Source organism: Nonomuraea sp. JJY05, assembly GCF_043496855.1.
GTDB lineage: Bacteria > Actinomycetota > Actinomycetes > Streptosporangiales > Streptosporangiaceae > Nonomuraea.
In genome coordinates, this window is record NZ_JBIEIS010000032.1 from 56,439 (window position 1) to 112,316 (window position 55,878).

The 55,878-nt window shown below is 70.8% G+C and carries 52 protein-coding genes (2 of these 52 running past the window's edge); 34 read left to right on the plus strand and 18 right to left on the minus strand.

Annotation, left to right across the window (positions count from 1 at the left end):
* Positions 1-422, minus strand: partial view of a hypothetical protein gene (locus ACFKCF_RS39960; RefSeq protein ID WP_394500521.1) — the 5' portion only. The gene continues 46 nt to the left of window position 1, outside the view; 422 of the gene's 468 nt are visible here — the first part of the coding sequence; it begins with the start codon at positions 420-422; the stop codon falls past the left edge of the window.
* A gap of 121 nt (positions 423-543) precedes the next feature.
* Entirely contained in the window at positions 544-1,164 is a 621-nt protein-coding gene (locus ACFKCF_RS39965) for a hypothetical protein (protein WP_394500522.1), read from the minus strand.
* A gap of 67 nt (positions 1,165-1,231) precedes the next feature.
* Between ACFKCF_RS39965 and ACFKCF_RS39970 the strand changes: the two genes are divergently transcribed.
* The 7 genes from ACFKCF_RS39970 to ACFKCF_RS40000 all read left to right on the plus strand — a co-directional run bounded on the left by ACFKCF_RS39970 (position 1,232) and on the right by ACFKCF_RS40000 (position 7,812).
* Positions 1,232-1,861, plus strand: a complete 630-nt coding sequence (locus ACFKCF_RS39970; RefSeq protein WP_394500523.1) for a helix-turn-helix domain-containing protein — start codon at positions 1,232-1,234, stop codon at positions 1,859-1,861.
* Between the two features lie 79 nt (positions 1,862-1,940).
* Positions 1,941-3,110: a homogentisate 1,2-dioxygenase gene (locus tag ACFKCF_RS39975; protein WP_394500524.1), complete on the plus strand. Its 1,170-nt coding sequence runs from the start codon at positions 1,941-1,943 to the stop codon at positions 3,108-3,110.
* Complete coding sequence (locus ACFKCF_RS39980; protein WP_394500525.1) at positions 3,092-3,865, plus strand: hypothetical protein; 774 nt, start codon at positions 3,092-3,094, stop codon at positions 3,863-3,865. The genes ACFKCF_RS39975 and ACFKCF_RS39980 overlap by 19 nt, the downstream gene beginning before the upstream one ends.
* Before the next feature lie 14 nt (positions 3,866-3,879).
* Positions 3,880-4,983, plus strand: coding sequence for a fumarylacetoacetase (gene fahA / locus ACFKCF_RS39985; RefSeq protein WP_394500526.1), 1,104 nt, complete (start codon positions 3,880-3,882; stop codon positions 4,981-4,983).
* A 73-nt stretch (positions 4,984-5,056) separates the two neighbouring features.
* Positions 5,057-6,229 carry an Ig-like domain-containing protein gene (locus ACFKCF_RS39990; protein WP_394500527.1) on the plus strand — a complete coding sequence of 391 codons (1,173 nt, stop codon included), beginning with the start codon at positions 5,057-5,059 and terminating at the stop codon, positions 6,227-6,229.
* Positions 6,230-6,300: 71 nt separating this feature from the next.
* The gene (locus ACFKCF_RS39995; RefSeq protein WP_394500528.1) at positions 6,301-6,732 is read left to right on the plus strand and encodes an NfeD family protein; all 432 of its coding nucleotides are present in this window, start codon (positions 6,301-6,303) and stop codon (positions 6,730-6,732) included.
* Positions 6,733-6,735: 3 nt separating this feature from the next.
* Entirely contained in the window at positions 6,736-7,812 is a 1,077-nt protein-coding gene (locus ACFKCF_RS40000) for an SPFH domain-containing protein (protein ID WP_394500529.1), read from the plus strand.
* A 130-nt stretch (positions 7,813-7,942) separates the two neighbouring features.
* Here ACFKCF_RS40000 and ACFKCF_RS40005 read toward each other — a convergent pair whose 3' ends face one another.
* A complete protein-coding gene (locus ACFKCF_RS40005) occupies positions 7,943-8,476 on the minus strand; it encodes a hypothetical protein (protein ID WP_394500530.1) in 534 nt (177 codons plus the stop codon).
* Positions 8,477-8,627: 151 nt separating this feature from the next.
* On the minus strand, positions 8,628-9,224 hold the full coding sequence (locus ACFKCF_RS40010) for a TetR/AcrR family transcriptional regulator (protein ID WP_394500531.1): 597 nt from the start codon (positions 9,222-9,224) through the stop codon (positions 8,628-8,630).
* A gap of 69 nt (positions 9,225-9,293) precedes the next feature.
* Between ACFKCF_RS40010 and ACFKCF_RS40015 the strand changes: the two genes are divergently transcribed.
* The 3 genes from ACFKCF_RS40015 to ACFKCF_RS40025 are packed head-to-tail and all read left to right on the plus strand — an operon-like array spanning position 9,294 to position 12,572.
* Positions 9,294-10,022, plus strand: coding sequence for an SDR family NAD(P)-dependent oxidoreductase (locus tag ACFKCF_RS40015; protein WP_394500532.1), 729 nt, complete (start codon positions 9,294-9,296; stop codon positions 10,020-10,022).
* A gap of 9 nt (positions 10,023-10,031) precedes the next feature.
* Positions 10,032-10,799 carry an alpha/beta fold hydrolase gene (locus ACFKCF_RS40020; protein WP_394500533.1) on the plus strand — a complete coding sequence of 256 codons (768 nt, stop codon included), beginning with the start codon at positions 10,032-10,034 and terminating at the stop codon, positions 10,797-10,799.
* A 24-nt stretch (positions 10,800-10,823) separates the two neighbouring features.
* Positions 10,824-12,572 carry a 5'-nucleotidase C-terminal domain-containing protein gene (locus ACFKCF_RS40025; RefSeq protein WP_394500534.1) on the plus strand — a complete coding sequence of 583 codons (1,749 nt, stop codon included), beginning with the start codon at positions 10,824-10,826 and terminating at the stop codon, positions 12,570-12,572.
* Between the two features lie 6 nt (positions 12,573-12,578).
* Here ACFKCF_RS40025 and ACFKCF_RS40030 read toward each other — a convergent pair whose 3' ends face one another.
* The 4 genes from ACFKCF_RS40030 to ACFKCF_RS40045 all read right to left on the minus strand — a co-directional run bounded on the left by ACFKCF_RS40030 (position 12,579) and on the right by ACFKCF_RS40045 (position 16,463).
* The gene (locus tag ACFKCF_RS40030; RefSeq protein WP_394500535.1) at positions 12,579-13,316 is read right to left on the minus strand and encodes a cytochrome d ubiquinol oxidase subunit II; all 738 of its coding nucleotides are present in this window, start codon (positions 13,314-13,316) and stop codon (positions 12,579-12,581) included.
* A 10-nt stretch (positions 13,317-13,326) separates the two neighbouring features.
* The gene (locus ACFKCF_RS40035) at positions 13,327-14,574 is read right to left on the minus strand and encodes a cytochrome ubiquinol oxidase subunit I (RefSeq protein WP_394500536.1); all 1,248 of its coding nucleotides are present in this window, start codon (positions 14,572-14,574) and stop codon (positions 13,327-13,329) included.
* A gap of 96 nt (positions 14,575-14,670) precedes the next feature.
* Complete coding sequence (locus tag ACFKCF_RS40040) at positions 14,671-15,339, minus strand: response regulator (protein WP_394500537.1); 669 nt, start codon at positions 15,337-15,339, stop codon at positions 14,671-14,673.
* The gene (locus tag ACFKCF_RS40045) at positions 15,336-16,463 is read right to left on the minus strand and encodes a sensor histidine kinase (protein ID WP_394500538.1); all 1,128 of its coding nucleotides are present in this window, start codon (positions 16,461-16,463) and stop codon (positions 15,336-15,338) included. Before ACFKCF_RS40045 ends, ACFKCF_RS40040 begins: the two co-directional genes overlap by 4 nt.
* Before the next feature lie 51 nt (positions 16,464-16,514).
* On the opposite strand from ACFKCF_RS40045, the gene ACFKCF_RS40050 reads away from it, so the two are divergent.
* Complete coding sequence (locus ACFKCF_RS40050; protein ID WP_394500539.1) at positions 16,515-16,736, plus strand: hypothetical protein; 222 nt, start codon at positions 16,515-16,517, stop codon at positions 16,734-16,736.
* On the opposite strand, the gene ACFKCF_RS40055 is transcribed toward ACFKCF_RS40050, so the two are convergent.
* Entirely contained in the window at positions 16,705-17,631 is a 927-nt protein-coding gene (locus ACFKCF_RS40055; protein ID WP_394500540.1) for a fatty acid desaturase family protein, read from the minus strand. The two genes, ACFKCF_RS40050 and ACFKCF_RS40055, sit on opposite strands and share 32 nt — an antisense overlap.
* 337 nt (positions 17,632-17,968) lie before the next feature.
* On the opposite strand from ACFKCF_RS40055, the gene ACFKCF_RS40060 reads away from it, so the two are divergent.
* Together ACFKCF_RS40060 and ACFKCF_RS40065 are read left to right on the plus strand one after the other, a co-directional pair.
* A complete protein-coding gene (locus tag ACFKCF_RS40060; RefSeq protein WP_394500541.1) occupies positions 17,969-18,145 on the plus strand; it encodes a hypothetical protein in 177 nt (58 codons plus the stop codon).
* A 47-nt stretch (positions 18,146-18,192) separates the two neighbouring features.
* Positions 18,193-19,509, plus strand: coding sequence for an FAD-dependent monooxygenase (locus ACFKCF_RS40065; protein WP_394500542.1), 1,317 nt, complete (start codon positions 18,193-18,195; stop codon positions 19,507-19,509).
* Here the strand turns inward: ACFKCF_RS40065 and ACFKCF_RS40070 are convergent.
* From ACFKCF_RS40070 to ACFKCF_RS40080, 3 genes are all read right to left on the minus strand, one after another.
* Positions 19,431-22,310, minus strand: coding sequence for a BTAD domain-containing putative transcriptional regulator (locus ACFKCF_RS40070; protein WP_394500543.1), 2,880 nt, complete (start codon positions 22,308-22,310; stop codon positions 19,431-19,433). The two genes, ACFKCF_RS40065 and ACFKCF_RS40070, sit on opposite strands and share 79 nt — an antisense overlap.
* A 325-nt stretch (positions 22,311-22,635) precedes the next feature.
* Positions 22,636-23,373, minus strand: coding sequence for a hypothetical protein (locus tag ACFKCF_RS40075; RefSeq protein ID WP_394500544.1), 738 nt, complete (start codon positions 23,371-23,373; stop codon positions 22,636-22,638).
* A gap of 44 nt (positions 23,374-23,417) precedes the next feature.
* On the minus strand, positions 23,418-24,680 hold the full coding sequence (locus tag ACFKCF_RS40080) for an FAD-dependent oxidoreductase (protein ID WP_394500545.1): 1,263 nt from the start codon (positions 24,678-24,680) through the stop codon (positions 23,418-23,420).
* 63 nt (positions 24,681-24,743) lie between these two features.
* On the opposite strand from ACFKCF_RS40080, the gene ACFKCF_RS40085 reads away from it, so the two are divergent.
* The 5 genes from ACFKCF_RS40085 (at position 24,744) to ACFKCF_RS40105 (ending at position 27,598) form a co-directional block, all read left to right on the plus strand.
* The gene (locus tag ACFKCF_RS40085; protein ID WP_394500546.1) at positions 24,744-25,337 is read left to right on the plus strand and encodes a TetR/AcrR family transcriptional regulator; all 594 of its coding nucleotides are present in this window, start codon (positions 24,744-24,746) and stop codon (positions 25,335-25,337) included.
* A 34-nt stretch (positions 25,338-25,371) separates the two neighbouring features.
* On the plus strand, positions 25,372-25,641 hold the full coding sequence (locus ACFKCF_RS40090) for a sulfurtransferase TusA family protein (RefSeq protein WP_394500547.1): 270 nt from the start codon (positions 25,372-25,374) through the stop codon (positions 25,639-25,641).
* Positions 25,642-25,709: 68 nt separating this feature from the next.
* The gene (locus ACFKCF_RS40095) at positions 25,710-26,723 is read left to right on the plus strand and encodes a LacI family DNA-binding transcriptional regulator (RefSeq protein WP_394500548.1); all 1,014 of its coding nucleotides are present in this window, start codon (positions 25,710-25,712) and stop codon (positions 26,721-26,723) included.
* Positions 26,724-26,994: 271 nt separating this feature from the next.
* Positions 26,995-27,345 carry a nuclear transport factor 2 family protein gene (locus ACFKCF_RS40100; RefSeq protein ID WP_394500549.1) on the plus strand — a complete coding sequence of 117 codons (351 nt, stop codon included), beginning with the start codon at positions 26,995-26,997 and terminating at the stop codon, positions 27,343-27,345.
* A gap of 37 nt (positions 27,346-27,382) precedes the next feature.
* Positions 27,383-27,598, plus strand: a complete 216-nt coding sequence (locus tag ACFKCF_RS40105) for a hypothetical protein (protein WP_394500550.1) — start codon at positions 27,383-27,385, stop codon at positions 27,596-27,598.
* Between the two features lie 295 nt (positions 27,599-27,893).
* On the opposite strand, the gene ACFKCF_RS40110 is transcribed toward ACFKCF_RS40105, so the two are convergent.
* Positions 27,894-28,493, minus strand: coding sequence for a TetR/AcrR family transcriptional regulator (locus ACFKCF_RS40110; protein ID WP_394500551.1), 600 nt, complete (start codon positions 28,491-28,493; stop codon positions 27,894-27,896).
* A gap of 46 nt (positions 28,494-28,539) precedes the next feature.
* On the opposite strand from ACFKCF_RS40110, the gene ACFKCF_RS40115 reads away from it, so the two are divergent.
* Entirely contained in the window at positions 28,540-29,478 is a 939-nt protein-coding gene (locus tag ACFKCF_RS40115; RefSeq protein WP_394500553.1) for a beta-ketoacyl-ACP synthase III, read from the plus strand.
* A 9-nt stretch (positions 29,479-29,487) separates the two neighbouring features.
* On the opposite strand, the gene ACFKCF_RS40120 is transcribed toward ACFKCF_RS40115, so the two are convergent.
* Positions 29,488-30,501, minus strand: coding sequence for a LacI family DNA-binding transcriptional regulator (locus tag ACFKCF_RS40120; RefSeq protein WP_185068896.1), 1,014 nt, complete (start codon positions 30,499-30,501; stop codon positions 29,488-29,490).
* A 110-nt stretch (positions 30,502-30,611) separates the two neighbouring features.
* Here ACFKCF_RS40120 and ACFKCF_RS40125 point away from each other — a divergent pair, with 110 nt between their 5' ends.
* From ACFKCF_RS40125 to ACFKCF_RS40180, 12 genes are all read left to right on the plus strand, one after another.
* Positions 30,612-31,889: an ABC transporter substrate-binding protein gene (locus tag ACFKCF_RS40125; protein WP_394500554.1), complete on the plus strand. Its 1,278-nt coding sequence runs from the start codon at positions 30,612-30,614 to the stop codon at positions 31,887-31,889.
* Between the two features lie 8 nt (positions 31,890-31,897).
* The gene (locus tag ACFKCF_RS40130; protein ID WP_350738316.1) at positions 31,898-32,800 is read left to right on the plus strand and encodes a sugar ABC transporter permease; all 903 of its coding nucleotides are present in this window, start codon (positions 31,898-31,900) and stop codon (positions 32,798-32,800) included.
* Complete coding sequence (locus ACFKCF_RS40135; protein ID WP_394500555.1) at positions 32,797-33,561, plus strand: carbohydrate ABC transporter permease; 765 nt, start codon at positions 32,797-32,799, stop codon at positions 33,559-33,561. The genes ACFKCF_RS40130 and ACFKCF_RS40135 overlap by 4 nt, the downstream gene beginning before the upstream one ends.
* Entirely contained in the window at positions 33,554-35,389 is a 1,836-nt protein-coding gene (locus ACFKCF_RS40140; protein ID WP_394500556.1) for a glycoside hydrolase family 127 protein, read from the plus strand. Before ACFKCF_RS40135 ends, ACFKCF_RS40140 begins: the two co-directional genes overlap by 8 nt.
* A 99-nt stretch (positions 35,390-35,488) precedes the next feature.
* On the plus strand, positions 35,489-39,400 hold the full coding sequence (locus ACFKCF_RS40145) for an Ig-like domain-containing protein (protein ID WP_394500557.1): 3,912 nt from the start codon (positions 35,489-35,491) through the stop codon (positions 39,398-39,400).
* A gap of 156 nt (positions 39,401-39,556) precedes the next feature.
* Complete coding sequence (locus tag ACFKCF_RS40150) at positions 39,557-41,608, plus strand: sensor histidine kinase (RefSeq protein WP_394500558.1); 2,052 nt, start codon at positions 39,557-39,559, stop codon at positions 41,606-41,608.
* 54 nt (positions 41,609-41,662) lie between these two features.
* Positions 41,663-42,358 carry a hypothetical protein gene (locus ACFKCF_RS40155; RefSeq protein WP_394500559.1) on the plus strand — a complete coding sequence of 232 codons (696 nt, stop codon included), beginning with the start codon at positions 41,663-41,665 and terminating at the stop codon, positions 42,356-42,358.
* Complete coding sequence (locus ACFKCF_RS40160; RefSeq protein WP_394500560.1) at positions 42,355-43,230, plus strand: LysR family transcriptional regulator; 876 nt, start codon at positions 42,355-42,357, stop codon at positions 43,228-43,230. Before ACFKCF_RS40155 ends, ACFKCF_RS40160 begins: the two co-directional genes overlap by 4 nt.
* 70 nt (positions 43,231-43,300) lie before the next feature.
* Positions 43,301-44,485 carry a site-2 protease family protein gene (locus ACFKCF_RS40165; RefSeq protein ID WP_394500561.1) on the plus strand — a complete coding sequence of 395 codons (1,185 nt, stop codon included), beginning with the start codon at positions 43,301-43,303 and terminating at the stop codon, positions 44,483-44,485.
* Positions 44,486-44,591: 106 nt separating this feature from the next.
* Positions 44,592-45,200 (plus strand): dihydrofolate reductase family protein, encoded by a 609-nt coding sequence (locus ACFKCF_RS40170; RefSeq protein ID WP_394500562.1) that lies wholly within the window; start codon positions 44,592-44,594, stop codon positions 45,198-45,200.
* A gap of 195 nt (positions 45,201-45,395) precedes the next feature.
* On the plus strand, positions 45,396-46,952 hold the full coding sequence (locus ACFKCF_RS40175; protein WP_394500563.1) for a polysaccharide lyase family 1 protein: 1,557 nt from the start codon (positions 45,396-45,398) through the stop codon (positions 46,950-46,952).
* A gap of 142 nt (positions 46,953-47,094) precedes the next feature.
* Positions 47,095-48,387 (plus strand): ArsB/NhaD family transporter, encoded by a 1,293-nt coding sequence (locus ACFKCF_RS40180; RefSeq protein WP_394500564.1) that lies wholly within the window; start codon positions 47,095-47,097, stop codon positions 48,385-48,387.
* Here the strand turns inward: ACFKCF_RS40180 and ACFKCF_RS40185 are convergent.
* The 4 genes from ACFKCF_RS40185 to ACFKCF_RS40200 are packed head-to-tail and all read right to left on the minus strand — an operon-like array spanning position 48,380 to position 52,588.
* Positions 48,380-48,838: a DUF1348 family protein gene (locus tag ACFKCF_RS40185; RefSeq protein WP_394500565.1), complete on the minus strand. Its 459-nt coding sequence runs from the start codon at positions 48,836-48,838 to the stop codon at positions 48,380-48,382. The two genes, ACFKCF_RS40180 and ACFKCF_RS40185, sit on opposite strands and share 8 nt — an antisense overlap.
* 21 nt (positions 48,839-48,859) lie before the next feature.
* Positions 48,860-51,094: a xanthine dehydrogenase family protein molybdopterin-binding subunit gene (locus ACFKCF_RS40190; protein ID WP_394500566.1), complete on the minus strand. Its 2,235-nt coding sequence runs from the start codon at positions 51,092-51,094 to the stop codon at positions 48,860-48,862.
* Positions 51,095-51,122: 28 nt separating this feature from the next.
* A complete protein-coding gene (locus ACFKCF_RS40195; protein WP_394500567.1) occupies positions 51,123-52,094 on the minus strand; it encodes an FAD binding domain-containing protein in 972 nt (323 codons plus the stop codon).
* On the minus strand, positions 52,091-52,588 hold the full coding sequence (locus ACFKCF_RS40200; RefSeq protein WP_394500612.1) for a (2Fe-2S)-binding protein: 498 nt from the start codon (positions 52,586-52,588) through the stop codon (positions 52,091-52,093). Before ACFKCF_RS40200 ends, ACFKCF_RS40195 begins: the two co-directional genes overlap by 4 nt.
* 117 nt (positions 52,589-52,705) lie before the next feature.
* Here ACFKCF_RS40200 and ACFKCF_RS40205 point away from each other — a divergent pair, with 117 nt between their 5' ends.
* The 3 genes from ACFKCF_RS40205 to ACFKCF_RS40215 form a co-directional block, all read left to right on the plus strand.
* Entirely contained in the window at positions 52,706-53,368 is a 663-nt protein-coding gene (locus ACFKCF_RS40205) for a TetR/AcrR family transcriptional regulator (RefSeq protein WP_394500568.1), read from the plus strand.
* Between the two features lie 8 nt (positions 53,369-53,376).
* Positions 53,377-54,132 (plus strand): DUF429 domain-containing protein, encoded by a 756-nt coding sequence (locus ACFKCF_RS40210; RefSeq protein WP_394500570.1) that lies wholly within the window; start codon positions 53,377-53,379, stop codon positions 54,130-54,132.
* Positions 54,133-54,383: 251 nt separating this feature from the next.
* Positions 54,384-55,878: the 5' portion of a SpoIIE family protein phosphatase gene (locus ACFKCF_RS40215; protein WP_394500571.1), read on the plus strand. It continues 1,241 nt past the right edge of the window; only the first 1,495 of its 2,736 coding nucleotides appear in the window; its start codon is at positions 54,384-54,386; the stop codon falls past the right edge of the window.

A 55,878-nucleotide genomic window follows, 5' to 3' on the forward strand; every position in this document is an offset into this window, starting at 1 on the left:
GTCACCGCCCCCAGCACGGCGACCACGTGCAGGATCCTGCTGCCCGCGAAGACCAGCCCCATCGCGTCCGCCCCGGCGACGGCCTCGCCGATCGAGCCGCCGGCCAGTAGCCACTGGACGGGACCGATCACGAGTGAGAGCGTACCGAAGACGCCGAGCGTCACGGCGAGGGTCAGGCGGGCCCAGTTCGCCCCGGCCTTGAGCCGCAGCGCCAGGAAGACGGCCCCCGCGAACACCGCCAGCCGGATCCCGACCTGCGGCAGCAGGCCGGCGACCGTGGAGGGGTCCGTGAACAGCTGCTCGGAGACCACCAGCACGGTCTCCAGGGCCCCGAAGGCGACGGCGACCAGCCAGAGCATGGCAGCGGTGTGGACGACGGGCGGCGGGTCGGTTCTGCGGGTGTCGTCGAGGACGGTGGTCATGGCGTGCCTCCAAGGGTGAAGTGGCTACGCCTGAAGTGTCCGCTTTCGGGCGGGGTGGGGGCATGCCCGCTGGCCGCCGAGTTCCGGTGAGGCGAGCCCTACCACGCGTGCGCCGGAAGGCTCAGACGATGATGAGCCGTACCACGACGCCCGCGCAGTTTCCCGCCACGCAGATCCGCACCGGCACCTCGGAGATGCCCGCGGCCGCGGGCACGCCGCTCACATGGCCGTCCGGCCCGATGATCACGTCGCGGGGCAGCTTGGCGCGGTCGGTCACGGTGAACGTCGGGATCGCGCCGGCCGGGCCGCCGTTGATGCCGATCTCCCCGCTCAGCGGGCTGCCGGCCCGGCCGGGGAAGGTCAGCTCGCGCGGCTCCCACGGCACGTTGCCGAGCACGACGAAGGTGAGCCGCTGGTCCTGGCACGTCTGTCCCGCGCACAGCCGGACGGCGGCGAGGTAGGTGCCGGAGCGCTGCGGGGTGCCGTACAGCCGGCCGTCCCGGTCGACCCTGATCCCGTCGGTGAGATAGCCGGGGTGGAACGTGACGCCCTTGGCGGTGGGCAGGAGCCGCTGGTGCACCTCGATGCCCTCGGTGACGTAGAAGGTGTCCTCGACCAGGCTTTCCTTCACGGGGTCGAGGGCGAGCTGCCGGGACATCGGCGTCATGGTGAGCGAGGGCACGGCAGCCGACAACGCGCACACGGCGAAGCCGGCGAGCAGGAACAGCCACCACTGCCGCATCGTCACCCCTACCTTTCCCCCGGTAAGTACCCTCACCAGCGCGAACAGTCACTGGATAATCGTTCGCATGGCCGCTGAATCCGCTCAGACCCTGGAACGCGGGCTTCGCCTGCTGAGACTGCTCGCCGACGGGAAGGGCGGCCGGACGCCGACCGAGCTGAGCGCCGAGCTGTCGCTGAGCCGTCCCGTGGTGTACCGGCTGCTGACGACGCTGATGAACGAGGGGTTCGTGCGGCGGGACGCCGAGGGGCGGGTGCACCTCGGGTTCGGGGTGCTGGTGCTGGCGCAGGCCGTGCAGCCGCTGCTGCGGGCCGCGGCGGTGCCGACGCTGCGGCGGCTGGCCGAGGACGTGGGCGCGACCGCGCACCTGACCGTGGCCGAGGGCGACGACGGGCTGGCTGTGGCGGTGGTGGAGCCGTCCTGGACCGACATGCACGTGGCCTACCGCGAGGGCTCGCGCCATCCGCTGACGAAAGGCGCGGCGGGGCAGGCGATCCTGGCGCTGCGCGAGGGACGTGACGACTACTTCGCGACGGAGGGGCAGTTGCAGGAAGGGGCGCGGGGCGTCGCCGCGCCCGTCACCGGGCTGCCCTGGTTGGAGGCGTCGGTGGGGGTGGTGACGTTCGGGCCGCTCGAGGAGTCCACGGGCCCTCGGGTGGTCGCCGCCGCCGCCGAGCTGGCCGCCGCGCTGGGTTGACATCTCCAGGCCGATGGCGGACGGTTGTTGCATATAGAGGACACTTCCGTCCGGTAAACGGACACTATGGAGGCAGCGGATGCCGTACTACCGCGTCGTTGGGGAGGTGCCGCGCAAGCGGCACGTGCAGTTCAGACGGCCGGACGGCGGTCTCTACGCCGAGGAGCTGATGGGCGAGGAAGGCTTCTCGTCCGACTCCTCGCTGCTCTACCACCGCTACCTGCCGACCGCGATCGTCAAGGCGGAGGCGGTCACGCCGACGGTGGAGACCCGGCTGGAGCCCAACCTGCCGCTCTCGCCGCGCCATTTCCGCACGCAGGAGCTGTCCAGCGCGGGCGACCTGGTCACCGGGCGCATGCTGCTGGCGGGCAACGGCGACGTCCGATTGTCGTACGCCACCAGCGACCGGCCGAGCGAGCTCTACCGCAACTCGATGGGTGACGAGTGCGTCTACGTTCAGGGCGGCCGGGTCCGCTTCGAGTCCACGTACGGCGTGATCGAGGCCGGCGAGGGCGACTACGTCGTGATCCCGACCGGAACGATCCACCGCTGGGTGCCGGACGGCCCGGTCAGCGTGCTGGCCATCGAGGCGGGCGGGCACATCAGGCCGCCCAAGCGCTACCTGTCGCAGTACGGGCAGTTCCTGGAGCACGCGCCCTACTGCGAGCGCGACCTGCGCAGCCCCGCCGAGCCGTTCACGGTCGAGGGCGAGGAGGTGCCGGTGCTGGTGCGCACGCGGGGCGGGCTGAGCAGGCTGGTCTACCGCAATCACCCGTTCGACGTGGTGGGCTGGGACGGCTACCTCTACCCGTACGCGTTCAACATCGACGACTTCGAGCCGATCGTGAAGAAGACGCACGCGCCGCCGCCCGTCCACCAGACGTTCGAGGGGCCGGGGTTCGTGGTGTGCTCGTTCTGCCCGCGCCCGCTCGACTTCCACCCGGAGTCCGTGCCGATCCCGTACAACCACCACAACGTGGACTCCGACGAGTTCATGTTCTACGTGGGCGGCGACTACTCCGCGCGCAAGGGCTCGGGCATCGACATCGGCTCCATCTCGCTGCATCCCGCCGGGTTCACGCACGGGCCGCAGCCCGGTGCGGTCGAGGCGGTGATCGACGCGGTCTCCCGCGGCGTCACGACGACGAGCGAGAAGGCCGTCATGGTGGATACGTTCCGCCCGCTCGACCTCGGCCAGGGCGCGCTGTCCTGCGAGGACACCGGCTACGCGTGGACCTGGTCACGATGAGCGTCTACACCGAACTCGTGGACGACGCGGGCCTGTTCCCGCCGACGTCCCTGCACATGGACGAGGCGCTGGCACGCAACCGGCGCGACCTGGAGCACGGCAGCTCCGTGCTCACGCACCGGTTCCTGTGCCCGGCCAGCCGGCTGCACCGGCTGCGCGACATGGAGTACCTGCCGCGGCGGATCGGGCTGATCCTCGACCAGGAGGAGGTGCCCCCCTTCGACGACCTGCCCGTGGACTTCGTCGAGACCCGGCTGCCGCCGGGCCTGACGATCGAGGCGCTGGCCGGCCGGCTCCGGCTGCCGGCGGGCGTGCGGCTCTTCGTGGAGGTGGCGGCGGGGAAGGTGAGCGTCGAGGTGCCCGGCGGGGTGGGGCTGAAGGTGCGCTGCGGCGGGCTGACGGCCGACGCGTTCCCGCCGGCGGAGCATCTCGCGGCGTTCATCGTGTTCTGCGTCGAGCACGACGTCCCGTTCAAGGCCACGGCCGGGCTGCACCACGCCGTACGCCACTTCGACCCCACGCTGGGCGTCGACCGGCACGGCTTCCTGAACCTGGTGCTCGCGGTCTGCGAGGCCGTGGACGGGCGCGACCCGGTGCCCGTGCTGCGGGCCACCGACGTCGGGCATCTCGTACGGCTCGCGCAGGCCGTACCGGACGAGACCGCGAAACGGGCGCGGGCGCTGCTGGTGAGCTACGGCTCCTGCAGCACCAGCATCCCCGTCGAGGACCTGCGCACACTGGGGCTGATCGCGTGACGGAGGGAAGTTTCGTGAGCTGGGGAGTGGACAACCTGCCCTACGGCGTGTTCTCGCGCCCGGGCCAGGCGCCCCGCGTGGGCGTCCGGTACGGCGACAAGGTGCTCGACCTGGCACCCGCCCTGCACGACGAGGTCTTCGACGCGCCCTCGCTCAACCCTTTCATGGCCCGCGGGCGGACGGCCTGGCACGACACCAGGACGCTGATCCGCAACAAGCTCACCGGCGACCTCGCCGTGACCGAGCGGCACCTGGTCCCGCTGGAGCAGGTGCGGCTGCACATGCCGTTCGAGGTGGCCGACTACGTCGACTTCTACTGCTCGATCGACCACGCGAGCAACATCGGCCAGATCTTCAGGCCCGGCACCGAGCCGCTGCAGCCCAACTGGCGGCACCTGCCCGTCGGCTACCACGGCAGGGCCGGGACGGTCGTGGTGTCGGGCACGCCGGTCAGGCGCCCGCAGGGGCAGCTGGGGCGCGGCGTGTTCGGGCCGTGCGCGAAGCTGGACATCGAGGCGGAGCTGGGGTTCGTGGTGGGCGTGCCCACCGAGCTCGGCTCGCCTGCCGGGGCCTTCGAGGACCACGTGTTCGGGGTGACGCTGGTCAACGACTGGAGCGCGCGGGACATCCAGTCGTGGGAGTACGTGCCGCTCGGGCCGTTCCTGGCCAAGTCGTTCGCCACGTCGATCTCGCCGTGGATCACCCCGCTGGAGGCGCTGCCCCGCCTCCCCGGCCGCGCCCAGGACCCGGAGCCCGCCGACTACCTGCGCAGGCAGGGTGACTGGGGACTGGACATCTCCCTTGAGGTCCTGCTCAACGGGGAGGTCGTGTCGCGGCCCCCGTACGCGAGCATGTACTGGACGCCCGATCAGATGCTCGCGCACATGACGGTGAACGGGGCCTCCCTGCGGACCGGAGACCTGTTCGCCAGCGGCACAATCTCGGGGCCCACGCGTGGCGAGCGCGGCTCGCTCATCGAGCTGACCTGGAACGGGACCGACCCGCTCAAGCTCGCGAGCGGTGAGACGCGCACGTTCCTGGAGGACGGGGACACGGTGACGATCCGGGCCACCGCCGGCGCCCTGGCATTGGGGGAGGTTTCCGGAACTGTCGCATAGGTGACTCAGTGTGCTTGACTTCTGACTCGCCGCTACCCTGATGTCGCCCCTTCCCTCGGACAGCAGGAGTGACATGCGGCGGGCTGTGATGACTTGTGTCGCCTTCCCCCTCCTGGTCTGCGGCTGCTCCTCGACGCCGGCCAGGACCCCGTCCTCGCCCCCGGTCGTGCGGGTCTCGCCCGCGCTCGACTCCAAGCGCGCCCGCACCGACCGCGGCCTGGTGGTCCGGGCCCGCGGCGGCACGCTCAGCCAGGTGCTGGTCTCCGAGGGCGGGGAGCAGGTGCCCGGCCGGCTCGACGGCTCCCACACGACGTGGCGCTCCGCCTGGACGCTCAAACCCGCGGCCGAATACTCGGTGAACGTCACGGCCACCGGCGCCCGCGGCCCGGACACGGTCGCCGTCGGCCGCTTCCACACCCGGTCCGCGGCGAGGTCGTTCCAGGTGGCCGCGACGGCGCCGCTGCCGGGTGAGACGGTCGGCGCCGGCATGCCGGTCATCATCGACTTCGACACCCCGGTGGAGGACAAGGCCGCCGTCGAGCGGGCGCTGGAGGTCCGGGCGCAGACCCCGGTCGAGGGCGCGTGGCGGTGGATCGGCGACACCCAGGTGATCTACCGCACTCGCCGGTTCTGGCCGCCCCACCAGCAGGTCACGGTCACCGCACACCTGGCCGGCGTACGCGCGGGCGGCGGCGTCTACGGCACCACCGACTCCACCTTCGCCTTCACCGTCGGGCGCAGGCAGACCAGCACGATCGACACCCGGACCCATCAGATGACCGTCCGCCGCGACGGCGAGATCGCGCAGCGGATGGCCATCAGCGCGGGCATGGCCACCACCCCCGAATACACCACGACCAGCGGCATCCACCTGACCATGGACAAGGGCAACCCGGTCCGCATGATCTCCCCGGGGCGCGTCAAGGGCGACCCCGGCTTCTACGACATGCTGATCGACCACGCCGTGCGCATCTCCAACAGCGGCGAGTACGTGCACGCCAAGGACAACGTGTGGGCGCAGGGCCGGGCCAACGTCAGCCACGGCTGCATCAACGCCCGGCCCGACCAGGCGGCCTGGTTCTACGACACCTCCCTGCGCGGCGACCCCGTCACGATCGTCGGCACCGACCGGGAGCTCGGCTGGGACAACGGATGGGGCTTCTGGCAGCTTCCGTGGCAGAAGTGGCGCGAGGGAAGCGCCCTGGTCGAAGCCGGTCCGGCGGGCGGACGGGTGCCGCAGGGCTGATTCCAGGATTACGGTAGAGAGGGGGGAACCAGTCGCGAACTCAGGCCCGTTGTCCCATCAGGAGGGCCGACATGGATGAATGGATCATCTGGGTAATCCTCGCGGTAGTCCTCGGCGTGGCCGAAATCTTCACCCTCACGGCCTCGCTCGGGCTGCTGGGTGCGGCCGCTCTGCTGACCGCCGTCACCGCCGCCATCGGGCTGCCCGTTCCCCTGCAGTTGCTGTGCTTCGCCGTATCGTCCGCGGCCGGTCTGATGGTGCTCAGGCCGATCGCGATGCGCCACATCAAGCAGCCCCCGCTGCAGCGGTTCGGCGTGGAAGCGCTCGTCGGCAAGCCCGCCTACGTGGTCTCGGAGGTGACGGGCCGCGACGGTCGCGTGCGCATCGGGGGCGAGGAGTGGTCGGCGCGCGCCTACGACGAGACGCTGGTGATCCCCACAGGGGCGACCGTCGACATCATCGAGATCGAAGGGGCGACAGCCCTCGTATATCCCCGGGAGTGACTCATGGATCCGCTGTTGCTGGTCGGACTGCTCGTCATACTCTTCGCGGTGTTCACCGTGCTCAAGGCGGTGCGGATCGTCCCGCAGGCGCGGGCCCGCAACGTCGAGCGCCTCGGCCGCTACCACCGCACGCTCAAGCCGGGTCTCAACTTCGTCATCCCTTACGTCGACCGCGTCTACCCCATGATCGACCTGCGCGAACAGGTCGTCTCCTTCCGCCCGCAGCCCGTCATCACCGAGGACAACCTGGTCGTCGAGATCGACACCGTCCTCTACTTCCAGGTCACCGACCCGCGGGCGGCCGCGTACGAGATCGCCAACTACATCCAGGCCGTCGAGCAGCTGACCGTCACCACCCTGCGTAACGTCGTCGGCTCCATGGACCTGGAGAAGACCCTCACCTCGCGCGACACCATCAACAGCCAGCTGCGCGGCGTGCTCGACGAGGCCACCGGCAAGTGGGGCATCCGCGTCAACCGCGTCGAGATCAAGGCCATCGACCCGCCCAAGACCATCAAGGACGCGATGGAGAAGCAGATGCGGGCCGAACGCGACAAGCGCGCCGCGATCCTCAACGCCGAGGGCCAGCGGCAGTCGCAGATCCTCACGGCCGAGGGCGACAAGCAGAGCCGCATCCTGCGTGCCGAGGGCCAGCGCACCGCCGCCATCCTGGAGGCCGAAGGCCAGTCGCGCGCCATCGACCAGGTCTTCCAGGCCGTTCACCGCAACGACCCCGACCCGAAGCTGCTGGCCTACCAGTACCTCCAGGTGCTGCCGCAGCTCGCGCAGGGCGACGGCAACACGTTCTGGGTGATCCCGAGCGAGGTCACCTCGGCGCTGCAGGGGGTCTCACGGGCGTTCACCGAGGCCCTGCCCCGGTCGGCGGCTACGCGGGAGGAGGCGCCGGAGACGTCGGAGTTCGACGAGGAGGTGGCCAAGGCCTCGGAGGCGGCGGCCGAGGCGGTGGCGGACGCCCAGGAGGCCGAGAGCCCCAACGGCCCGCGCCAGCTCACCCAGGGCGTGGAGGAGCCGTCCCCGTTCCCGGACCTGGACCGCAAGCACACCGAGGCCGAGCGCTGACACCCCGGACAGGCGCCCGCCGCGAGCCGGCGGGCGCCTCCGGTTGAAGGTCGAGGAGTGAGGCTCTGCGCCCGGGGTGAGGCCATGGGGTCGAGGGGCGAGGCCTGAGGCCGGCAGGTGCGGCGCGGGATCAGGCGATGGCTTCGAACAGGTGGCGAAGCCCGTCTTCCCGATGTGCGGCCCGGGCCCGGCAGTTGAGCCGCACGAGCGCATCAGCCAGAGCGACATCCGGGTTTTCCGGCGGGATGTCATCCCCCATCCGGGTGCGCAACCACTCGGAGATCTCGGCCCACGAGTAGAGGCGGATGTTGTCGGCCTCGATGAGGGGAGCGGGGAAACCGCCGGGACCCCGCTGCCCCATGGCAAGCTGGCGCAGGCTGGCCTGCGTGCGCCCGCCGTGCCGACGGGCGGCGTCCCCCAGCGTCACGCCGTCGTCCTCCCCGACGGCGATGGGCCAGAGCCCGGGGACCGTCTTGATCTGGGCGATCACGGAGGCGATCGCGTCGAGCATGCTGTCGGCCTCGCGGTCGCACATGAGGTAGTGATCGAAGCCGCCTAGCCCTCCGCTTATCGAGCAATCATCGAGACCGGCCTCGTAGAGCGCATCCGCCTCTTCATCGGTGGGCGCCCGGTTAAGAGAGATGCGGAAATCCCATGTGGTCATGACTGCTCCTCGCTCTTGGCGCATTCGGCGTGCTTGTCGATCCATTGGAGTATGGATCTTGCGTGGGTGCCTGGGTTGCGCGGCGTGCACCAGACCTTGAATCGATCGCCGCCGCAGGTGCCTGGATTCCCTACTTTGTGTAGTCGAATGACTACATTATGTCGCTATTGGGCCAGGCGGACATGGCGAGGGTGGCGATGTGGAGGAGGTCGGCTCGGGTGGCGCCGTCGCGGGACTGGGTGGACATGCCCTGGATGACGGCGGCGTAGAAGGTGGCCAGTCCCGCCGTGTCCGTGCCGGCCGGGAGGAGGCCGGCCGTCGCGTCGTCGTCGATGCGGGCCTTGAGTGCCGCCTTGCTGGCCTCCCTGAAGCCGCGTAGCAGCTCCTCGACCTCGGCCGATTCCGGGCCGCAGTTGACCGCCGCCGTGATGATCAGGCATCCCGTCGGATGCGAGCGGCTCGAATATTCGTCGGCGGCCTCGCGCAGGACGCGTTCGATGGCCTGGCGGCCGGTCGGTTCCTCGGTGAGGGCTCGGGTCGTGAAGGCGCCGTACGTCTCCTGGTAGCGCCGCACCGCCTCCTCGAACAGCCGCCGCTTGTCGCCGAAGGCCGCGTACAGGCTGGGTGGGCGGATCCCCATGGCGGCGGTGAGCTCGGCGATCGAGGTCGCCTCGTAGCCGTGCCGCCAGAACGCGAGCAGCGCCGTCTCCAGCGCCGCCTCCCTGTCGAATGCCCGCTGTCTGGCCATGTCCCCATTCTATAGCGATCGCTATGTTATGGTTTCTGTATCGATCGCTAAAGAAAGGTGGGTCGCAGGATGAGGACCGCGCTCGTGACGGGGGGCAGCCGGGGGATCGGCCGCGCCATCGCGCTGCGCCTGGCCAGGGACGGCTTCCGCGTGGCCGTCAACTACGCCAGGGACGAGACGGCGGCGAAGGAGGTCGTCGGCCTGATCGAGAAGGAGGGCGGCAGCGCGTTCGCCGTACAGGCCGATCTGGGCGAGGAGGGCCACGCGCTCGCGGAGCGGATGAAGGACGAGACGGACGTCCTCGACGTGCTGGTCAACAACGCCGGCATCGGCATGTCCCGGCCCATCGAGGAGGAGACCCCCGAGGCGTACGACCGGCTGTTCGACGTCAACGTCAAGGGGCTGTTCTTCCTCACCCAGCAGTTGCTGCCGCTGATCCCCGACGGCGGGCGGATCGTCAACATCACCTCGGGCGTGGCCCGCATCGCCTTCCCGGAGGGCATCGCGTACGCGATGACGAAGGGCGCGGTGCAGGTGTTCACGCTGGCCCTGGCCAAGGAGCTGGGCCCGCGCGGCATCACGGTCAACAACGTCGCCCCCGGCATCATCGATACCGACACCAACGCGGGCTGGCTGCGCGGCGACCCGCAGGCGCGCGCGTACGCGGCGAGCAGGCACGCCCTCAACCGGATCGGTCACGTGGACGAGATCGCGAACGCGGTGGCCTTCGTCGCCTCGCCGGAGGCGAGCTTCATCACCGGCAGCACCATCGACGCCACCGGCGGCGGAAACCTCTAGGAGCCTCGAATGCCCACAGTCACCCACAGCTCCGGCGCCGTCCACTACCGGCGGGCGGGCAGCGGGCCCGGCCTCGTCATGGTGCACGGCACCGGCGGCGACGCCGTCAGCAACTACGCCCACCTCGTGCCGGAGTTCGCCGGCTTCCGCACCGTCATCACCCCCGACTACGCGGGCAGCGGCCAGACCGCCGACCCGGGCGGCGACCTCACGCTCGACCTGCTCGCCGGCCAGGTCGCGGCCACGTTCGAGGGGCCGTCCGACCTCGTCGGCTTCTCGCTGGGAGCGGCCGTGGCCGTGGCGGTCGCCGCCGAGCACCCGGAGCTGGTCAGGCGGCTGGTGCTGATCGCCGGCTGGACCCACGCGGAGGACTCCCGGCTGAGGCTGGGCCTGCGCACGTGGGCCAGGCTGGCGGAGACGGACCCGGAGAGCTTCGCCGCGTTCGGGCCGCTGGTGGCGTTCGGCCCCGAGTACGTGAGCGCGGTCGGCGCGCAGGCGCTCACCGCCGGGGAGCCGCCGCACGGGACCCGCCGCCAGATCGAGCTGGACCTGCGCCTCGACATCAGGGACCTGCTGCCGAAGATCACCGCCCCCACGCTCGTCGTCGGCAACACCCGGGACTACCTCGTCCCGGTCGAGCACGCCCGCGCGCTGCACGCCGCCCTGCCCGGCAGCGAGTACGCCGAGCTGGACAGCGGCCACGTCGTCCTGCACGAGCGACCGGCCGAAGTGACGACCCTTGTCCGGGAGTTCATCACCCGCGTATCCATCGATTGATTGTCCGGATTACGCTCCAGCTTCATGCAGACCAAGAATCTCGCCCTCACCGGGGCCGCCGCGCTGTGCGCGCTGGTCCTGGTGGCGCCCCCCGCGCAAGCCGGCGCCCCCTCGGTCACCGTCACGGTCATGGGCACGTCCGACCTCCACAGCAACGTCCTCAACTGGGACTACTTCAAGGACGCCACGTACGCCGACAGCGCGGGCAACAGCGTCGGCCTGGCCAAGGTCTCCTCGCTGGTCAACCAGATCAGGGCCGAGCGCGGGGCGGACCGCACGCTGCTGTTCGACTCGGGTGACACCATCCAGGGCACCCCGCTGGCGTACTACTACGCCAAGGTGGAGCCGATCACCCAGACCGGCCAGATCCACCCGATGGCCAAGGCCATGAACGCCATCGGGTACGACGCCGTGACGCTGGGCAACCACGAGTTCAACTACGGTCTGCCGCTGCTGGCCACCTGGATCAAGCAGATGCGGGCACCGGTGCTCGGCGCGAACGCCGTCTACGACAGGACGGGGCTGCCGGCGTACAAGCCGTTCGTGATCAAGGCCATGAAGGTCAAGGGCGAGAAGCCGGTCAAGGTCGGCGTGCTCGGGCTGACCAACCCCGGCGTGGCCATCTGGGACAAGGCGAACGTCGAGGGCAAGCTCCGCTTCACCGACCTGGTCGAGTCGGCGAAGAAGTGGGTGCCGGTCATCCGCGGGCTGGGCGCGGACGTGGTCGTCGTGACCGCGCACGCGGGCGACAACGGCCTGTCGTCCTACGGCGGCGACCTCCCGGTCGAGAACGCCTCCGCGATGGTGGCCGAGCAGGTGCCGGGGATCGACGCGGTGCTGTTCGGGCACGCGCACAACGACGTGCCGCAGCGGTTCGTCACGAACAAGGTCACGGGCCGGCAGGTGCTGCTGACCGAGCCGGGCAGGTGGGGCCAGCGCCTGTCGAGGCTGGACTTCCAGCTCACCAAGCAGCACGGCAGGTGGGTGGTCAGCGGCAAGTCGGCCACCACGATCAACACCAACACGGTCCAGGAGGACCCCAAGATCGTCCAGCTGCTCAAGCCGCAGCACGACACGACCGTGGGCTACGTGAACAAGGTCGTGGCCAAGTCGGCGCAGGCGCTGTCGGCCGCGGAGTCGCCGTACAAGGACACGCCGATCCTCGACTACATCCAGCACGTGCAGGTGGAGACGGTCAAGCAGGCGCTGCCGGACAACACGCTGCCGGTGCTGTCGATCGCGGCGCCGTTCAGCCGCACCGCCGTCTTCCCCGCCGGTGACGTCCGGGTCAGGGACGTGGCCGGTCTGTACGTCTACGACAACACGCTGCTGGCGGTCAAGCTGACCGGCGCGCAGATCAAGGACTACCTGGAGTACTCCGCCAAGTACTTCAACCAGCTCGCTCCCGGCGACCCGGTGGACGTGACCAAGCTGACCAACGCCGGCAACACCCCCGACTACAACTACGACCAGCTCTCGGGGGTGTCGTACGACATCGACATCTCCAAGCCGGTCGGCCAGCGGATCGCCAACCTGTCCTACGACGGCGCCCCGGTCCCGGCCGACAAGGAGTTCGTGGTCGCGATCAACAACTACCGGCAGTCGGGCGGCGGCGGCTTCCCGCACGTCACCGGCGCACCGGTGCTCTACAACGCGCAGGTGGAGATCCGGCAGGCGCTGATCGAGTACGCCACCGCGAAGGGCACCATCGACCCGAGCGGATTCGCCGTCCAGAACTGGAAGCTGACCAGGGACGGGGTTCCCGTCTTCTGACGGCCGTCACAGATAGGACGGCCCAGTGACCCGGTGCCTGAACGTCCACCACACCCAGCTCTGGGCGGCCACCAGCAGCGGGATCAGGGTCAGGATCACCGGCACCAGCACGGGGCCGGAGGTGCCGGGCTCCAGCGGCAGCCGGAGCCCGGCCAGCGTCCCCACCGCCATCAGCGCGGCGGCCGTCAGCAGGTAGGTGCGGGCCTCGCCCGCCCCGCCCGACAGCACGGCCGCCCGCTCCCGCAGCGTCCCGCGCAGCCGTAGGGCCGCGAACGCCAGCCCGTGCGTGGCGAACAGCACGGCCACCACCAGCACGGCCACCATCAGGGCGGGTGGCATGCCGACCAGCCCTTGGCTCAGCAGCGCCCCCCAGCTCAGCGCCAGCCCCCAGCTCCCGGCCACGATCGCGCCGTCCCAGAACGTCTGCCAGCGCGGCCCCGGCATCCGCCCCCGCAGCCACAGCCCCATGTCACGCACGATCCACGACAGGACCAGCGCCACGACGATCGTGTAGTTGCCGCTCAGCAGCTCGCCCTCCAGCTCGGGGAACAACCCGGCCAGCACCCCCGCCGTGGCGACCAGCCACACCTCGTTGCCCAGGAAGAACGGCGCGATGGCGGCGATCACCTCGCGGCGCTCGGCCGCCGTCCTGCCCAGGTACGGCAGCACCATGCCGACGCCGATGTCGGCTCCGGCCAGCACGAGGTAGCCGAGCGCGAAGAAGGCCAAGACGAAGATCTCCATGACGGGCTCCTCAGAAGCTCAGTACGGGGGTGGCGGGGGTGTCGGCGGTGCCGAGCGTCTCCGCGCCGGGCCCGCGGCGGGCCTGCCTGGCCAGCAGCCAGTAGTTGATCGCGATCAGCACCGCGAACACCCCGGTGAAGGCGATGATCGAGAAGCGCATCTGGGCCGCGGTCACGTGTGACATCGCGTCGGCCGTCCTCAGCAGCCCGAACACGGCCCACGGCTGACGCCCCAGCTCCCGGAAGACCCAGCCGGCCAGCATGGTCACGAACGGGACCGGGATCATCAGGGTCAGCAGCCAGTGCCACAGCCTGAACCCGCGTACGGCGGGCCGGATGAGCATCAGCAGGAAGCTCAGCGCCGCGACCACGGTCATCACCAGCCAGAGCACCATCATCGTGATGCCCGCCGCTTGCACGGGGCCCACGGGCGGCAGGTAGTCGCCGGGGCCGTGCGCCGCCACCATCTGGGCCTGCGCCTCGGCCAGCCGGTCCGTATCGCCCGTCCACGCCGCCGACTTGGTCGGCTGCAGGGTCTGGAACGAGACCCCGCCGAAGGTCACGGTGAAGAACAGCGCGGGCAGCGCCACGCCGATCCCGATGCGCAGCGACTTGCGGAAGAAGTCCTGCTCGGCGGTGCGCTTACGCAGGTGGTACGCGCTCACCCCGGCCAGGAAGAAGCCACCGGTGATCATCGCCCCGCCCATCACGTGCCCGAACGCGAGCAGCGCGGCCGGATTGCCCACCATGGCCCCGAGGTCCACCAGCCGCAGAACGCCGCCGTCCAGCACGTGGCCGGCCGGGTGCTGCAGGAAGCCGTTCGCGACCATGATCCAGAACGCCGACGCGTACGCGGTCAGCGTCACGACCCAGATCAGCGCCAGGTGGGCCCACCGGTTCAGCTTGTCCCAGCCGAAGATCCACAGGCCCAGGAACGTGGACTCGACGAAGAACGCCACCAGCGTCTCGATGGCCAGCGCCGACCCGAAGACGTTGCCCGCGTACTCCGTGAGCCCGCTCCACGACAGCCCGAGCTGGAACTCCATGACCAGCCCCGTGACGATGCCCATCGCGTAGTTGATGATGTAGAGCTGGCCCCAGAACCGCGTCATCCGCAGGTGCACGGGGTCGCCGCTGAAGGTGGCCCTGGTCTGGATGACGGCGACCAGCGTCGCCAGGCCGAGCGTCAGGGCCACGAACAGGAAGTGCGCGCCCGCTGTGAGCGCGAACTGCAGGCGGGCCAGGTCCACGGTGTCCATGCCCAGAGGGTCCCGGTACGGCTCCGCCCGCCGCGTCATGCCCGGGCGGCAACCTGGCGTACATCCCGGGTCGCACGAGGTCTCCCGGGCTACGACTCAGGGAGTAACCCAGCCAGGAACGATCATGCCGGCCTCGTACGCGATGACCACGAGCTGGGCCCGGTCGCGTACCGACAGCTTGGTCATGATGCGGCTGACGTGCGTCTTCGCCGTGGCGGGGCTGAGCACGAGCCGGGCCGCGATCTCGTCGTTCGACAGGCCGCCGGCCACCAGCGTCATGACCTCGCGCTCGCGTTCGGTGAGGGCGTTGAGCTCGGGGCCGGGCTCGGGGCGCTTGACCCGGCCGGCGAACTCGGCGATCAGCCGCCGCGTGATCGACGGCGCGATCAACGCGTCGCCCCTGGCCACGACCCTGATGGCGTGGATCAGCTCGGCCGGCTCGGTGTCCTTGACCAGGAAGCCGCTCGCGCCGGCGCGCAGCGCGCCGTACACGTAGTCGTCCAGGTCGAACGTGGTCAGGATGATCACCTTGACGTCCTGCAGCCGGGGGTCGGCGGAGATCTGGCGGGTGGCCTCCAGGCCGTCGAGCTCCGGCATGCGGATGTCCATGAGCACCACGTCGGGGCGGTGCTCGCGGGCCCCGGCCACGGCCGCCGCGCCGTTGGCGGCCTCGGCGACGACCTCGAAGTCGTCCTCGTCGCTGAGTATGGACCGGAACCCGGCCCGTACCAGGGTCTGGTCGTCGGCGAGCAGTACGCGGATCATCGAGCCCCATTCCCGAGCGGCAGCCGGGCGACGACGCGGAAGCCGCCCTCGGGACGCGGGCCCGCCTCCAGGGTGCCGCCGAGCGCGATGGCGCGCTCGCGCATGCCCTGCAGGCCGAAGCCGCTGCCTCCGTCGTACGTGGCGCCCGGCCCGTCATCCTCCACGCGGATCATGATATTTCCGGACGTGTTGTTGATGGTGAGGGTGGCCTGCTTCGCACCGGAATGGCGGGAGACGTTGGTCAGCGCCTCCCTCACGATACGGGCGGCGGCCAGGTCCACCTCGGTCGGCACGGCGTCGAGCGGCCCCGACAGATCCGTGCGCACCTCCAGCCCCGACGCCGTGACCAGCGCGTCCACCCGGGCCAGGCTGTCGGCGGGCGCGGTCGGCGCGTCCTCGTCCACCTGGCGCAGCACGCCCAGCGTGGTCCGCAGCTCGCGCAGCGTCTCCTTGCTGGTGTCCTTGATCGTCCGCAGTGCCGTCTCAGCGTCCTCCGGCCGCTTCTTCAGCCCGTGCAGCGCCGCCGCGGCCTGCACGTTGATCAGGGAGACATTGTGCCCGAGCACGTCGTGCAGCTCGCGCGCGATCCGCAGCCGCTCCTCGCTCGCCCGCCGCCTGGCCTCCTCCTCCTTGCTGTGCTCGGCTTCGAGCGCGCGCTGCTCGACCGCCCGCAGGTAGAGGCGGCGGCTGCGGGTGACGCTGCCGAACGCGACCGCCGCCACCTCCCAGCCGGCGATCATGAGGAACAGGCTGTTCTCGACGTGCCGGACGGCGCCGGTCTCGCCGAGCCCCATGCCCAGCAGCGACGCCGCCCCGATGGCGATGGCCGCGGTGAGGTGGCCCTTCTCGGCCGCGGTGTAGAGGTTGACGAACGGCAGGATGACGAGGGGGCCGTCGAGGCCCGCGTACCGGTAGTAGGCGGCGACGCAGACCATCACCAGGAGCAGTGCCGCGACGGGATAGCGCTCCCGCAGCAGCAGCCCGCCGCAGGCGATGACCGGCAGCACCACGTCGAGGACGTTGATCGGCGTCTGGTCCCTGGTCGCGTAGGTGACGGCCATGCCGACCAGCAGGCCCGCGATCACCACGAGTGACACGATCATGCTGCTCGACGGCTTGCGCATGCACCCATTCTGGGGGGTAATCGCCGGGGCGCATCTGGGTAGAGCACGTAAATGAGCACAAAGGACGACCTGCGGCAGGTCGAAGAGGACCTGGTCCGGTTGAAAGCCGAGAACCAGGACCTCCGCAACCAGGTCCGTGACATGGGCGCGACCGACCAGGTGGAGATCTCGGCCATGATCAGCCAGGCGGACGAGCAGGAGGAGCTGATCGCTCAGCTCGAGGGCCGCCGCGACTCGCTGCTCAAGCGCCTGGAGTCGGAAGGGGGCGCCTGAGCGCGGCGCCGACCTCGTGCAGGTGGCGTAGTGCCTGCCCGTACGACTCGATCAGTCCGGTCTGGAGGTAGTCGACGCCGATCTCCGCGCAGTACCGCTCGACGATCGGCTGCGCCCTGCGCAGGTTGGGGGCCGGCATGTTGGGGAACAGATGATGCTCGATCTGGTAGTTGAGCTGGCCGAGCGCCACGTCGGTGAACAGACCGCCCCGTACGTTGCGCGAGGTCAGCACCTGCTTGCGGAGGAAGTCCAGCTTGTCCTCCGCGGTCAGGATCGGCATGCCCTTGTGGTTGGGCGCGAACGTGCTCCCCAGGTAGATCCCGAACAGCCCCTGGTGCACGATCAGGAACAGCAGCGCCTTGCCGACCGGCAGGATCGTGAAGACCAGGCCGAAGTAGAGCACGAAGTGCGTGGCGAGCATGGTCAGCTCCGCCCCGCGCCGCTTGGCCTCCGGCTTGAGCAGGGCCTTCACGCTGGCGATGTGAAGGTGCCAGGCCTCGAGCGTCAGCAGCGGGAAGAACCAGTAAGCCTGATATTTCGCGAGAAATCGCGGTAGGCCGATGCTTCTGGCGACCTGCTCCTCCGACCAGACGATCACGGCGGGGGAGACGTCGGGGTCGTGGTCCTCGTGGTTGGGGTTGGCGTGGTGGCGGTTGTGCTTGGTGGTCCACCAGCCCCAGCCGAGCCCGATGCCGAGGTTGCCGATGATCAGGCCCGCGACGTCGCTGGGCCGCCGCTTCCTGAAGACCTGCCGGTGCCCGAGATCGTGGGCGAGGAACCCGAGCTGTGCGAAGACGACCGCGAGCGCGACGGCCACGAGAAGCTGCAGCCACGAGTCGCCGAGCCAGACGAACAGCCCCCAGCCGCCGAGGTAGACGGCGGCCATGATGGTCATTCTGATCGCGTAATAAAAGGGACGCCGGTCAAGGAGACCGGCGTCCGTGATCTGACGGGCTAGTCGGGCGAAATCGCTGCCTCTGGTGTCGAGCCTGCCGGGACTGGCCACGGGTCTCCTTACAAGTGCGAGGTAGGTGACCCTAACCTTTGCGCATCAGGGACGGATCCGGAAGCATAGGCTTTACGGAGTAATCTACGCCGATACTCCGCTTACCCCCGAAATCCGTGCGGCCGCGGCCCTGACGTGGGACGTCACAGGGAACGGCGAACGATTGCACGGTGGCGAGGAATCCGCCGCGTACCGGCTCGATGGCCATGTTATCCGCGTCGGACCGGTGGGGCGCACAGCCGCCGAATCCGAGTGGCGCCACGCGATCGCCCGCCACGCCGCCGGCACGCTCCCTGAGGCCGTCGTACCCGTGCCGGACGACGAGCCGGGCGTGCGGCACGACGCGGACGACCTCGAATACCACCGCGACCGCGTGGCGCTGTTCCGCAAGCTGCGCCCGTGAAAGCGGCTGACAGAGATCTGGCAGTGAGCCGAGGCATCGTCCTTGGCATGACACACGTACTGATCGTCGGCTCCGGGCCGACCGGGCTGACCCTGGCCATCGAGCTGGCTCGCAGAGGCGTCGACCTCCGCGTCCTGGAGAAGTCGCCGCAGCCGCCCACGGGCGTGCGCGGCAAGGGCCTGCAGCCCCGCACGCTGGAGGTCTTCGACGACCTCGGCGTGATCGACGAGATCCTCGCCACCGGCCGCGAGTACCCGAGCCTGCGCAGCTACCAGGGCGACCAGGTGGTCTGGGAGGGCCGGATGGACGAGATCCGCGAGCCGTCCGCCGGCGTGCCGTACCCCAACCTGATCATGCAGCCGCAGTGGCGGACCGAGCAGATCCTGCGCGACCGGCTGGCCGAGCTGGGGCACGAGGTCGAGTTCGGCGCCGAGGTGACCGGCTTCGAGCAGGACGCGGACGGCGTGACCGTCACCACGGGCAGCGGCGAGCAGATCCGCTGCGCCTACCTGGTCGGCGCGGACGGCGGTCGCAGCGTCGTACGCAAGCAGCTGGGCGTCGGCTTCGTCGGCGACACGTTCGAGAGCGAGCGCATGCTGCTGGCCGACATCAGGACCGGCGACCTGGACCGCGAGCACTGGCACGTCTGGGGCTCGCTGGCCGAGCAGAAGGTCCACTTCACGATCTGCCCGCTGCCGAACACCGACGTCTTCCAGCTCGTCGCCCCGTACACCGGTGACGACGACCTGATCGCGCTCGTCGCCGAGCACGCGCCGCACGTGCGGATCGAGGAGATCCTGTGGCGGTCCGAGTACCGCGTCAACATCCGGATGGCCGACCGGTTCCGGGTCGGCCGGGTGTTCCTGGCCGGCGACGCGGCCCACGTGCACACGCCGGCGGGCGGGCAGGGGCTCAACACCGGCGTCCAGGACGCCTACAACCTGGGCTGGAAGCTGGCCGTGGGCACCGAGGCGCTGCTGGACACGTACGAGGACGAGCGGATGGCGGTGGCCGAGCACGTGCTGGGCCTCAGCACCCGCCTGTACCGGGAGCAGGACAACCAGCGCGGCGACGACACCAACCAGCTCGGCCTGGCCTACCTCGGCAGCCCGCTGTCGGTGGGGGAGCGCGGCGGCGAGCGGCTCGGCGCGCTCTTCGCCGAGCAGCGCGGCACCGGCTTCCTGCTGCTGGCCGACACGCGGACGGAGTACCCGTTCACGGTGCTACCGCCGCTCGACGGCCAGGAGGGCGTCATCCTCGTCCGCCCCGACGGCTACATCGGCTATCACGGGGACGAGAGCGGCCTCAGCGCGTACCTCTCGGGGTTCGGCATCGCCGAGCCCCTGGCCGACGCCGAGCGGTAGCCGTGCTCGCCCAGCGCGGCCCGGCACTTGGCGGCCAGCTCGTTGACGTGGGGATCGGCGGACTCGCCGATCCCGCGCAGCTCCCGCGCCGCGCCGAGCAGCTCGGCCGCCGCCTCCGGCTCCAGGTGCTCGGCCACCCCTTCCAGCACGGTCGCCCGCGCGGTCCTGTCGGAGCACGTGGCCATCAGCTCCAGGGCCCGGCGCAGCGGCTCGCGGGGCTCGCCGACGCGGGCGAGCTCGACGTTCATGTACGCCCTGAGCTGGGCTGAAACCTCGACATCGAGCGCCAGCGCAGCCTCCAGCAGCCGGGCGGCCTCATCAGGGTGTCCGGTGCGCCGGGCCAGTTCGGCCCTGGCGTGCATGACCCTGGCGATGATCGCCTGGTCCTCGGACCGCACGGCCGACTCCCATGCCCGTTCGAGCGCGCGGGCCGCTCCTGCATGATCGCCCGCCCGCCCTTTGAGCTGGCCGACCCGGATCAGGAACGTCATCGGCCCGAGCGGCGTGCCGAGCCCGGACAGCTCGGTGGCCAGCCGCTCCGGCTCCTCGGCCAGGGCGACCGCCGCGGCGAAGTCCCCGCGGTTCTCCGCGACCAGCGACAACCAGAAGAGCCCGGCCCACTGCCCCCACCGGTCACCGACGGCCCTGAACCCGTCGACCGCCGGTTCCAGCAGGTCCTCGGCCCCGGCCACCGCGCCGTACTCGAACCGCACGATGCCCATGGCCAGCAGCGCGGCCGATCTCGTCCACAGGTCGGGATGGTCACGCAGCCGCCCCGACTGCCGCTCGGTGAGGCTCACCACGTCGGCGGGCGTCCCGACCCCGGCCAGCGCCCACGAGTTCAGGGCGGCGGGGTGGTCGGACTCCAGCACCGCCTCGGTCGGCGCGAACCCAGCCAGCACCCGGCAGATCCCGTGCGCCAGCTCCCGCCCCGGCGGCGGCGTGTCTCCCACCCTTCGCAGCATCGCCGCGGCCTGCTCGCCGATCTCGCGATGCCGGCCGCGGATGATCCACGGCCAGAGCCGCGGCAGGATCACCCGGAGCGGGTCGTCGGAGTGGCGCAGCGCCGCGTCCAGGTTGCCTTGCTCGGCGTCCAGCACGGCCAGCCACTTGAGCTGCTCGCCGGTCCGCAGGTGCGGGTCGGCGGCCTCGGCCAGCTCGGTGTAGTAGCGGGCGTGGGCCTGGCGCAGCTCGGGGAGGTCGGCGGCGGCGTACTGCCTGATCGTCTCCAGCATCGTGTAGCGCTCGCCGGAGACGGCGATCAGTGACTTGTCCACCAGCGAGGAGAGCAGGTCGAGGTCGCCGCCGCAGACCCGGGAGATCGCCTCGTACGTGGCGCCGCCCGAGAACACCGTCAGGCCCCGGAGCAGCTCGCGCTCGCGGTCGGAGAGCAGGTTCCAGCTCCAGTCGATGACCGCGCGCATGGTGCGGTGGCGCGGCTCCGACGTACGGCCGCCGCGGAAGGCCAGCCGGTCGCCGAGCTGCCGCACCAGGACGGACAGCGGCATCGTACGCAGGCGCGCGGCGGCCAGCTCGATGGCCAGCGGGATGCCGTCCAGCTCGCGGCAAATCCGCGCCGCTTCTTCCGGTTCCACCCGCAGGTCGGGCCGGGCGGCGGCGGCTCTCTCCGCGAACAGCTCGACCGCCTTCTCCTCGGGCAGCGGCAGCACGTGGTGCAGGGTCTCGCCGGGGATGTCGAGCGGCTCCCTGCTGGTGGCGAGGATCCGCAGGCCCGCCACCTCGGACAGCAGCGTGCGGGCCGTCGTGGCGGCCTCCTCGATCACGTGCTCGCAGTTGTCCAGCACGATCAGGGGCGCGGTGCCGCGCAGGGCCCTGACCGGGTCGGTCGTCTTGAGCGTGCCCTCCAGAGCGGCCCGTACGCCGGCGGCGGCGGCGAGTTCGACCAGCCACACGCCGTCCGGCACGTGAAGGCTCGCGGCCGCCTCCACGGCCAGCCGCGTCTTCCCCGCGCCGCCCGGCCCGACGAGGGTGACGAGCCTGGCCCCGCCGAGCCGGCTCTTCAGCCGGGCCATGTCCTCCGAGCGGCCCACGAAGCTCGTGAGGCGGGCGGGCAGGTTGCTCTTCGGCTCGGCGTCCCGCAGCGCCTCCAGGTGGGCTTCCCGCAGCTCGGGTCCCGGGTCGACGCCCAGCTCGTCGGCCAGGGCCGCCTTGATCCGCTCGAAGAGCGCGAGCGCTTCGGCCCGCCGACCCTGGGTGGTGAGGGCGCGCATGAGGAGGGCGTGGAACGGCTCCCGTAAGGGATGCGCAGCGACCAACCCCTCCAACTCGGCCACCAACCCAGAGCCCCCGGCTGCGGGGTCGCCGGCGGCTGTCCCGGTCGAGGTGAGAGCCGGCTCGGCGGTGATCGTCGTGCTCGGGTCGGCGGTGATCGTCGTGCTCCCGGCGGTGATCGTCGTGCTCAGGTCGGCGGCGATCCTCGTGGCCAGGGCGGTCAGGCGCAGCTCCTCCAGGCGGGCCGCGGGGGCCGTGGCGAAGGGTAGGCCGGCCGCGTCCGCCAGCGCCGGACCCCGCCACAACGCCAGCGCCCGGTGCACGTCACCGGCCCGTACGAGCCGCTCGAACGCCCACGCGTCCACCTCGCCCGGCGGCACGTCCAGCACATAGCCGGCGGGATGGGACGAGATCACGCCCGGCGCCTCCCTGCGCGCCCTGGACACCAGCGACTGCAGCGCCGCCATCGGATGCGCCGGCGCCTCACCCGGCCACAGGTCGTCGATCAGCCGGTCCGTGGTCACGACGCGTCCGGGGTCGAGCGCCAGCCGCACCAACAGCGCCCGCACCCGGGCACCACCGACCGCGCACCCCGCCACCTGAAGCGGCCCTAGAATCCCGACCCGCATCCGCCCTCCCCGCCTCCACAGTACGCACCTTTTGTACTTGGGCCGGGGCCTTGAGGGCAGCGGAGATGCGGCCCACCGCCCCCAGCTCCGGCCACACGCCCGCTGCCGTCCGTACTTCGGCTGGGGTCCTTGGGGGAGAGGGCGGCCTGCCGTCCATGCTTCGGCTGGGGTCCTTGAGGGAGAGGGGCGGCCTGCCGTCCGTACTTCGGCTGGGGTGGGTGAGGGGAGGGGGCGGTCTGCCGGGCGTACTTCGGCGGGGGGTGGGTCAGGGGTGGAGGCGGGAGGGGAGGAGGTCGGCGGGGAGGTGGGGGACGGTGGCTTCGGTGAACTCGGGGAGTCCCACCGCCAGCCCGTCCTCCCCGACCCCCAGCCCCGCCCTGGCCAGGTGCCTGCGGATGTGCCGGGGCTCGAAGTTGTAGAAGCTGCCCGTCCCGTAGTCGATCCGTACGCTCTCCAGCGACGGCCGCGCGCTGGCCAGGCATGCCCCCATCGGCAGGCCCAGCTCGGTAGGGGAGGTCAGGGTGTGGAGGTTGCCGGCCACGACCAGCGCGGGTTCGGCGTGGGCCGCCAGCACCCGTTGCGCCATCAGGGCGTCCCGCTGCGACCAGTCGCCCGCGTGCGTCCACCCGTCGAACAGCGTGACCCGCAGCCCCGGGACGGCCCGCAGCACCGCGAGGTGCCCGGCGGTGATGCGGCCGTCGCCGAGCCACCACAGCGGATGGTCCAGCCCCGTCCCGTCGGTGAGGTAGCGGTCGAGCTGCGGCTTCAGGTCCTCGGGCCACTCCAGGGCCAGGCTGGTCAGCCCGAGCAGCCGCATGAGCCCGAGGATGACGAGCGGGTTCTCCCTGACCCCGTGCACCTCGCCGAGGAGCAGCAGCCCGCACGCGTCGATCGACCGCCTGGCCCGGTCGAGCGCCGCCGCCTCGACGGGCAGCTCGTACGCGTCCGGATCGAACTCCGCGACCGCCAGCAGGAGGCCGTCCATCGTGTCGACGCCTGGCATGCCTCCACACTCTTCGCCAGGCTCCTCCCGCGCAACAGGCCGGGTCAGGAGAACACCTTGGCCTTCAGCGCGGGGAAGCGCTGGACCAGCCGCAGGAAGGTCTTGAACCCCGTCCGGCTCACCCTGCTGCCGCCGACGAACTGCTCGGCCGCGCGCAGCGAGTCGCGGACGGCGCCGAAGCCGTACTCGCGCATCCGGGCCTCGTAGCCCGCGATGGCGTCGACGGGGTCGCCGCCGGCGGTGAAGGCGCCGGTGAGGGCGGCGCAGAGCAGGCGCGCGTCGCGCAGCGCGGTGTTCGCGCCGATGCCGCGCATCGGCGTCATGCTGTGGATGGCGTCGCCGAGCAGGGTGATGTTCGTGGCGGGCCAGGGGTCGATCGGGATCGAGGTACGGATCGGCAGGAGCGTGACCGTGTCGGGGTCGGACAGGCCGACCACGGTGCGCAGGTCGGGATGCCACGACTCGATCATCCGCGCCACGGTGGCCTTGAGCTGCTCGCCCGACATTTCGGAGATGTTGGTGGGGAAGCGGGTGCCGTCCGCGCCGAAGGCCCACAGCACGTAGCTGCTGGAGTTGTCCATCAGCGCGCCCTCCTGCTCCGTCACTCCGAACTCGCCGTGCGCCACCCCGTCGCCCAGGTCGTGCGGCGCGGTGAAGAACCCCGTGCCGCTGGGCGGGATGACGCTGTTCGGCCCGTCGAGCAGCCGCCGCGCCACGAGCTTCCTGGTCTCGGCGGTGAGCGGGAACTTGCCGGCCACCGTCGTGATCCCCGTGTCCACCCGCTCGGCGTGCGGCAGGTACTGCCTGCGCACCCGCGAGTTCCCCCCGTCGGCGGCGACCACGATGTCCGCGGTCGCGCTCGTGCCGTCCGCGAAGAACAGCTCGACCCGCCCGTCGGGCAGCCGTTCGTACCTCTCGTACGTCTTCCCGAACCGTACGACGTCGTCGAGCCCCGACAGCAGCACCTGCCTGAGCGTGATGCGGCTGACCGAGTGGTGGTCGTCGGCCGGGTCGGTCACCTCCTGAGCCTCGATCAGCGCGAGCCGCTTCAGCCGCTCGGTGAGGAAGCCGAAGTCCTGGCCGCCCCGCCCGGTCGTGTCGAGGAACGCCTGCCAGAGGTGGGCGGGCAGGCAGTCGTGCAGGGCGCGGGCGCCGTTCGGGTCGATGTGCACGCGGTAGCCCTGCAGCCGGTCGGCCGGGGTCCTGTCCCGCTCGTAGACGGTCACGTCGAGCCCTGCCTTGCGCAGCCCCTGGGCCAGGCAGAGCCCGCCGATGCCGCCGCCGATGATCGCGATGTTCCGTGTCATGGCTCGACTATCAACCATTCGGATGATTCTGTCAACCATCCGGATGGATGATAGAGTCAGATCATGAGACGAGCACCCGAGGAGAAGCAGCGCGACCCCGAGCGCACGAAGGCCCGCATCCTGCAGGCGGCGCTGGAGGAGTTCGCGGCCAAGGGGTTCGCGGGGGCGCGGGTCAGCGAGATCGCCACCAGGGCCGGGGTCAACAAGCAGCTGATCTCTTACTATTTCGGTGGAAAAGAGGGCCTCTACCAGGCCCTGACCGCGCGCTGGCACGCCGAGGAGAGCGGGTTCGCCGACCGGTCGGCCTCGCTCGGCGCGCTCGCCGCCGAATACGTGCGGGCCAACGCCGCCCGCCGCGACTACGGCCGGCTGATGCTCTGGCGGAGCCTCACCGACGACGGGCCGCCCGACCCTTCCTTCGTCGAGGACGTACGCCGGGATCTTGAGCTCCTGCGCGAGCGCCAGCGGGACGGGGAGTTCCCGGCGGACCTCGACCCGGCGGCGATGCTGGTGGCGCTGTTCTCGATGGCGGCGGCCGGGATCGCGTTCCCGCAGCTCGTCCAGGCGGTCTGGGGCCGGGATCCGGCGTCCGCGGAGTTCGCCGAGCACTATGCGGGGGAGGTCGAGAAGCTCCTGGGCCACCTGCGGGGTTCGTGACGGTCCGGGGTCAGGCGGTGGTTTCCTTGTACTTATGCCTGATCTCGTGGTGGACGGCAGCGGCAAGCTCTGCGTGCAGCTGCTCATCGAACTGCGCGGTCACGTGCGCCAGGCCGGTCCCGGAGCGGTGATCCATCTCATCGCCACCGATCCCGCCGCGCCCGTCGACCTGCCCGCCTGGTGTCATCTGACCGGGCACGCGTACCTGGGGCCGGTGCCGGGGGCGGAGCGGCCCACGTACGCGCTGCGCGTGGCCGGGGTCGCCAAGGAGACCGAGGACGCCAAACCCTGGCACGTGGCTTAAGCGGTTAATTCCCTTACCGAATGGGGTGGCCTAGAGTATGAGGGTTATCCGGTTCAGAGAGGGAGCCCGTGAAGCGACCCACGATCGCCGACATCGCCAGCCGGGCGGGAGTGTCCAAAGTGGCGGTCTCCTACGCGCTCAACGGGCAACCGGGCGTATCGGACGCGACGCGGGCCAGGATCGTCGCCATCGCCGAGGAGATCGGCTGGCGGCCCAACAGCGCGGCGCGAGCGCTCAACGGCGCCAGGGCCAACTGCGTGGGCCTCGCGCTCTGCCGCCCCGCCCGCATCCTGGGCGTGGAGCCGTTCTTCATGGAGCTGATCAGCGGCATCGAGGGCGTGCTCGCCGACCGCTCGTACGCGCTGCTGCTCCAGGTCGTCACGAGCCATGAGCAGGAGAGCGAGGTCTACCGGCGCTGGTGGGGCGAGAGCCGCATCGACGGCGTGTTCCTGGTGGACCTGCACTATTCGGACTCCAGAGTGGTCGAGCTGGAGCGGCTGGGCATGCCGGTCGTCGTCATCGGACATCCCACCGAGTCGGGCTCGCTGTCGGCGGTCTGGTCCGACGACGGCGAGGCCGTGCGCGAGACCGTCGGCTACCTGGTGGCGCTGGGCCACCGCCGCGTCGCGCGGGTGGCGGGGCTGCCGGAGCTGGTCCACACGACCGTCCGCGACCAGGCGTTCGAGCAGGCGTGCGAGGGCGTGGCCGAGCACGTCACCGTGCACACCGACTACACCGGCGAGGAGGGCGCCAGGGCCACCCGGCGGCTGCTCAGCTCGCCCAACCGGCCCACGGCGATCATCTACGACAACGACATCATGGCCGTGGCGGGCATGTCCGTGGCCCAGGAGATGCGGGTCGAGGTGCCGCGCGACCTGTCCATCGTGGCCTGGGACGACTCGCCGCTGTCCCAGGTCGTCCGGCCGCCGCTGACCGCGCTCACCCGCGACATCCCCGCCTACGGGGCGCACGCCGCCCAGCGGCTGCTCGCGCTGATCGCGGGCGAGAGCGTGCCCCCGTACGAGGACCGGGCGGCCGTGCTCACGCCGCGTGGCAGCACCGGCCCCGCTCACTCCATGTAGCGGCCTCGGCGCGTGCCGCGGGTGGGGGGGCGGCGGCTGGCAGACCGCACGTCCCGACCCGCGGCACGTGCCGTCCCCTCCTTCGCGGCACGTCCCGGAGCCGTCATCACTCCCCCCCCGGCTCCAACTCTGACGGAGTACGCAGGAGGGCGCCTGAGTACCCCTTTACCTGAACGAGATGAGACCGTGACCAGGCGTGGTCCCCATGATCGGCGCTTAACGGCTGGTCGGGTGGGTAGGCGGGCGATATGACCCGCTGAGGGGGGTAGCAATGGTCGAGCCGGGCCCATGGATCGAGGGGTACGTACGCGCCTGGAACTCCAACGATCCCGACGACATCGCCGCGCTGTTCACCGAGGACGCCGTCTACTACACCGAGCCGTACAGCTCTCCGTGGCAGGGGCGGGACGACATCGTCTCGCAGTGGCTCGGGCGGCAGGACAAGCCTGGTGAGGCCGAGTTCGAGTGGCATCCGGTGAACGTGGCCGACGACGTCAGCGTTATCCAGGGGGTCACGACATATCCCGACAAAACGTACAGTAATCTGTGGGTGATCAGGTTTGTGCCCGACGGCCGGTGTCGTGAATTCACCGAATGGTGGATGCGGCATGATGCCAAATGATGCAATGGGCCGAGCCGTCTTCATCCGAGGAGATCCGTTGAGAGACAACCTCGACCTCGCCGCGAGCGCCCAGGAACTGGCGGACGCCGCCCCGACGGGATCGATCGACCACGCCGCAGCCTCGTCCGTGGCCATCACGCTCGCCACCACTCGCGACATCTCAGATGCCAGGAAGACGCTGGACGGGGTCTCCCCGGAAGAGGTCCGGGAGGCGGCCCTGGCCCTCTTCGAGCAACTGTCGACCGGCACCTGACGGCTGGAACCCGGGCTCGGGCGCCGCATCCGCCGCGCCCGAGCTTTCGCATGCCCGCGCCCGGGGAGGCGAGCAGGGCGACACCGCCCGAGTGGGCTCACGGTGTGAAGGTCGGCCGCCGGAGCACCCCGGGAGCGCCCTCTGCTGTGAGGGCTGGGAGGTGAGTCCGCACTGAGCGGCTCGCCGGACGAGTAGCGGGGCCGAGCCGGGTGGCGGGTCCGGGCTGGGTGGCGGGTCCGGGCTGGGCGGCGGGGTGCGGGCTGGGGTGAGAGCGACGTCCGGGTGGCTGCCGGGGTCAGGGGGTGAGGCGGGTGCGGATCGCGTGGCGGGCCCGGGATGGGGCGGCTGGGTCGTGGTGGAGCTGGAGGGCGTGGTTCAGGGCCATGACCGCGCCGAGCAGCTCGAACGCGAGCTGATCCGGATCCGTCCCCGCCGGCAGCTCGCCCGCGTCGACCGCGCGCCCGGCCTCCTTGCGCAGCCGTCCCCGCCAGGCGTCGAACCTGGTCTCGACCGCGTCCCGAACCGGCCCAGGCCGGCCGTCGAACTCGTGGGCCGCGGCCACGAAGAAGCACCCGCCGGGAAAGACCCCGCGCTCCAGGTACGAGATCCACGCCTCGCACAGCACCCGCAGGCGGGTCAGTCCGGGTGCGGCGGGCCGGGCGGGCTCCCAGACCTCGGCGCGGAAGATCTCCCCGGCCCGGTCGAGGACGGCCAGCTGCAGCGTCTCCTTGGAACCGAAGTGCCCGAGCACGCCTGACTTGCTCATGCCCAGCTCGCCGGCGAGGCGGCCGATGGTCAGCCCTTCGAGCCCCTCCGCGGAGGCGATGGCGACCGAGCGCTCCAGGATGGCCGCGCGGGTGCCGAGGGCTTCGGCGACGGATCTGCGGGGACTCATGCGGGCAGTTTAGCGTCCGAACGTTCGCTTGCTATAGTCCCGCCTCATGACGGGATCACGACTTGTCGCCACAGGTCACTATCAACCAGCAAAAATCCTGACAAATGATGAGCTGGCGGCCATGGTGGACACCAGCGACGAGTGGATAACCAAGCGGGTCGGCATCCGTACCCGGCACGTCGCCGGACCCGACGAGACCGTGACCGACCTCGCCCGGCACGCCGCCGCGAAGGCCCTGGCCGCGAGCGGCCTGGGCGCCGCCGACATCGACCTGCTCCTGATCGCCACCTGCACCCAGACCGAGCGCGCCCCGAACATCGCCTCCCGCGTCGCCGCCGGGCTCGGCGTGCCCAGCGCGGGGCTGATGGACGTCGGCGTGTCGTGCTCCGGATTCACCCACGCCCTGGCCGTGGCCGACCACGCCATCCGAGCCGGCGCGGCCACGAACGCCCTGGTCGTGGGGGTGGACAAGATGACGGCCGTCACCGACTGGACCGACCGGACCACGTGCGTGCTGACCGGCGACGGGGCGGGGGCGGCCGTGATCAGCGCGGCCCCGGAGGCGGAGATCGGCCCGGTGGTGTGGGGCTCCGCGCCGGAGCTGGGCACCGCCGTACGCATCGAGGGCACCCCGACCCGCTTCTCCCAGGACGGCCAGACCGTCTACCGCTGGGCCACCACCCAGCTCCCCGACCTCGCCAGGAAGGCGTGCGAGCGCGGCGGCGTGCGGCCGGAGGACCTGGCGGCGGTGGTCTTCCACCAGGCGAACCTGCGCATCATCGAGCCCCTCGCGGCCAAGCTCGGCGCCGTCAATGCGATCGTGGCGCGCGACGTGGTGGACTCGGGGAACACCTCGGCCGCGAGCGTGCCGCTGGCGCTGTCCAAGCTGCTGGAGCGGGGCGAGGTCCGGCGCGGGGCGCCGATGCTGCTGTTCGGCTTCGGGGGCAACCTGTCGTACGCGGGCATGATCGTCCGCTGCCCCTGACGGGCCGCCTCAGGAGAGGCCCGGCGGGGAGGTGGAGTCGCGGATCACGAGCTGGCAGGGCATCTTGTGCACCCCGGGCGTCGCCTTCCCGTCGATGGCGGCGAACAGGTGCTGCGCCGCGGTGCGCCCCAGCTGCTCCAGGTTCATGTCCACGGTGGTCAGGGCGGGCCGGGTCTCCGTGGAGAGCACCTCCCAGTTGTCGTAGCCGACCACCGCGATGTCCTCCGGCACCCGCCGCCCGCGTTCCCTGGCCGTCTCCACGAACCCGGCCGCGATCTGGTCGCTGCCGCAGAACACCGCGTCGACCTCCGGCTCGGCCATCAGCAGCATCTCGGCCGCGTGCCGCCCCCATCGCTGCGACCACGGTCCCGACAGCGTCTGCCCCGCCTGCGGCAGCCCCGCCTCCGCGAGTGCCTGGCGCAGGCCCTCCTCGCGGTCGCGTGACGCCTTGTAGTGCGTGGGCCCCGTGATGTGCGCGATCCTGCGCCGGCCCATCGCCAGCAGGTGGTTGACGGCCATGGCGGCCGCGCCCACGTCGTCCGGGACGAAGGACACGTCCGACGGGTCCTCCGAGGGGCCGTAGGCGTAGACGACCGGCACCGGCAGGTCCTTGCTCACCGACGGCCGCGGGCTCGTGCTCTCGCCCACCACGATCAGCCCGTCCACCCGGCGCGACAGCAGCGCCCGTACGTGGTGCTGCTCCCTGATCGCGTCGCCGCGCGCGTCGCAGAGCAGCACGGCCATCTCGCCGGCCCCGAACGCGTCCTCCGCCCCGAGGAGCACGGGGATGCCGAACCGGCCGACGCTGTCGGAGGTCAGCAGGCCGACCGTGCGCGTCTGCCCTGAGATCAGCCCCCTGGCCAGGGCGTTCGGCTGGAAGGAGAGCTCCGCCGCGGCGGCGAGCACCCGCTCGCGCGTCGCGGCCCGCACGTCCTGGCGCCCGTTGAGTGCTTTGGACGCCGTGGCGATCGAGACCCCCGCCAGCGAGGCCACATCGGAGATGGTCGCCCGCTTACTCGCCATGTTTCGAAACCCTTTTCGTCACCTGTGAACTGCATAGAACCCTAGCACCCATTGACATGGACTCTTGTTTCTTCTACGTTTCCGAAAACCTTTAAGTCCAGGAGCACATCATGAGACGAAGGCTGGCCGGGATCTCCCTCCTCGGTGTGTTAGCGCTCACAGCGGCGGCCTGCGGCAGCGGCGGCGGTGGTGGTGGGGGCGGCACGCCGTCGGCGGAGAGTCCCGTGACGATCACCATGTGGACCCGTGCGGCCACCCAGACGCAGAGCGAGCGGCTGGTCAAGGCCTACAACAGCAGTCACAAGAACATTCAGGTCAAGCTCACCGTCATCCCGACCGACAACTACCAGCCGCGCATCGCCGCGGCGGCCGGTGCCAAGCAGCTCCCCGACGTGTTCGCGGCCGACGTCATCTTCGTCCCGAACTACACCTCCCAGGGTCTGTTCATGGACATCACGGACAGGGTCGCGAAGCTGCCGTTCAAGGACGGCCTGGCTCCGTCGCACATGAAGCTCGGCACGCTCGACGGGAAGATGTACACGCTCCCGCACACGCTCGACCTGTCGGTCTGGTTCTGGAACAAGGACCTCTACCAGAAGGCCGGGCTCGACCCGGAGCAGGGACCGAAGTCGCTGAAGGAGTTCGCCCAGCAGGCGACCACGATCCAGGAGAAGCTCGGCAAGGACGGCAAGGTCCACGGCACCTTCTTCGGCGGCAACTGCGGCGGCTGCTACGTCTTCACATTCTGGCCCTCCGTGTGGGCCGCCGGCGGCCAGGTGATGAACGCCGAGGGCACCCAGTCGCTCAACGACCAGGCCGCGATGACCGACGTGTTCAAGATCTGGCGCGACCTGTACGACAAGAAGGTCACCGGGCCGACCGCCAAGGAGGAGCAGGGCCCGACCTGGACCGGTTTCTTCCCCAAGGGCGAGATCGGCGTCATGCCGATGCCCTCCACCACGCTCGGCCTCATGCCCAAGGACATGAAGATCGGCGTCGCCCCGATCTCCGGCCCCGACGGCGGCGAGTCCACGTTCGTGGGCGGCGACTCCGTCGGCATCTCCGCCACGTCCAAGAACCCGGACGCGGCCTGGGACTTCCTGTCCTGGACGGTCGGCGACGAGGCCCAGGTCGAGGTCATGGCCAAGAACAAGGACGTGCTCGCGCGCACCGACCTGGCCGGCAACAAGTACTCCGCGGAGGACCCGCGCGTGGTGATGATCAACTCGCTGGTGGCCAAGGGCCAGACGCCGTACGCGCTGCGCTTCGGCCAGACCTTCAACGACCCGCAGGGTCCCTGGCTGCGCTTCGCGCGCGAGGCCGTGTTCGGCGACGCCTCGAAGCTCCCGCAGCTCAACGCCGAGATCACGAAGTCACTTCAACAATGACTCTGACGATGAACCGAACCGGGCGGCGGGCGGCGCACTCCGCGCCTTCCGCCCGGTGGCGGAGCAGGAAGGTACAGGGCTGGCTGTACACGGCTCCGACGGCCGTCATCGTGGGCGTGCTCTTCATCGCGCCCCTCGTGCTGGTCGTCTGGATGTCGCTGAACCGCTGGCCCCTGCTCGGCCAGGCCACGTTCAACGCCCCCGACAACTACCTCAAGATCGGCGACAACCCGCTCTTCATCGACGCGATCCTCTTCACGCTCAAGTACACGGCCATCACGACCGTCCTGCTGTCGGCCGTGGCGCTCGGGCTCGCCATGCTGGTGCAGGACCGCAAGCCGGGCATCGGCTTCTTCAGGACCGCGTTCTTCCTGCCCGGCGCCGTGGGCTTCGCCGCCGCCGGTCTGCTGTTCTACGGGATGCTGAACAACGACTTCGGCCCCATCGACCCCTTGCTCCAGGCACTGCACATCACCAGCGAGCCGGTCAAGTGGATCGGCACGCCGAACATGGCGCTGTTCTCCACGATCACGCTGGTGCTGTGGCGCTTCGCCGGGTTCAACATGCTCATCCTGCTGACCGGCCTGCAGGCCATCCCCACCGAGGTGTACGAGGCCGCGAGGAGCGACGGCGCGAACCGCTGGCAGATCTTCACCAAGATCACGCTCCCGCTGCTGCGCCCGACGCTGGCGCTGATGCTGATCCTCAGCGTCACCGGCTCGCTGCTGGCCTTCGACCAGTTCTTCGTCTTCACCAACGGCGGCCCCGACAACAGCACGGTCTCGATGGTCATGGTCGTCTACCGCGACGCGTTCTTCCGCTTCGACCTCGGCGGCGCGGCGGCGCTCTCGGTCGTCCTGCTGGTCGCCCTCGTCGGGCTCAACACGCTGATGATGCGGAGGCTGCGATGAGCCGTTACCTCACGCTGTCCGCCCTGGCGGTGCTGTTCCTGTTCCCCCTGGTGTGGAGCGGCTACGCCTCGTTCGAGGAGCCGTCCAACTACCTGGAGATGGCCCGCTTCGGCGAGGGGCTCGGCACGTACGCGACCAACAGCGTGCTGGTGTCGGTGATGACGGTGGCGGGCACGCTGGTCGTCTCCGCGCTCGGCGGCTACGGCTTCGCCCGCTTCGACTTCCCGGGCAAGAACCTGCTGTTCCTGGCGACGCTGGCGATCCTCATGGTGCCGTACGCGACGATCCTGATCCCGCTCTACGTGCTGCTCGGCTACCTCGGCCTGCAGAACTCCCTGGTCGGGCTCTCGCTGGTGTTCGTCATGTTCCAGCTGCCGTTCGCGCTGTTCATGATGCGCAACGCGTTCGAGGCGCTGCCGCGCGAGCTGGAGGAGGCCGCGCTGGTGGACGGCTGCGGCACGTTCAGGGCGTTCGCCAGGATCCTGCTGCAGGCCGTGCGGCCCGCGCTGATCACGGTGGGCCTGTTCGCCTTCCTGGCGTCGTGGAACGACTTCTTCGCGCCGCTCATCCTGCTCAACGACGGCGCGTCGTTCACCCTGCCGGTGGCCGTGGTCAGCATGACGCAGCAGACGTTCGGCGCCATCGACTACGGCATGCTCCAGGCCGGCGTCATGGTCATGGCCTTCCCCTGTCTCATCCTCTTCATCGTGCTGCAGCGCCACTACGTGCGCGGATTCATGTCAGGAGCTCTGCGTGGCTAACCCTGTCCTGCCCTCATCGGGCGCCCTGTCCCCCCTCGGCCTCGACGCGGTACGGCTGCTCCCCGGCTTCTGGGGCGACCGCGCCGCGCTCAACCGCGAGGTCACGATCGCCCACTGCCAGGAATGGGAAGAGCGGGAAGGCTGGATCGGCAACTTCCGGGGCGAGCGGCCCCGCCGGGGGCGGGAGTTCAGCGACTCCGAGATCTACAAGCTGCTGGAGGCCATGGCCTGGGCCGACCACCCGGCGCTGCCCGCGCTGGCCGAGACCGTGGCCCAGGCCCAGGAGGGCGACGGCTACATCAACACCCGCTGGTCCGGCAGCCGCTACACCGACTTCGAGTGGGGCCACGAGCTCTACTGCTACGGGCACCTGATCCAGGCCGGGGTCGCCCGGCTGCGCATGCACGGCGAGGACCAGCTCACCCGGGTCGCGGTCAAGGCCGCCGACCACGTGTGCCGCCGCTTCATGGAGGGCACCCGGACCTGCGGCCACCCCGTGATCGAGATGGCCCTCGTCGAGCTCTACCGCGCGACCGGCACCGAGCGCTACCTGGAGATGGCCCGCCGCTTCGTCGAGCGCCGCGGCCTGCCCGCGCTCGCCGACATCCCCTTCGGCCGGATCTACTACCAGGACGACATTCCGGTCAGGCACGCGCAGGTGTTCCGCGGGCACGCGGTGCGCGCGCTCTATCTCGCCTCCGGCGTGGTGGACGTGGCGATCGAGACCGGCGACCAGGAACTGCTGAAGGCGATCGAGTCCCAGTGGGAGCGCACGGTGGCCCGGCGTACCCACCTGACCGGCGGCATGGGCTCGAGGCATGCCGACGAGTCGTACGGCGAGGACTACGAGCTGCCGCCGGACCGGGCCTACAACGAGACCTGCGCGAGCATCGCCTCCGTCATGCTGGCGCACCGGCTGCTGCTGGCCACCGGCGACGTCCGCTACGCCGACCTCGCCGAGCGCACCCTGTACAACATGCTCGCCACGGGGGTGGCGCTGGACGGCAAGTCGTTCTTCTACGCCAACCCGCTGCAGGTGCGGGTGCCGGCGGTGCCGCTGGAGGGGGTCAACCACGCCGCGGAGGGTGGGCTGCGCTCGCCCTGGTTCGACGTGTCCTGCTGCCCCAACAACATCGCCCGCACGATGGCCTCGCTGGCCGCGTACGTGGCCACGACCACCGCGGACGGGATCCAGATCCACCACCACACGCCGTCGGAGATCCGGCACAACGGGCTGGCGGTACGGGTGGAGACCGGCTACCCGTGGACCGGCTCGGTGAGCGTGCGCGTGCTGGAGGGCGGCGAGGGCCGGATCGGGCTGCGCGTCCCCGCCTGGGCCACGGACGCCACGCTCGCCCACGTCCCGGCGTCCTCGCCGGAGGCGCCGCTGGCGGAGGGCCCGGTGGTGCGCCCGGTCGATCCCGGTTACGCCTACGTCGAGGGGCCGTGGCGGGCCGGTGACGAGATCCGGCTGGAGCTGCCGATGGCGCCCAGGTGGACGTTGCCGGACCGGCGGATCGACGCGCTGCGGGGGAGCGCGGCGGTGGAGCGGGGGCCGCTCGTCTACTGCGCCGAGTCGGTGGCCGACGAGCCGCCGCTGGGCGACCTGACCGCGCGGGTCCAGCCGCCCGTGGAGCACCACGAGGCGGACGGCGTGGTGGAGCTGGAGGTGGAGGCGTCGCTGGGCGCCGGCGACGGCAACGGCTGGCCGTACGCGCCCGCCTCCGACGGGCAGGCGGGCGGCGCCGACGTCAAGCTCCGGCTCGTGCCCTATCACCGGTGGGGCAACCGCGGCCCCGCGACCATGCGTGTCTGGCTACCGATCTAGGAGAGGCAAGTGCGTAAACCGTTGGTGTGCTTAGCTGTGTTAGCGCTCACAGCTACGCTTGCCGCGTCACCTTCGTACGCCGCCCAGGACGACCTGGGGATGCCGGTGTTCACGGGCGCGGACCCGGTGCCCGCCGAACCGGTGGCGTACCACCCCCGCAAGATGATGGAGGAGATCTACAAGAAGGAGAAGGGCGGCGACTCATACTGGATCGACCGCATGCTGGCCCGCCCCGGTGACGATCCGGCGGGCCCGTGGTTGATGACGCGCGGGCGGGCGCTGTTCATGAAGGAGCACGATCCCTCGGTCATCGGCTTCGGCGGGTTCGTGGCGTACTGGGAGAGCATCGACAACCGCGGCGCGTACGAGGTCTCCCTGGGCGCCCAGCTCGCCGAGGACGTCTCCAAGCGCCTGCAGATGCCCAGCCACTGGACGGGGCAGTACACCGGCGACGGCCTGTCGGTCGGGGTGAAGAAGTTCATCACCCACGAGAACGTGGCCGTGACGACGCTGGAGATCACCAACACCGGGTCCGCGGCGCGCTCCGTGCCGATCACCGTGACCTCGCCCTACACCAGGACGCCCGACGGCGACCGTGAGCTGACCGGGACCGTCTGGGCCAAGAACAAGCTGACCACGATCTTCCCCCGGCTCAGCGGGGACGGGCTGAAGGTCTCCGACGGCACGCTCAAGGGCTCGCTGACGGTCGAGCCGGGCAGGACCGTGCGGACCAAGGTGCAGATGGGCTTCGTCACCGACGAGCTGCCCGGGTCGCGGGCCGAGTACGACGGCTACAAGGGGCGCTCGCCCGAGAAGGCGCTGCGCCGCCAACTCCAGGACTACAACGCCTGGTGGGCCGAGAACCTGCCCTACATCGACGTGCCCGACGAGAACATCAAGAAGTTCGTGTACTACCGCTGGTGGCTCATGCGCTTCAACTTCCTCGACGCCGACATCCCCGGGAACGACTTCCAGTTCCCCACGTCGGTCGAGGGGGCGCTGGGCTACAACAACGCGATCGTGCTGACCGTGCCGATGTTCGTGCAGGACCTGAAGTACCTGCGGGACCCGATCTACTCGTACGGGCCCTGGGTGTCGGCGGGCGAGGTCTCGCGCAACTCGAAGTACTCGGACAACCCGGGCGACCCCGAGAACTGGTCGAACAGCTACACGCAGTACATCTCGGCCTCGGCCCTGGAGAGCTACCAGATCCACGGCGGCCAGCCGTCGATCCTGCGCAACCTGGCCCGCTACGCCGAGAAGGACGTGTACGGGCAGCTCAACGCCTATGACTCCAACAAGAACGGGGTCATCGAGTACGACCGGGAGTACATGACCGGCAACGACGCCGACGCGGTGTCGTTCCACTACTACGGGCGGGCGAACGAGCGGCTCGAAGGCGCGTACGTGTACGCCAACGCGATGGCGGCGGCGCAGGCGTACGAGCTGACGGGGAACGCAGCCAAGGCGGCCGAGATGCGCGGCGTGGCCGACAAGGTCAGGAACGGCATCCTCACGTTGCTCTGGGACGAGCAGAACAAGCTGTTCAAGCACCGCGACCTCCAGACGGGCAACCTGATCCCGTGGAAGGAGTCCAACAACTACATCCCGTACGCCACCGGGCTCGTGCCGACGGACGACCCGAAGTACCGGGAGGCGCTGCGCCTGTGGACCGACCCCGCGGAATATCCGATCTTCCCGGCGTACACCGCCAACCAGAAGGACAAGGCGGAGGCCGCGGCGGCGGGCAACCCCGGCTCCAACAACTTCTCGCAGATCAACTCCACCCGGAACTTCGCGCTGTTCTCCAAGGCGCTGCGGCAGTACACCTCGCCGTACATCACCGCCGACCAGTACAAGCAGCTTCTGTACTGGAACGCCTGGTCGCAGTACGTCGGCGGCGACACCCGCTACCCCGACGCCAACGAGTTCTGGGCCGACTGGAACCAGAGCACCAAGACCATCGGCTACCGCTCCTGGATCCACCACACGATCCTGGGCAGCAGCAACTGGACCGTCATCGAGGACGTCATGGGCCTGCGCCCGCGTTCGGACGGCAAGGTCGAGCTCTGGCCGGTGGACATCGGCTGGGACCACTTCAGCGTCAACGGCATCAACTACCGGGGCAGTGACCTGACCATCGTCTGGGACAAGCCGGGCGACGGCACCAAGCACTACGCCGGGGTGCCCGAGGGCTACTCGATCCTGATCGACGGCAAGCGCAAGGTCACCCTGTCGGGGCTGGCGCACGCCGTCTGGGACCCGGCCACGGGCAAGGTCGAGGGCGGTCAGGTGGTCCACGCCGAGAAGGCCGCCTCGATGAAGACCCCCGCCCAGGTCGCGCTGAAGGGCGACCGCGTCGAGGACCTGTTCCAGAAGGCCGGCGTGGACCTGCGCTCCACCCGCCCGAACCTGGTCAAGTCCGCCACCGCCTCCCACGGCGACCCGGCCGGCGCGGTGGACGGCTTCACGATCAACGAGCCGTACTGGGGCAGCAAGGGCTCCGGCAACGCTCAGGACTGGCTGGCGGCGGACCTCGGCTCGGCCCAGAAGGTCGACCAGGTCAAGCTGTACTTCTACAACGACCGCAAGGCGGGCGGCTACCGCGAACCCGCCTTCTACACGGTGCAGTACCAGGACGGCGGCACCTGGAAGGACGTGCCGAGCCTGGCCAGGAAGCCGGTCCAGCCGCGGGCGAACCTCAATGTGGTCCGCTTCCCGGCCGTCACGACGCAGAAGCTGCGGGTGCTGGTCACGCACCAGCCCGGCTACGCGACGGGCCTGAAGGAGGCGCAGGCGTACCTGACGGGCGACGGCGGCGGCTCGGTCACCAACAAGGCGCCGTCCGTGGTGGTCGTGCCCGACCCCACGTTCACCCGCCCGGGCCAGGCCAGGCTCGACGCGGTGGTCAAGGACGACGGGTTGCCGTCGGGCAAGCTCACGACCCAGTGGGTCAAGGTCGACGGGCCCGGTGAGGCGTTCTTCACCAACCCGACGGGCACCGACACGGTGGTCTCGTTCTCCGAGGCGGGCGCGTACCGGCTGAAGCTCACGGCCACGGACGGCGAGAAGAGCACCTCCACGACCGTGACCGTCACCGCGACGCCCCAGGCCACGCAGGTGAACGTGGCGCCCAAGGCCACGCCCACCGCCTCCTACACCTCGCCGTGGGAGAAGGTCACCGCGATCAACGACGGCATCGACCCGCCGCGCTCCAACGACGGCGCCAACCCGCGCTGGGGCACCTGGCCGCAGCAGGGCACGCAGTGGGTGCAGCTCGACTGGCCGTCGGCGGTGCGGGTCAACAAGAGCGACGTGTACTTCTTCGACGACGGCGGCGGCGTGCGCGTCCCCGCCTCGTGGAAGATCCAGTACTGGGACGGCGACTCGTTCGAGGACGTCACCGGTGCCGCCTCCTACCCGAATGCGGCCGACGCCTACAACACGGTCGCGTTCGACACCGTGACGACCTCGAAGCTGCGCGTCCAGCTCGAGGCCGGCGGGGCGTCGCTCGGCCTGCTGGAGGTCAAGGTGTACGAGGTCCCGCCGGACTCCGTGCGCCCCGTGCACGTCCCCACCCTGGCCGGCACGCTGCCGAAGCTGCCCGCCACCGTGGAGACCCTCTACGCGGACGGCACCCGCAGCTCGGCCGCCGTCACCTGGCAGCAGGTGACGCCCGACCAGGTCAAGACCGGCGGCACCAGCTTCACGGTCGTCGGCCTGGCCGAGGGCGTGCGCCAGCCCGCCCAGGCCACCGTGTACGTCCGCACGACCTCGGCGGTGACGATCACCTCGATCGCCGAGGAGGCCGTCGCCACCCGGGCCGGGGTCGCTCCCTCGCTGCCCAGGACCGTCGTGGCGACGTACAACGACGGGTCGAAGGACAGTTCGGTCGAGGTCACCTGGGAGGCGATCAGCCCTGACAAGTACGCCCAGCCGGGCACGTTCACGGTGAACGGTCAGGTGGCGGGCACGACCGTCGCCGCCAAGGCCACGGTCACCGTCGGATAGCACCGATGCTCCCTGCCCTGGCTCAGCGGTCATCGCGGGCCAGGGCAGGGCCCCGCGGATAACGTCCCGGAAACGGCGGACGGATTCATCCCGATTAAGGGGTCATAATCCTCTTCTACGGGAGGCGTGCCGGGGATCGGAGAGGCGGAGCACGGGATGGCTGGGGGATTCGCCGAGGTCGCCGATGACGAGAAGGCAGCACGGGGGGCGAGAGCCGCTGCCGTGACCATGGCGGTGGTGTCACCGGCGCTCACCGTGGTCGCGCTGCTGATCTGGGCCGGGCTGCCCGACGAGTGGACGCCCGCGCGGACGGTGTCCCCGCAGACGGCCGCCGCGCTGACGTTCCCCGCGGTCGGCGCGTTCCTCATCTTCCACCGGCCCCGCCTCAACCTGGCGTGGCTGATGTGCGCGGGTGGCCTGGCCGCCGCCGTCAGCGACTTCGCGCAGGCGATGATGTTCCGGGCCGCCTCTCACGGAGACCTCGTCCTCGCGGGCTACCTGCGGCTGCCGGCCCAGCTCGGCTGGGCGGTGTGCGGCTTGACGCTCACGATGGTGCTGCCGCTGTACTCGCCCGACGGCCGCCTGCCCTCGCCGCGCTGGCGTCTCGCCCTGGCACTGGGCGCGGCCTCCATCACGACCGACTTCCTGCGCGGCGTGTTCCGCGTGCCGCCACCGCTCGAGAGCTACCCGTACCCCCAGGTCATCCCGAACCCGCTGCAGATCCTCGCGCTGGCCCCGTACGCGGAGACGGTCTCCGTGCTGGCCTGGACGGGCATCTACGTCGCCATGGCGCTGTCGGCGCTGTCGCTGGCGGTGCGGCTGCGGCACGCGGACTCCGTCACCAGGCGGCAGATCGGCTGGCCGCTGCTGGCGTTCGCCGGCTACATCGTGTTCCTGGTCATGGCCGCGTTCGTGCGCGAGTTCGGGTGGATCGCGTTCGGCTGGGCGGCGATCATCCCGGTCGCGATGGCGTTCTCGGTGATGCGCTACCGGCTCTACGGCATCGACACGGTGATCAGCCGGGCGTTCGTGGCCGCCGGCGTGGTCGCCGTGGTCAGCGCCGTGTACTTCGGCGCGGGCGCGCTGTCCGGCCTGCTCGTCTCCGGCTACGGCCAGGTGGCCGGGATCGCCGCCGCGCTGTTCGCGGGCGCCTTCTTCCAGCCGCTGCGGCGGGCGCTGCAGGGGGCCGTGGACCGGCTCCTGTACGGCGCCGTCGGCGACCCGGGCGTGCTGGCCGAGCGCCTGACCCAGGCGGTCCGGCGCGGCGATCCGGCCAAGGCGCTGACCTCGGTGGTGAGCGTGCTGCGCGACGGCCTGGCGGTCGAGGGCGTGGCCGTGGAGGTGGCCGACGGCGAGCCCCGCTACGTGGAGAACGGCCGGGTGGGCCCGGATCCCCGCGAGGTGCCGCTGGTCTGGCACGGGGAGCGGGTCGGCCGCCTGCTCGTCGGCCCGCCGGGCCCGCGCCGCTTCCCCGCCGCGCACAACGAGCGGGTGCTGGCCACGCTCACCCCGTACGCCGCGGACGTGGCGCACGCGGTGCGGATGGCGGCGGACCTGCAACGTTCCAGGGAGCGCATCCTGACGACCAGGGAGGAGGAGCGCCGCCGCCTGCGCCGCGACCTGCACGACGGGCTCGGCCAGACGCTCTCGGCCATGGCGATGACCATCAACATGGCCAGGCTCAGCCTCAAGAAGTCCCCGGAGGCCGCCGACGAGCTGCTGCGCGAGCTGCACACCGGCATGGGCGCGGTCACGGGGGACATCCGCGAGCTCGTCTACGGCCTGCGCCCGCCCGCCCTCGACGACCTGGGCCTGGCCCGCGCGATCGGCGACCTGGCCGGGCAGTCGTCGCCGCCGGCCGAGGTCGAGGTGCAGGGCGAGCTGTCGGAGCTGCCCGCGGCCGTCGAGGTGGCGGTCTACCGCATCATCCAGGAGGCGCTCACCAACGTCCGGCGGCACGCCCAGGCGTCCAGCTGCCGGATCGTCCTGCAGCGGGAGCGGTCGGTGCTGCGCGTGCTGATCGCCGACGACGGCAAGGGGCTGCCCGAGGAGCACCGTGCGGGCGTGGGGCTCGGCTCGATGCGCGAGCGGGCGGCGGAGCTGGGAGGGATCTGCGTGGTCGGCGGCGAGCCAGGGGCCGGGACGCGCGTGGAGGTCATGCTGCCGCTGCTGACCGCGCCTCCGGCTGACATGAGCGTTCACTCATGACGTTCGCGCAGCTCGGTATTGGTGTTCATGCCTCTGCCGCCGCATAGTGGGCGCATGAAGTCCTCGCTGAAGGTCGCGATCGTCGGCGACTACGACAAGACGTTCGTCCCGCACGTGGCCACCGACAACGCGCTGGGCCACGCCGCCGATCACCTGGGCGTCGGGATCGAGGTCCGCTGGCTGGCCACCGAGCCGCTCGAATCCGACCTGTCCGGCGTGCGGGCCGCCGACGTGCTGTGGTGCGCCCCGGGAAGCCCGTACCGCAGCCTGCGCGGCGCGCTGGCCGCGCTCCGGCACGGCCGCGAGCAGGGCGTGCCCACCCTGGGGACGTGCGGCGGCAGCCAGCACGTGGTGATCGAGTACGCCCGGCACGTGCTCGGGTTCGAGGACGCGCAGCACGCCGAGTACGACCCGTACGCGTCCAACCTGTTCGTCTCCGAGCTGGCCTGCTCCCTCGCGGGCCGGACCATGCCGGTCACGCTCACGCCTGGCTCCCTGGTGGCGGGCCTGTACGGGGAGAGCGAGGTCAAGGAGGAGTACTACTGCAACTTCGGCCTCAACCCGGCCCACCAGAGCACCCTGCACGAGGGCGGCCTGCGCGTGACGGGCGTCGACGAGAGCGGCGAGGCCCGGGTGCTGGAGCTGCCCGGCCACCCGTTCTACCTGGCCACGCTCTTCGTGCCGCAGACGAGATCGCTGCCCGGACATCCGCACCCGCTGGTCGTGGGGCTGCTGCGCGCGGCGCTATGACGTTCACCCAGCTCAGAATCCTGCTGGCGGTCGCGCGTACCGGCAACATGACCCGCGCGGCCGAGGAGCTGAACACCACGCAGTCCGCGGTCAGCCACGCCATGCGCAGCCTGGAGAGCGAGCTCGGCCTGTCCCTGCTCGTCAGGGGCAGCCACGGGGTGAGCCTGACCGCCGGCGGGCGGGCCGTCTGCCACCGCGCCACGCTCATCCTCACCCAGCTCGAAGCGCTGGAGCAGGAGGTGGCCGCGGCGCGTGGGGCGGACACCGGCAGCCTGCGCGTGGGCGTCATCCCCAGCGCCAACGCGCGCCTGCTGCCGCGGATCCTGCGGGCGTTCGGGGAAGCCCATCCGCGCGTGCGGCTCATCGTGATCGAGGGGTCGGACGGGGAGGTGCTCGACTGGCTCCGGACCGGCGCCGCCGACGTCGGCACCGTCTCGGCCGGCGCCGTGGCCCCCGACGCGGCGGGGCTGGTCACCCACCCGCTGGCCACCGACCGGATGCTGGCCGTCCTGCCCACCGGTCACGCCCTGGCCGTACGTGGTTCCGTGCCGGTCGCCGAGCTGGCCAGGCACCCGTTCATCATGTCGACGGGCGGGTGCGAACCGCTGATCACGGCTCTGGCGCGGGAGGCCGGGGTGAGCCTGCGCTGCCACTATCGCGTCCGCGACACCAACAGCATCCTCGCCATGGTCGCCGAGGGGCTCGGCGTGACCGTCGTCCCCGAGCTGTCGCTGCCCGACCACCACCCGGGCGTCCACGCGGTCCCTCTCGAACCGGCCTCCGAGCGCACCGTCCTGCTGGCACTTCCGGCCGACCCGCTCCCCGCGGCCACCGCGTTCGCCCAGCTGGCGGGGGTGCTCAGCGCCTCCTGAACCGGGCTTGGGGTGCGCTTTTGCGGGCAGGGTGCGCTTGAGCGAACAAATCCAGCCGCAGGGAGGCGAGATGCGTTCATCCATCCCTTTGGGCCGCATCGGGGGCGTGCGGGTGGGGCTCAACATCAGCGTGTTGGTGATCGTCGCGATCCTGGTGTTCGGGCTGGGCTTCGGACGGTTCCCCGCGGTCTTCCCCGGCTACCCGCCGGCCGCCTACGTGCTGGCCGGGGTGGTGGCGGCGGTGCTGTTCATGGCCTCGCTGCTCGCGCACGAGCTGGCGCACGCGCTCGTGGCCCGGCACGAGGGCGTCGAGGTGTCGCGGATCACGCTCTGGCTGCTGGGCGGGGTCGCGGAGCTGCGCGGCGAGCCGCGCTCGCCGGGGGCGGATCTGAAGATCGCCGTGGTGGGGCCCGCGACGAGCCTGCTGGCAGGAGTGATGTTCGGGGCGGTCGCCTTTCTGGTCTCCGGGGCGGCGCTGGCCGGTGGCATGTTCGCGTACCTGGCCGGGGTGAACGTGCTCCTCGCCGTGTTCAACCTGGTCCCGGCCGCCCCGCTGGACGGCGGGCGGGTGCTGCGGGCGATCCTGTGGGCGCGCTGGCACGACCGGTCGCGGGCGGCGATCGCCGCGGCCCGGGCCGGGCGCTGGTTCGGATATGCGCTCATCGCGATCGGCTTCCTGCAGGTGGTCACCGGGCGCAGCTTCGACGGGCTGTGGCTGGCGCTGATCGGCCTCTTCCTGGTCAACGCCGCCAGCGCCGAGGAGCAGCAGACCCGGCTCGGCACCGTCCTGCACGGGGTCCGGGTCGTGGACGCGATGTCGCGGCACCCCGTGACCGCCTCGCCGGACGAGACCGTGTCCGGGCTCATCGACCGGGTCGTGATGCGGCACCATGTGTCCACGTATCCGCTGGTCGCCCCGGACGGGACCTTCGCCGGCCTGGTGACGCTCAACCGGATCCGCCGGGTCGAGCCGGATCGGCGGGGCACCACCCGGCTCGCCGACATCTCCTGCCCGCCGCAGGAGGTGCCGCGGGCCCGGCCCGACGAGCCGCTGACCGACCTGCTGGCCAGGATGGAGGGGAGCGCCGACGGGCGCGCGGTCGTGCTCGACTCGGCCGGGCGGCTGATCGGCCTGCTGACGCCCACCGACATCAGCCGGACCATCCAGATGGCGGACCTGCGCGCCACGCTGTCGGGGCCGCGCGGCGCCGACCTCGCCCCGCCGTACCACGGTCACCACCGCGACGCCGCGTAGCCACTTTCGCGACCTTAGGGAAGCCGTAAGGAATCCTTAAACGGTGTCCGCCAGGCTGAAGGCACAGAAAGACGGAAGACCTTCACGGCGAGATGGAGTGGCGAAAATGGCGAGCAAGCTGGTGGTTTCGACCTTCCTGTCCCTGGACGGCGTCATGCAGGGTCCCGGCGGGCCCGGCGAGGACGACTCCAACGACTTCCCGCACGGCGGCTGGCTCCCGCCGTACGTGGACGAGGGGTTCGGCCGGATCATGGGCGAGCAGTTCGAGCGGGCGGACGGCATGCTCCTGGGCCGCAGGTCGTACGACATCCTCTCCTCGCACTGGCCCGACGTGCCCGACGAGGAGGGCGGCGCCAAGATCAACGGCATGGCCAAGTACGTCACCACGAGGACGCCGATGACGGCCGAGTGGCGCAACACGCAGGTGCTGGTGGGCGAGGCGGCCGAGACGGTGGCCGAGCTCAAGAAGAACACCGACGGCGAGATCATCGTCCAGGGCAGCAGCGACCTCATCCGCACGCTGCAGCGGGCCGAGCTGATCGACGAGTACCGCCTGCTGGTCTTCCCCGTCATCCTCGGCGAGGGCAAGCGGCTGTTCGCCGAGGGGACCGCCCCGGCCGGGCTGAAGCTCACCGGATCGACCGCCACCGACGCCGGCGTCGTCTACGTCACCTACGAGTGGGCCGGCAAGCCCTCCTACGGCGTGGTCGAATAGCGCGGCACTCTTACAAGCGCTTGCAAAATACTGCAACAAAACTGCACAGCCTTCGCATTGACTCGCCTAACAATCGGTTGCATAAAGGTGTGAAGCGCGCGAGCTCATACCCACGCAGGCGGGACGCGTCCGGTCACTCTCACCACCGGAGGCAACACAGTGCGCAATGGCAAAGCACGCAAGATCCGCTCAGGCATGGCCGCGCTCGCAGCCGGGGCGCTGGTGCTGATGGGGGCGCTGGGACTGCCCGGCGCGTCCGCCGCGACGCTGTTCGCGGACGACTTCGAGGACGGGAACGCCACCGGCTGGTCGAGGTCCGGGGGGAGCTGGTCGGTGGTGGCCGACGGTTCCCAGGCGTACCGGCAGTCCGGCACCAGCGCGGACGCCCGCGCCGTGGCCGGCACCGGCTGGAGCGACCAGGCGGTGCAGGCGCGCGTCAGGCCGATCGCGTTCAACGGCGCCGACCGGCACGTCGCGGTCCTGGCCAGGGCGCAGAGCACCAGCAGCTACTACTTCCTCGGGCTGAGCAACGCGGGCTCGGTCGTCCTGGGCAAGCGGGCCGGCGGCAGCCCGGCCACGCTCGCCACGGCCGCGACCACCGTGACCGCGGGCACCTGGTACACGCTCCGGCTCGAAGCGTTCGGCACGACCCTGCGCGGCTTCGTGAACAACGTGCAGGTCGTCTCGGCGACGGACTCCTCCTACGGCTCCGGCGGGGCCGGGCTGGCCGGCTACTACGCCAGCGCCTCGTTCGACGACGTGCTGGTGACGGACATTGGCGGGCCCACCGAGCCGCCGACCAGCCCCACACCGCCGCCGCCCGGCACGTGCTCCATCGCCGGCGCGCCCACCGGGTTCGCCTCGGTGAACGCCTGGGGCCAGAACGGCACCACGGGTGGCGCCGGCGGCCCCACGGTCGAGGTGGACACGGCCGCCGAGCTGATCTCCGCGATCGGCCAGAGCGGCCCGCTGAACATCTGCGTCAACGGGATGATCACGGTTCCGGCCGGCATGCACAACGTCGCCTCCGACAAGACGATCGTCGGCATCGGGGCGAACTCGGGCATCACCGGCGGCGGGTTCAACATCGGCCTCCCCGTGGACGACGCGGTCACCTCGCCGCCCGCCGGCGCCGTGCACAACGTCATCGTCCGCAACCTGGTGTTCAGGAACGCCACGGACGACTCGATCAACGTCCAGATGTTCAGCCACCACGTCTGGCTCGACCACAACGACCTGGCCAGCGGCTATGACGGGCTGATCGACATCAAGCGTGGCTCCTCGTACGTCACCGTCTCCTGGAACCACGTCCACAACCACATCAAGACCATGCTGCTCGGCCACGACGACGGCAACGGCGCGCAGGACGTCGGCCGGCTGAAGGTCACCTACCACCACAACTGGTTCGACCGGACGCCGCAGCGCAACCCGCGCGTGCGCTTCGGGGAGCCGGTGCACGTCTTCAACAACTACTACGTCTACAACACCGACGTCGGCGTGGCCTGCCAGGCGAACGCCGGCTGCCTGGTCGAGGGCAACTACTTCGAGCGGGTCGAGGAGCCGGTGAGCAATCACTACGCCGGCCCCGCGGGCAGGTGCGTCGCGCGGAACAACGTGTTCGTCGACGAGTCCGGCACGCCCGACTGCGGCGGCAGCGTGCAGGAGCCGAGCTCGTACTACGGCTACACCCTGGACGACCCGAACACGGTGAAGGCGGCGGTCACCGCCGGCTCCGGCGTCGGGAAGATCTGACCACCTCCACGGGCCGCCGCCCGGGTGCCCGAGCGGCGGCCCGTGGCGCATTTTGATATGTTCCTGATGGGTGTGCCGGGAAGTCTGGTCGGCGGTTTTGTCGTCGTTCCCGGAGTCTGTCCCTCATGCTCATCGAGTCGCCATGACCGCCACCGCCTGGATGGCGGTGGCCGCCTTCCTCTTCGCCTACACGCTGATCGCCACCGAGAAGGTGCACCGGGTCGCGGCGGCGCTCGGCGGGGCGGGGGTCATGCTGCTGATCCACGCCACCGACGGGAGCGCGGCGTTCTTCGACGAGCACACCGGGATCGACTGGAACGTCATCTTTCTGCTGCTCGGCATGATGATCATCGTTGGTGTCCTGAAACAGACCGGGATATTCGAATATTTGGCGATCTGGTCGGCCAAGCGGGCTCGCGGGCAGCCGTTCCGGCTCATGGCGCTGCTGATCGTGATCACCGCCGTCGCCTCCGCGCTGCTGGACAACGTCACCACCGTGCTGCTGATCGCCCCCGTGACGTTCCTGGTGTGCGAGCGGCTGGCGCTGCCAGTGGCGCCGTACCTGATCGCCGAGGCCATGGCGTCCAACATCGGCGGCGCCTCCACGCTGGTCGGCGACCCGCCGAACATCATCATCGCCAGCCGCGGCGGCCTGACCTTCAACGACTTCCTCGCGCACATGGCACCGCTGATCGTCGTGCTGGTGGTGGTGTTCGTCGGGCTGTGCCGGTGGTTGTTCAGGGCGTCGTTCAGCTACGACCCCGAGCGGGTCGCGGAGATCATGTCGTTGAACGAGCGGGAGGCCATCGCCGACCGCAAGCTCCTGTGGCAGTCGCTCGCCGTGCTGGCCCTGGTGATGGCCGCGTTCGTACTGCATCCCGTGCTGCACTACGAGCCCTCGGTCGTGGCGCTGCTGGGCGCGGGGGTGCTGGTGGCGGCCACCAGGGTGACGACCGAGGAGGCCATCCGTGAGGTCGAGTGGCCGACGCTGGTGTTCTTCGCGGGGCTGTTCGTCATGGTGGGGGCGCTGGTGGAGACCGGGGTGATCGGCCAGATCTCGAAGGCCGCCGCCGAGGCCACCGGCGGCCGGCTCGGCCTGACCACGATGCTGCTGCTGTGGGTCTCGGCCGGGCTGTCCGCCGTCGTGGACAACATCCCGTACGTCGCCACCATGAGCCCCATCGTGGCCGACCTCGTCCAGGCCAACGGCGGCAACGGCCCCGCCCAGGTGCTGTGGTGGGCGCTGGCCATCGGGGCCGACCTGGGCGGTAACGCCACGGCCGTGGGGGCGGCGGCCAACGTCGTCGTCATCGGCATCGCCGCCCGCAACGGCACCCCGATCAGCTTCTGGCAGTTCACCAAGTACGGGTTGGTCGTCACGCTGGTGACCGTCACGCTGTCGGTGCCCTACCTGTGGCTGCGTTACCTCATCTGAGCGGCAGCACGTCCACGCCCTGCTCGTCGTCGCCGCGCGGCCCGAAGATGCGCCGCTCGCTCTCCTCGATGCGCACGTCGTTGATGCTCGCCTCCCTGCGCCGCATCAGCCCCGACTCGTCGAACTCCCACTGCTCGTTGCCGTAGCTGCGCCACCACTGCCCTGAGGCATCGCGGCACTCGTACTGGAACCGGACCGCGATGCGGTCGCCCAGCACGGCCCACAGCTCCTTGCGAAGGGCGTAGTCCAGCTCCCGCGCCCACTTGCGGCCCAGGAACTCCCTGATCGCGTCGCGGCCGGTCAGGAACTCGTCGCGGTTACGCCACACCGAGTCCTCCGTGTACGCGAGCGCGACGCGGTCGGGGTCGCAGGTGTTCCAGGCGTCCTCGGCGGCCTGCACCTTGACGCGCGCGGTCTCCTCGGTGAACGGCGGGACGGGCGGGCGTGACATGGTCGCCTCCTCGGCACGGCTTCAGAGAGGCAGCAGCTTATCGAGCGTGATCGGCAGGTCCGTGACACGTTTGCCGGTGGCGTGGCGCACGGCGTTGGCCACGGCCGCGCCCACGCCCGTGATGCCGACCTCGCCCACCCCGACCAGCCCCAGCGGCATCGTCGGGTCCGGCTCGTCCAGGCAGTGGATGTCGATGCGCGGGATGTCGGCGTGCACGGGCACGTGGTAGTCGGCCAGGCTCGCGTTGACGATGCGCCCGGTGCGCGGATCGACCAGAGTCTCCTCCGACAGCGCCAGGCCGATGCCCATCACGATGCCCCCGCGCAGCTGGCTGGCCACCGTCTTCGCGTTGATCACGGTGCCGACGTCGAACACGCCCGTCCAGCGGGAGACCCGTACCTCGCCCGTGTCGCGGTCCACCCGCACCTCGCAGAAGTGCGCCCCGGACGCGGCCTTCACCCACCGGCTGCGGTCGCGCAGGGTCTTCGCCATGAACCTCAGCATGCCGCCCCCGGCCGCGGCCTCCAGGTGGTCGCGGCCCGCCCGGGTCAGGATCGCCGCATATGTCTCGCCCCTGGACCCCTGGTAGAGCCCGCCGTCGCGGGCCTGCGGATCGCTCACGCCGCGCAACGGGGAGTCCGGCGACTTCCGCGCCAGGTCGAGCGCCGAACGCCGCAGCTTGCGGCAGGCCTCCAGCACGCTGGCCGCCGCGCTCGCCGTCTGCCCGGAGCCGCCCGCCATCGGGCCTTCGGGGAGGTCGGAGTCGCCGATCTCGACGCGTACCGACTCCAGCGGCACCCCCAGCTCGTCCGCGGCGATCTGCGCCTGCACGGTCGCCGCGCCCACGCCGATCTCGTGCAGGCCGCACCGCACCACGACCCCGCCGTCCGCGCCCAGCCGCACGGTGACGCTCGCCGGGAGCTGGAACGCCGGGTGGTACGCCGACGCCACCCCCATGCCGACCAGCCACCGCCCGTCGCGCATCGAGCCGGGCCGCGGATCGCGCTCGCGCCACCCGAACCGCTCGGCCCCCACCTCGTACGCCTCGCGCAGCAGGCGGTGCGCGAACCGTTTGCCGTCCATCGGGTTGCGCGCCGGCTCGTTGAGCATCCGCAGCTCGATCGGATCCATGCCCAGCTCGCAGGCCAGCTCGTCCACGGCCGACTCCAGGGCGAAGGTGCCGATGGACTCGCCCGGGGCCCGCATGAACGTGTTGGAGATCAGGTCGAGCTGGACGAGGCTCTGGCGCAGACGGATGTTCGGGGAGTCGTACAGGTGCCGGGAGGCCGAGGTGATCTGCTCGCCTCCGCCGCCGACCCGGCCCGTCCTGGCGACGCTCGTGTGGATCAGCGCGGTCAGCCTCCCGCCGGGGTCCGCGCCCAGCGCGACCCGCTGGGTGCTCGGGGTCCGGCCGCCGACCGTGTGGTAGACGCCCGCCCGGGTGAGCGCCAGCCGTACCGGGCGCTTGGTGGCCCGGGCGGCCAGCACGGCGAGCAGCGTGCCCGCCCACACCGAGCCCTTGCCGCCGAACCCACCGCCCACGTAAGGGGACAGCACGCGGATGTTCCGCTCGGGAACGCCGAACCGCTGCGCGAGATGGCTGCGCATCCACGCGATGCTCTGCGTGCTCTCGTGCACGGTCAGGCGGTCGCCGTCCCATACGGCGGTCGTCGCGTGCGGCTCGATCGCGTTGTGGTTGTGCGGCGGCGTGGTGAAGCGCAGGTCCACCGAGACCGCCGCGGCCGCCAGCGCCGCCTCCGCGTCCCCCTTGTTCGCCGCCGCCGGCATCAGCGCGTTGCCCTTCTGCGGGGTGGCGTTCGGCTCCTCGGCCGCGAAGTCCACCACGGCGGGCAGCTCCTCGTACGTGATCCGCACCAGGCCCGCCGCGTGCCGCGCGGCCTCGGGCGACTCGGCCACCACGACCGCCACGGGCTGGCCGTTCCAGTGCACCTCGTCCGTGGCCAGGTAGTTGACCGACGTCCCGATGACCATCGTGCTGAGGTTCAGCAGGCTCCGGGAGGGCGCGGGCTTCATGGCGGGGGCGTTCTCATGGGTGAGAACCTCGATCACGCCCTTCGCCGCGCGTGCCGCGTCCGCGTCGACGGCGGTGATGCGGCCCCGGGCGATCGTGGAGTGCACGAGCGCGGCGTGGGCGAGGTCCGGGTACGGGTGCTCGGCCGCGAAACGCGCCTGCCCGGTGGTCTTGGCCCGGCCGTCGAGCCGGTCGACGGGACGGCCGACGTACTTGATGCTCATGCCGCCGGCTCCCTCAGCGTCTTGATGGTCATGCCAGCTCCCTCAGCGTCGCCATGATCGTGGTCCTGGCCAGGGCCACCTTGAACGCGTTGCCCGGCTGGACGGTCGCGGGCGCCAGCTCGGCTTCGGCCGCCCGGCCGAACGCCTCCTCGGTCGCCGGGCCGCCGACCAGGACCCCCTCCGCCTCGCGGGCCCGCCACGGCTTGGTCGCGACGCCGCCCAGCGCCAGGCGGGCCGCCGTCACGGTCCCGTCCCGGACCTCCAGCGCCGCCGCCACCGAGACCAGGGCGAACGCGTACGACGCCCGGTCGCGCACCTTGCGGTAACGGGAGTTGGCCGCGACCGGCGCGGGCGGCAGCTCGACCGCCGTGATCAGCTCGTCGTCGGCCAGCGCGGTCTCGACCTGCGGCGTGTCGCCCGGCAGCAGGTGGAAGTCGGCCAGGGCGATCCGCCGCGTGCCGCGCACGCTCCGCACCTCGACCGTGGCGTCCAGGGCGGCCAGCGCCACGCACATGTCGGACGGATGAGTGGCGATGCAGCTCTCGCTCACGCCCAGGACCGCGTGCCCGCGGGTGAACCCGCCGAGCGCGTCGCAGCCGCTGCCCGGCTCGCGCTTGTTGCAGGCGTGCGCCTGGTCGTAGAAGTAGTTGCAGCGGGTCCGCTGGAGCAGGTTGCCGCCGACGGTGGCCATGTTGCGCAGCTGGGGGGAGGCGCCGGCGAGCACGGCCTGCGACAGGACGGGGTAGCGGGCGCGGACGCGACGGTCGGCGGCGAGCGCGCTGTTGCGTACCAGCGCGCCGATCCGCAGGCCGCCGCCGGGCAGCTCGTCCACCTCGTCGAGCGGCAGGCCGGTGAGGTCGACCAGCTTTTCCGGACGTTCGATGCCCTCGCGCATGAGGTCGACCAGGTTCGTGCCCCCGCCCAGGAACTTGACGGCGGGGCCGGCGGCCTCCAGGGCCTCGTCGAGGTCGAGCGGCTTGACGTACGCGAACGGCTTCATGACGCCTCCTGCGCGGCGACGTCCTTGATGGCGTCGAGGATGCCGTTGTAGGCGCCGCACCGGCACAGGTTCCCGCTCATGCGCTCCCGGATCTCGTCATCGGTGAGCTCGGTGCGCTCTGCCGCGGGGGTGACGGCACTGGGCATGCCGGCCGCATATTCGGTCAGCATGGCGACGGCCGAGCAGATCTGGCCCGAGGTGCAGTAACCGCACTGGAACCCGTCATGGCGCACGAACGCCTCCTGCATCGGGTGCGTGCCCTCTTCGCCCTTCGCGATCCCCTCGATCGTGGTGATCTCCTTGTCCGCGTACTGCACGGCCAGGGCCAGGCAGGCGTTGATCCGCACCCCGTCCGCGAGAACCGTGCAGGCGCCGCACGCGCCCTGGTCGCAGCCCTTCTTCGGGCCGGTCAGCCCGAGGTGGTCGCGCAGCGCGTCGAGCAGGCTGACCCACGGCTCGATGTCGAGGGTCCGGGCGACGCCGTTCACCCGCATCCGTATCTCGGTCACACGCTTCTCCCCTCCGTAGGATGCCGACGCTAACAGAACGGTGTTTCCTTAACAAGAGAACGTCGTCCTCTAAAGTCTGGGTCACCTATGCTGGAGCGCGACATGAAGCGGGCATTCGTCCGAGCCAGGCGGCCGGAGCACAAGCAGCAGCGGCGCGAGGAGATCCTCGTGGCCGCCCGCGATCTCGCCCTGACCTCCGGGGTGCGCAACGTCAGCCTGGGGGCGGTCGCGGAGGCCGTCGGGCTGGCGAAATCCAACATCATGCGATATTTCGGGACTCGCGAGGAGATCTACCTCATCCTGGCCGCCGAGGAGTGGCGCCAGTGGGCTGAGGCCGTCACCACCCGCCTCGAAGCCGCATCGGAGGGGGGCGCGTCAAACGGGGTCGCGGCCGCTCTGGCGGAAACCCTCGCGGACCGGCCCCTCCTGTGTGACCTCCTCAGCCAGACCGCGACCACCCTGGAACACAACGTCTCCATCGAGGCGGCCCGCACATTCAAGCGCGCCATCCTGGCCGTCATCGCCGACGTGGGCGAGCAGGTCGCCCGGCTCACGGGCCTGACGGTCGGCGAAGGGGTCGAACTGGTCTCGGCCGCCACCGCCCTGGCCGGCATCCTCTACCCCATCGCGAACCCCTCGCCGATGCTCGCCGAGCTCTACGCCCAGGACCCCGACATCGCCGCGACCTGCCCCGACTTCCTCCCCACCCTGATCCGCGCCCTCAAGGCGCTGCTCGCCGGGCTCCCCACGCTCAGAGAGGACTGAGCCCGCGGATGGTGACCGTCGGCGTCGATCTCGCCGCGGAGGCGGTGCGAACCGCGGTGGCCTGGCTCGACTGGCCGGCCGGGCGCGCGCGGCTCGTCGGGGTGGTGACCGGGGCGGACGACGCCCTGATCGTCGAGGCGATCATGGCCGCGGACAAGGCAGGGATCGACTGCCCGTTCGGCTGGCCCGACCGGTTCGTCGACTTCGTCACCGCCCACCGCGCCGGTCACGTCCAGGTGCCGCCGGGCCTGGCGGGCCGGGCCTGGCGCCGCGATCTGGCGCTACGGGTCACCGACCAGGTCGTACACCAGCAGACCGGCCTGACCCCGCTGAGCGTGTCGGCCGACCGCATCGCCCACGCCACCATGCGCTGCGCCGCCCTCCTGGCCGAGCTCGCAGGAAGGGGCCGGCCGGTCGATCGGCGCGGCGCCGGGGCCGTCGTGGAGGTCTACCCCGCGGCCTGCCTGAAGCGGTGGGGCCTGCCGCACCGCGGCTACAAGCGTGCTGCCAACCTCGCCGAGCTGGGCCATCTCGTGGACCGGCTCCAGGAGGCGGCGCCATGGCTCGATCTGGGTGAACACGAGCCCCTCTGCCGGGCCTCGGACCACGCCACCGACGCCGTCGTGTCGGCCCTCGCCGCCCGCGCCTCCGCCCTCGGCCTGGTCACCGTACCGACGGGAGAGCAGGCGGGCGCGGCGGCGACGGAGGGCTGGATCGCCCTGCCCACCACGCCCCTGGACCGCCTCGCCACCAACGACCGGTGACCCTCGACCAGCCCTTGATCACCTGCTCCCGGAACGCCGCCGAAGGGACGTCCCAGCAAGGTGGTCCTGGAGGAGATGCACAACTCCTGCACCGCAGGCGGCATCATCCGTAGTTGTACTCTGTACATATCGCCATATATGTGCACAATCTCGAATCAGTGCCGCAGACGCGTCCCAGAGCCCGGGCTCCACAGGATCGCTATCGACCCCGATGGAGACCCTGGTGACGTGGTGAAGGGCAGGGAATGGGGATGGGCGAACGGCGTACGCAAGATCCGCAGATCATGTGGACGGACCTGGTCTCCGAGGAGCGGAAACGGCTCCTGACGGCGGTCGGTGACGATCTGCGGGGGATCGAGGTCCTGCGGTTCGCGATCCAGCAGGCGGTGGCCGAGCTTGCCGGGCTGGGTGGCATGGTGCATCTTGGCAGTCCCGGCTACGGCGGTGGGTTGCGCCTGGCGGTGACCAGCGGACTCCCCCCGGCCTTCACCCGGGTTTGGGAGCGCATCGACGGGAACGGTCCACTCGCCCCGGCGCGCGCGTTCCGGGACGGTGGGTTCGTGCGGGTGCCCATGGCGAAGCTCACCGGTGAGATGCCCGAAGACGGTGCGACGGCGAGCCGGCGACCGGACAGGGCCGCAGCCGGATCCTGGTCCTGGCCGGTCGGCACGGCGATGGCGGCCGTCCCCCTGCTCGGCCCCGGCGGTCCGATCGGCACGCTCTCGATCGTGACGATCTCCCCGCACGAGCCGTCGGCCGGGCAACGGGCCTTCCTCGACACGCTGGGCCGCTGGACCGGCGAGCGTCTGAACAGGTCCACCGCGCCTCCGCCCGGTCCGGCCCTTCCGGAGCCGGAACAGCCCACAGACGCGCATCCGCAGCAGGACCCGCAGGAGGTCGGCACATGGGACTGGAACATCTGGACCGGTGACGTCATCTGGAACGACGCCATGCTCACCCTGCTCGGCCTCGGCCCGGGCACCTTCGACGGGCGAATCGAGACCTGGATGGGCACCATCCACCCCGAGGATCTGCCGTGGGTGCTGTCCGACATCGACGAGGCGATCCGCACGGGGAGGATGCACAGCACCGAGTATCGAGTGTGCCGCCCGGACGGGACGTCCGGCTGGGTGCGGGTCCGTGGCCGGCCGGAGTTCGACGAGAACGGCGAACCGGCACACATGGTCGGCACCCTGTGGAACGTCACCAAGACCCATGACGTCCTGGAGACGGTCATGGAACCGCAGACGCGTAACGCCGAGCGCGCTTCCGTGGCGCGGGCCTCCCATATCAGGCAGTTGACCAGGGCGCTGGCCGAGGCGGTCGCCGTTCGAGACGTCGTGGACGCCGCCGCCGATCACATCCTGCCGCTGTTCGGCGCCTCCGGGCTGATACTCGCCTTCCTGGAGGGTGACCGTCTGCGGCCGGTCGGGTTCACCGGGTATCCGACGGAGGTCATCGAGCAGGTGACCCAGATGCCGGCTTCCTGGGGGCTGCCGATCACGGGGGTCCTGCGGGAGCACTCCCCGATCTTCATCAGCTCGCTCGAGGAGTGCATCGAGAGCTATCCCATGACAGCCGATCTTCCGGTGGTGGGAGACAAGCAAGCGTGGGCCTTCCTGCCGCTGATCGCCTCCGGTCGTCCCGTCGGCAGCTGCGTCGTCTCCTTCACCGATCCGCGCCAGTTCACCGGCGAGGAGCGCAACCTGCTCACCACGCTCAGCGGGCTGGTCGCCCAGGCCATGG

Excerpts from the sequence above, each read along its gene's own strand:
- ACFKCF_RS39965 (WP_394500522.1), bottom strand. The coding sequence starts at position 1,164 with ATGCGGCAGTGGTGGCTGTTCCTGCTCGCCGGCTTCGCCGTGTGCGCG.
- ACFKCF_RS39970 (WP_394500523.1), top strand. The coding sequence starts at position 1,232 with ATGGCCGCTGAATCCGCTCAGACCCTGGAACGCGGGCTTCGCCTGCTG.
- ACFKCF_RS39975 (WP_394500524.1), top strand. The coding sequence starts at position 1,941 with ATGCCGTACTACCGCGTCGTTGGGGAGGTGCCGCGCAAGCGGCACGTG.
- ACFKCF_RS39990 (WP_394500527.1), top strand. The coding sequence starts at position 5,057 with ATGCGGCGGGCTGTGATGACTTGTGTCGCCTTCCCCCTCCTGGTCTGC.
- ACFKCF_RS39995 (WP_394500528.1), top strand. The coding sequence starts at position 6,301 with ATGGATGAATGGATCATCTGGGTAATCCTCGCGGTAGTCCTCGGCGTG.
- ACFKCF_RS40000 (WP_394500529.1), top strand. The coding sequence starts at position 6,736 with ATGGATCCGCTGTTGCTGGTCGGACTGCTCGTCATACTCTTCGCGGTG.
- ACFKCF_RS40005 (WP_394500530.1), bottom strand. The coding sequence starts at position 8,476 with ATGACCACATGGGATTTCCGCATCTCTCTTAACCGGGCGCCCACCGAT.
- ACFKCF_RS40010 (WP_394500531.1), bottom strand. The coding sequence starts at position 9,224 with ATGGCCAGACAGCGGGCATTCGACAGGGAGGCGGCGCTGGAGACGGCG.
- ACFKCF_RS40015 (WP_394500532.1), top strand. The coding sequence starts at position 9,294 with ATGAGGACCGCGCTCGTGACGGGGGGCAGCCGGGGGATCGGCCGCGCC.
- ACFKCF_RS40020 (WP_394500533.1), top strand. The coding sequence starts at position 10,032 with ATGCCCACAGTCACCCACAGCTCCGGCGCCGTCCACTACCGGCGGGCG.
- ACFKCF_RS40025 (WP_394500534.1), top strand. The coding sequence starts at position 10,824 with ATGCAGACCAAGAATCTCGCCCTCACCGGGGCCGCCGCGCTGTGCGCG.
- ACFKCF_RS40030 (WP_394500535.1), bottom strand. The coding sequence starts at position 13,316 with ATGGAGATCTTCGTCTTGGCCTTCTTCGCGCTCGGCTACCTCGTGCTG.
- ACFKCF_RS40035 (WP_394500536.1), bottom strand. The coding sequence starts at position 14,574 with ATGGACACCGTGGACCTGGCCCGCCTGCAGTTCGCGCTCACAGCGGGC.
- ACFKCF_RS40040 (WP_394500537.1), bottom strand. The coding sequence starts at position 15,339 with ATGATCCGCGTACTGCTCGCCGACGACCAGACCCTGGTACGGGCCGGG.
- ACFKCF_RS40045 (WP_394500538.1), bottom strand. The coding sequence starts at position 16,463 with ATGCGCAAGCCGTCGAGCAGCATGATCGTGTCACTCGTGGTGATCGCG.
- ACFKCF_RS40050 (WP_394500539.1), top strand. The coding sequence starts at position 16,515 with ATGAGCACAAAGGACGACCTGCGGCAGGTCGAAGAGGACCTGGTCCGG.
- ACFKCF_RS40055 (WP_394500540.1), bottom strand. The coding sequence starts at position 17,631 with ATGACCATCATGGCCGCCGTCTACCTCGGCGGCTGGGGGCTGTTCGTC.
- ACFKCF_RS40065 (WP_394500542.1), top strand. The coding sequence starts at position 18,193 with ATGACACACGTACTGATCGTCGGCTCCGGGCCGACCGGGCTGACCCTG.
- ACFKCF_RS40075 (WP_394500544.1), bottom strand. The coding sequence starts at position 23,373 with ATGCCAGGCGTCGACACGATGGACGGCCTCCTGCTGGCGGTCGCGGAG.
- ACFKCF_RS40080 (WP_394500545.1), bottom strand. The coding sequence starts at position 24,680 with ATGACACGGAACATCGCGATCATCGGCGGCGGCATCGGCGGGCTCTGC.
- ACFKCF_RS40085 (WP_394500546.1), top strand. The coding sequence starts at position 24,744 with ATGAGACGAGCACCCGAGGAGAAGCAGCGCGACCCCGAGCGCACGAAG.
- ACFKCF_RS40090 (WP_394500547.1), top strand. The coding sequence starts at position 25,372 with ATGCCTGATCTCGTGGTGGACGGCAGCGGCAAGCTCTGCGTGCAGCTG.
- ACFKCF_RS40100 (WP_394500549.1), top strand. The coding sequence starts at position 26,995 with ATGGTCGAGCCGGGCCCATGGATCGAGGGGTACGTACGCGCCTGGAAC.
- ACFKCF_RS40110 (WP_394500551.1), bottom strand. The coding sequence starts at position 28,493 with ATGAGTCCCCGCAGATCCGTCGCCGAAGCCCTCGGCACCCGCGCGGCC.
- ACFKCF_RS40115 (WP_394500553.1), top strand. The coding sequence starts at position 28,540 with ATGACGGGATCACGACTTGTCGCCACAGGTCACTATCAACCAGCAAAA.
- ACFKCF_RS40120 (WP_185068896.1), bottom strand. The coding sequence starts at position 30,501 with ATGGCGAGTAAGCGGGCGACCATCTCCGATGTGGCCTCGCTGGCGGGG.
- ACFKCF_RS40125 (WP_394500554.1), top strand. The coding sequence starts at position 30,612 with ATGAGACGAAGGCTGGCCGGGATCTCCCTCCTCGGTGTGTTAGCGCTC.
- ACFKCF_RS40130 (WP_350738316.1), top strand. The coding sequence starts at position 31,898 with ATGAACCGAACCGGGCGGCGGGCGGCGCACTCCGCGCCTTCCGCCCGG.
- ACFKCF_RS40135 (WP_394500555.1), top strand. The coding sequence starts at position 32,797 with ATGAGCCGTTACCTCACGCTGTCCGCCCTGGCGGTGCTGTTCCTGTTC.
- ACFKCF_RS40145 (WP_394500557.1), top strand. The coding sequence starts at position 35,489 with ATGCCGGTGTTCACGGGCGCGGACCCGGTGCCCGCCGAACCGGTGGCG.
- ACFKCF_RS40150 (WP_394500558.1), top strand. The coding sequence starts at position 39,557 with ATGGCTGGGGGATTCGCCGAGGTCGCCGATGACGAGAAGGCAGCACGG.
- ACFKCF_RS40155 (WP_394500559.1), top strand. The coding sequence starts at position 41,663 with ATGAAGTCCTCGCTGAAGGTCGCGATCGTCGGCGACTACGACAAGACG.
- ACFKCF_RS40160 (WP_394500560.1), top strand. The coding sequence starts at position 42,355 with ATGACGTTCACCCAGCTCAGAATCCTGCTGGCGGTCGCGCGTACCGGC.
- ACFKCF_RS40165 (WP_394500561.1), top strand. The coding sequence starts at position 43,301 with ATGCGTTCATCCATCCCTTTGGGCCGCATCGGGGGCGTGCGGGTGGGG.
- ACFKCF_RS40170 (WP_394500562.1), top strand. The coding sequence starts at position 44,592 with ATGGCGAGCAAGCTGGTGGTTTCGACCTTCCTGTCCCTGGACGGCGTC.
- ACFKCF_RS40175 (WP_394500563.1), top strand. The coding sequence starts at position 45,396 with ATGGCCGCGCTCGCAGCCGGGGCGCTGGTGCTGATGGGGGCGCTGGGA.
- ACFKCF_RS40180 (WP_394500564.1), top strand. The coding sequence starts at position 47,095 with ATGACCGCCACCGCCTGGATGGCGGTGGCCGCCTTCCTCTTCGCCTAC.
- ACFKCF_RS40185 (WP_394500565.1), bottom strand. The coding sequence starts at position 48,838 with ATGTCACGCCCGCCCGTCCCGCCGTTCACCGAGGAGACCGCGCGCGTC.
- ACFKCF_RS40190 (WP_394500566.1), bottom strand. The coding sequence starts at position 51,094 with ATGAGCATCAAGTACGTCGGCCGTCCCGTCGACCGGCTCGACGGCCGG.
- ACFKCF_RS40195 (WP_394500567.1), bottom strand. The coding sequence starts at position 52,094 with ATGAAGCCGTTCGCGTACGTCAAGCCGCTCGACCTCGACGAGGCCCTG.
- ACFKCF_RS40200 (WP_394500612.1), bottom strand. The coding sequence starts at position 52,588 with ATGCGGGTGAACGGCGTCGCCCGGACCCTCGACATCGAGCCGTGGGTC.
- ACFKCF_RS40205 (WP_394500568.1), top strand. The coding sequence starts at position 52,706 with ATGAAGCGGGCATTCGTCCGAGCCAGGCGGCCGGAGCACAAGCAGCAG.
- ACFKCF_RS40210 (WP_394500570.1), top strand. The coding sequence starts at position 53,377 with ATGGTGACCGTCGGCGTCGATCTCGCCGCGGAGGCGGTGCGAACCGCG.